The following is a 57,671-nucleotide window of genomic DNA, read 5'->3' as shown; positions in this document are numbered from 1 at the left end:
AGATTAGTGAGTATCGTTTGGTTAGCGCTTTCAATACGCTCTAGCATCATGGAGGTTAATACTTGATTGCTGGATTGCCCAAAGAGGTAAAGCTCGTTGATGATTGCCGAACTTTCCTCAAAAAAAGTATCCGGGTTATAAGTGGTAATGTCTTTATTGAGAATCTCTTGATTAACGATTTGCAGTAGCTGATTAATGCTCGCATCCAGACCCTTCATTTTCTTCAACATAGCGTTGACTTGTAGGTTATCACCCGACTTTGATGACACCTCTAAATTATGAAGTAGCTTTTGCTCTGCTGATTGCAATAAAGAGGAGAGTGAATTAATACGGGTAAGTTGGGCAGGATTGATTACCCCTTTAGATAACGCAGCCGCTCCCTGACCTCTTAACTGAGCCATATTTTCAATCAAGGCTGGCAAGTTATCGTTCGTTGCGATAATTAAGTGATAAGAGTTCGCAACAGGATCATAACTTAACCCTGACGTTTCCATAATCGCGGGGAGAATACCGGACATCAGCGCCGTGACAACATCCGTTTGTTTAGCAAATGCCTCCCCTGGTAACACTGTTTTCGATTCAACACGCGTACTAAGTTCAGAAAACTCTGATTGAGCACGTATGAACAGCGTTAACATTGGCGAGTTAGGGTACTGACTATTTAGCAACTCACCAACCTGTTTGAAAGCAGCTAATACCTCACTTCCTTTGGCAGATAATGCCTTATTGTCATCATTACTTTGATTGAGATAAATGGCGGTTAAGCCTCTATATTCCTGAACTTTCTTTATTAAAAAAAGCACGTCGGTAGATGGCTCGATACCATTAAGCTCCTGTTTAGAAGCCTCGACTAACCCCGTCTCAACTTCGTAAAAAAACTTCGTAGGAATCGCAATACATAAACAGGCCAAAACTCCCAATACTAAAAATTTGAGAGATAGCTTTATATTTGAAAAGACACTCATTGTCCTCTCCCTAAACGGTATCTACCGTATCAAATAGTCCCAACTCTTCACTTGATACCAGAGCCTCAATGTCTACCACGATGACCATTAGGTCATCTACCGCCGCCAATCCATCCAGATAACGACTGTCAAAAGCAGCTCCAAACTCTGGTGCGGGCTTAATGTCTTCTTCTTCAAAGTTCATGACATCTGATACGCCATCAACCACAATTCCGAGAATGCGATCCTTGATATTGAGCATAATGACGATGGTCCACTCATTGTAACTGGGCTCCCCTACACCAAATTTAATACGCAGGTCCACGATAGGAACAATGTCTCCTCGAAGATTGATGACTCCTTTTATGTAACTAGGTGCGTTGGCTATTTTGGTCACTGGTTCGTAACCTCGAATCTCTTTCACGGACATAATGTCGAGTGCATAAGTCTCATCCCCCAATACAAAAGCAAGAAACTCTCTTGTTACGGAATGCACACCGCTGTTATTAGGTAAGGATGACATGATTGGCCTCCTCTTCGAGTTCTAATGATTGAGAACTGACTAACGATTCAATATCTAAAATTAATGCCACACTTCCGTCCCCCATGATCGTCGCACCCGCCACGCCTTTGACACGACGATAGTGTCGCTCAAGACTTTTTATCACCACTTGCTGCTGACCCAACAAGCCGTCGACAATCAGCCCATACCGCCTTTTCGCGGTTTCCACTAATACCACAATGGATTCACTGATATTGACAGGATGAAGACCACCATAAAGGGCTTCTTCTAAGTTAATTAATGGCCAATATTCGTCCCGCACCCATAGCAATTGCCTGTTTTGCATCACTTTTATTTGGCTCTCTAATGGCTGAATACTTTCTACAATGTTCACCAGTGGAATCACAAAGACCTGGTTCTCGTTTTCGACGCACATTCCATCCAGTATCGCCAAGGTGAGCGGTAAGCGAACTTCAAAAGTCGTCCCCACGCCTTGATTAGATTCAATACTGACCCGCCCTCCTAATGCCTCAATATTTCGTCTCACCACATCCATGCCAACACCGCGGCCGGATACATCCGTCACTTCAGCGGCGGTGGAAAAGCCAGGGGCAAAAATCAACAACCAAATGGCGTCATCGGTTAAAGGATCAGGAAGGGAAATGCCTTTCTCAAGGGCTTTATTCAAAATACGTTCTTTATTAAGACCCGCCCCATCGTCGCTAACCGTAATCACAATTTCACCGCCTCTTTGCGATGCAATCAGCTTCACAATGCCCTTTTCGGGTTTGCCCTTAGCAATACGAACGGCTGGCGCTTCGATGCCGTGATCAACACTATTACGAATAAGGTGTGTCAGTGGGTCTGAGATTTTCTCGACTAGGTTCTTGTCTATCTCGGTGCTTCCGCCTTCGATCACTAACTCAATGTTCTTGGTTAATTTATTCGATAAGTCTCGAACTAAACGGGGAAAGCGATTAAACACAAAAGAAATGGGTAACATCCTAACGGACATTACCGCTTCTTGAATTTCGCGAGTATTGCGCTCAAGTTCGGTTAATGCCGTTTGCATTTTTTCGGCAATGCTTTCTTGGGCCTCACTGCCAATCAGATTCAACATGGACTGAGTAATGACTAGCTCACCGACAAGGTTAACCAGCTTATCAATTTTAACGGTCTCAACTCGGATACTAGCGGATTCGGATGCTTTACTCTCGGCCGCCGCTTTGCCTTTGGCGGCAGGTGCCTTACTCTCCCTGACTGGTGTGAGTTCCGTCGTCGGAGCACTGCTGGACGCTTGATTATCTTGTGATGAATGAATCTCTGTCTTGCTTTGCTGATCACTTAATGTTGATGAAGCCGTGTCGCTCTCAAGTCTTTCATCAAAAAAACCATAACCTTGTGACTCTTCAGACGTTTCTTTCTTTAGCAACGGGGTTTCGAAAAAACCAAATCCTTCGTCTTCAAGATCATTATCATGTGAGCCCTCGGTCTCTTGCTCAAAAAAACCAAATCCTTCATCTTCAAGATCATTATCACTTGAGCCCTCTGTCTCCTGCTCAAAAAAACCAAATCCTTCATCTTCAAGATCACTCTCATTTGAGCCCTCTGTCTCTTGCTCAAAAAAACCAAACCCTTCATCTTCAATATCAGAAGCTGTTTGTTCGCCTGCAGCCTCTTGTACAGGGTCTTCTTGCACAACCCCTTTCTGAGCTTCTTTCGCCTCTTGTAAAACGCTTTTCAGGCGTGTCTTACCTGACTCTACTTCGTCCCAGTCTATCTCAATGTCTTCATGATAGTTATCAAGAATAACTTTTAATAAATCAATCGTTTCTAGTAAAACCGTTATCAAATCACTGGTTAAAAACAATTCTTGATTACGTGCTGAATCAAGCAAGTTTTCCATCACATGAGTCAACCCAGTCATGGCCTTAAAACCAAAGATGTCACTCCCTCCTTTAATGGAGTGAGCCGCTCGAAACACACTATTGAGTGCCTCAATATCGGGTTCACCTTCTGGATCATAATCCAGCAAAAAGGTTTCCATGGTTTCTAGATGCTCTTGGGCTTCCTCAAAAAACATCTCACGGAATTGACTCATATCATCCATAAACAACTCAACTGTAATCAATAATGAATCGACGGAATTTTACTAAACATGCTTGCAGACCTTTCTAGCCAAGCACTTTTTTCACCACATCCAACAGCTTAGAAGGGTCAAAAGGCTTAACCATCCAGCCCGTTGCCCCCGCGGCCCTGCCCTGGCTTTTCAGTGCATCCCCTGCTTCTGTCGTCAAGACAATCAAAGGCACCCTTGCATAAGCCGACATAGCCCGCAGGGATTTGATTAATGTAATCCCATCCATACGAGGCATATTCTGATCAGTCAGCACAAAGTCAAATCGCTCACTGCGGCATTTTTCAAATGCTTCTTGACCATCTTTTGCCACCGTGACCGCATAACCAGCTCCCTTTAATGTCGCTTCAATCATTTGGCGAACCGAAGGAGAATCATCAACAATCAACAATTTTTTAGCCATCTCTACACCCTATTTAAGCAATAAGAACTGTCGTTTTATTTTCTGTTTTATCGTAGCAATAAGACTCACTGATTTTTTGAATGAGTTGGAGTCCTCTACCATGTAATTCAGCAGCATCACTATCATAAAATGTCGCCGAGTCATACCCTTTACCACTGTCTGTCACAGCAATCATTATCTTCATGTCTTTTGCAAGCCATTTGATAGTTATTTCAATAAACTCACTATCAGACACATTCCTTAAACCTTCAGATCGCTGCTCTAAATAAACAAAAAAATCCTTTTCTTTTAACTCTGAAGAAAGGTTCAAAACACCATGATCAATCGCATTGCTTACCAACTCAGTTAGCACTAAAAATACCTTTTGCAAAAAATCACTAGGAAACGAGTATTTTTCAAGCATAGTAATAAAACTAGATACAATTTCTTCATTTGCAAGTGCTTTTCCCATCAAAACAGAACTAAATTCGATATTGCCAATTTCCTTTCTAGAAAAGTCCGTCTGAAGAATATTAGATAAGCTCTCTTTTACTTTACAAAAATCCACATAAGAAAATGACATATCATCGACATTATCAATGGGGTCACTGAGAGCATGATATTTATTAATAACCTCCAGAGGGTGCATACGGTTAGATTCAAGATCTTGATAAACGTCTTGAAATGAAAGCATCTTGCCATCTGAAAATTTATTTTCTATAACACCATCGCTCATCAGCATTGCAAAACCAACCTCATCCAGAGAAAAACGATCGAATTTAGTCGTTACGGAGTTATTGCCAAGTATCCCTAATGCCATATTTTTAGATTTGACACGGGTTAAAGGCTGATGATTTTTATCCATCAATAACACATCGGGCATTCCTGCATTCCAAATAGAAATTTCATTTTCCTGATAGAGAACTTCAATAACAATGCAGGAAATAAAACGGTTATGTGGAACCGTTTGTGAGTGTTTTTCATTTAATTCCAATAGTATTGCGGCAGTGGAAAAACCCTTATTTACCAAAGCCGTAAAGGTGGTTACCATAGGGTAAATGGTCAGTGCAGCCGCCATACCATGGCCCGTTGCATCCGCCAACATAATCATCAAATTGCCATTAGGTTTAACCACTTGCATTAAGATATCACCGCAAAACTTACCGTGGGAAAGAGTCGCGTGTTCAATACCATCTAGTTCTTGTATGTTTTTATTAATGATATGATCGTAAACGTAAAAGGCTAAGGCTTCCTCTTGGTCTTTCTCATTCATCATTCTTTCTAATAAGACCGTTTTTCTTAGCTCTTCTAACTCCACGCTGTAACTTTCAATGACACTGATAATTTTTCTTGAGAAAAGATAGACATTAATCGGTTTATGTAAAAAGTCTTTTGCACCTAGCTCATAAAAATCAGAAATAATTTTATTTTCTAAGTCTGCTGTTAGCACCACCACAGGAAGTCTACTGTTCTTATCATGAACGTATTTCATGAAAGACTGACTTGGTCCATCCTCTAGGTTTACATCCAATATAATAAGGTGAAAATCATGTTCATCTACTTGTTGCTTCGCCTCTTGATTAGAACCGACAGTGATCACTTCTAATTCATGAGAAGAAAGAATATTTCTTATAAGCGATTGTGTAGGAAAAGAATCCTCAACTAAAAGAATTTTTTTTCTATTATTCATATTGATACAAATTGCCAAAATTAGCCATTTCTAGGATATCTTTTGCACTGCCAGATACATTTCTTATCGTTCCACTTTTGCTTTCTTCAATAAGTAGACGATGTAATAAAACCATCATCCCCAATGCTGAGGAATCAATATATTGAACACAAGAAAAGTCGAGAACGATGTTATTTTTGGATAGCAAAGCCGCTTCATACTTTTTGGTAAACCATTTATGTGTACTAAAATCAAATCGTTCAGGTAAAACAATCACAGTATCAGTCATAAGACACCCTTATTCTAAAATAGCTCAACATCACCACTTTCTACCCCTTCTTGTGAGACAGGGTTATGCTTTTGTTCTTTTCTCTGATTTAAAAGAGCCAGCCTTTCTAGAAGAACATTCTCAATTTCTTCTGCTGATCCGCCATTAAAGGCTTGTAGGTTTTCCTCAATAAACTGTATCGTCTCCCTGATAAATAATATGTTTTGACTATTGATATCATCAAATTGCAAGCCTCTTGTCGCTTGATGAATGGCTTGCTCTAACGTTCCAGACAGACTTTCCAATTCGCTGGTGACCCGCGCGTCTGAATGTGCTTTTTTGACAATCCTGTCCAACGCAACATTCATCTCCTTTTTCGATTCCATGATGTAAGTCACATCGTGAGCAGCGACTTTTTCCATAGACACCGATAGCTGGTTGACCTGAGTTTGAATATTGTTAATACGAGACTGAATGGCTTCACTGAACCCAGTAGAGCGATTGGAAAGAGAACGCACTTCATCCGCTACCACAGCGAACCCTCGACCCGCTTCACCCGCTCGGGCGGCTTCGATAGCGGCATTCAATGCTAGTAGATTGGTTTGAGCAGCAATATCATCAATATCTTTTAAGGCTTTGGCGATTTCTGGCATTTGCTCGTTAATCACATTGACCTGTTTTAATAACTCCATAGAAGACGCTGACATATCCACCGTGCTAGAAATAAAACGGTCAATGGTCTTTGACGTTCGGTTAGCAAACGCTTTCATGGCATTACTGTAGGTGTCTCCACCTTCCATACCATCTTTGACTAACTCCTCAATATAACCAGACTGGGACGTAACAAGGTTGTCGATATCTCGAAAGGACTCGGTGAGTAATGCAACGGCATCCACTTGAGTCTTTAAGACATTCGATAAATCGTCATCACACGAGTGCAGCAATGGAATCAGTTCGTTTTGGAATAAATGCTTTTGCACTGTCTCCATATCTACCGCTGACTTCTTGCCCGTTTCGCCATCATCACTGCTCGCAGATTGAACCGCTGCAACCCTATGATTTCTGGAAAGCACCATAACGGCGCCACTACCGACGGCCAAGCCGATAAAACCCGCTAGAGGAGCAACAAAAACAAACAGACTGCAGCAAATAACCAGCAGAAAAAAATACAACCACAATGTTTTTTTCATAACGATCCTAGTTACTAAATATAGGCCCTTGTATGAGCAGTTAAGCCATTGCTTGCTCAGAAAGTAGAGAAAATAAAGAAGGAGACGTTTCACTGTGGACAAAAAGCGTGTATCGATGGGGACTCCATGTACGACTTGCTCCCTGTAAACATTTTTTGGACGCCTGACAAAGCGCTTTGTTTTCCCTACGTTACTTTTTATGCAATTCAATTAAAGTAAGCGTAGTAGACTCCCCAATAAAATGTACGTTGAGTTTGTAATTTTTTTATACCAAGTGGACACTGGCATAGAGCTGATGGCATGAGGTAATAAAGGCCATAAGAGACGTTTTCCCCCATGGTAACATACTGATACGGCATCAATAATTTGTGGGTTTTGTTGTATAGCCTTATAGTTAAGCAAGGTACAAACAACGGATAAATACGATCATGACAAAGTATGATCACAACTAGACTATTCTTTTGCCAGCTCACTTTTTGGATGGACCATAATGCGCATCGTTTTACTTATAATTGCTTTTTCACTGTTAACGGCTTGCAGCTTCATCAACACCAAAGCGCTCTCTCTACAAGAAGGGATGGATAAACAACAAGTCACCAATATTATGGGAAAGCCTATTTATCGCTCCTTTAATGGCACCACCGAAGCGTGGCAATACGCCGCCTTTAATGGCGTGAAACAATGTATCTATATTACGGTTTGGTTTAAACAAGGCCAGATGGTCGCTATGACCAATCGTCAAGAACCAAGTCAAGATCAAAGCTGTTTGCAAGGTATTCGAGAAATTGACTGGACACAGATACCACGGGGTTTATAGTCAATTATCAAAGCTTTGACGACAAGTTCCAAACATAATAACGCCACCCCTATAGAGGAAAATATGAGTCAACAAAAACAACTAACGGCCACTCTAGGTAGCGAGCAAATAGAGCTGAACAATGGCCAATTACGCGTGGTTATTTTGTCTTTAGGTGCCAGCATTCAATCGATTCACTTAAACGGTTATGAGCACTCATTAGTGCTCGGCAGTGTTGCTCTTGACCGTTATTTAGACCAAGCGAAATACTTTGGTGCCGTGGTAGGTCGTGTTGCCAATCGTACCGCCCGAGGTAGCGCCCTGATAGGCAACCAGCAATACACTCTGCCCCTTTCTCCGCCAGAAAAACACCATTTACACGGTGGTCCCTTGGGGACAAGCAGTAAAAATTGGACCGTCATCGAACATAATGGCGAGCAGGTTCACTTACAAAGTGTCTTAGCGGATGGGGAAATGGGGTATCCAGGTAAAATGGTTGTGGATGTCTTTTATCGATTACATGGAACAGGGCTAGAGCTGGAAATTCTTGCTACGACAGACCAATTAACGATCTGTAATTTTGCAGGACACAGCTATTTTAACCTAGACGGACAAGGTTCAGTACTCGACCATAAGCTTGCCATTCAAGCGGAGCATTATTTACCCGTGACAGAGGAGTTAATTCCCACCGGTGATGTCCAAGCGGTTCAAGGCACCCCTTTCGATTTTCGCACGTTAAGACGTATTGCCAGAGACGATTATCCCGGTTTAGACACCAATTTTTGTCTGGCCCAAGACAAACAGCCGTTACGGGACGTAGCAACACTTATTGGCCCATTAACAGGTATTCAAATGTCATTAAAGACCAATGAGACAGGTCTACAAATCTATGATGGCAGACACATTCAACTGGCTCAGGAGCACAATATTAATCACGGTGCATTAAGTGCTTATTCAGGATTAGCTATGGAAGCACAAGCCTGGCCTGATGCCATTAATCACGCGCACTTTCCCTCTATTTTGCTCTCCCCTGAAGATCGCTATCAACAGATTACACGCTATTGTTTCTCTTAACAGCGAATACTGTAAATCGCCATAATAACATCGTCGTCTTGATGCTATTATGGCGCAACAAACCAGACTAACTAGTAACCCTGACCCCTTGAGTGATCAGCACCACTTAGATGCTAATCACCTCATCGGCGATAGGTTCTTGATACAAAAGAGCGATTTGATCAGGACGATTATCTTGCACCGCACGCTGATTTAACGATCCTTTATCCGTCACTTCGTGGGCATCAATACTGGGCGCTTTGGACTGCAAAATAATGCGTTTTACCAAAGTAGAGCTACCGGTGTTGGATTGAGAAAATTCCACCAGTTTTTCTCTGAAGGCTTCACGTACGCTGCTATCGCGAACGATATCCTCATGAGAAACCTCTTCATAGCCCGGCATAATTGCACGACAATGGTTCCAATCAGGAAACACCATTGCTGTGACGAAACCTGCGTTTGCACCACATATCACCACGTCTTGAACAAACGGCGCCAGTGCACTAATCAGCTTCGCCTTAATAACACCGGAGCTCACCCAGGTACCGCTGTCCAATTTGAAATCTTCAGAAACACGTCCATCAAAGCGGAACCCGCGATGAGGGTTTTGCTCATCCACATAAGCAAACGCATCCCCAAGACAATAAAACCCTTCCTCATCAAACGCTTTTTTATTCAGCTCAGGCTGACGCCAATAGCCTGGCATAGTGGTCACCGCTTTAACCCGCGCTTCCATCTTCCCCTCATTGGGAACCAACTTGACCGTCACACCGGGAGCAGGCACACCGATCACCCCTGACGCGGACTCTTCAACGGAAGCAAAGGTGGCAGACGGTGCTGTTTCAGTACAACCAAGCCCCGTTAACATAGGGATTTTCTTGCCAGTATACTGGATGGCCAAGGCATCGAGATCGTCCCAAATATGTTGAGCTAAACCAGCGGCCGCAAAAAAGGTAAACTGTAGCCGCGAGAAGAACGTTTCTGCTAAGGCATTGTCGGCTTTCAAATGCTTAACCAACAGCTCAAACCCTTTTGGCACGTTAAAGTACACCGTTGGCTTAACGTCCACGATGTTTTTCAGGGTTTTATCAAACAGTTTTTCGGTTGGCTTACCATCGTCCAAATACAAAGCACCGCCATTGTATAGGGCAATCCCTACGTTATGATTGCCACCAAACGTATGGTTCCAAGGGAGCCAGTCCACCATAACAGGTGGTTTCTCTGCTAAAAATTGCATAACTTGATGAATCATCACCTGGTTAGCACAAATCATTCTCTGGGTATTGGTCACCCCTTTTGGGAGCCCTGTTGTACCAGAGGTAAATAAGATTTTTGCCACCGTATCACCATTCACTTCAGCATTTTTAGCCTCGATTACAGGATCCACTGGGTGATCCCAAAACGCATCAAATGAAATGGTTGGGTTGGTGATTTTTTGTGGTTTAACATCCCCTTTCATCACTGCGACAGGAGTACTGGTATCCGAGCAAACGGCCTGTATGGCTCTTTCATAAGGCGCTAGCTCATCCACCACAATCAACCCAGGCGTTAAAACATCAAAAATATGCTTAAGCTTGGTATAATCTGTTGCGATTAAAGAATAGGCTGGAGAGACAGGGGAATGAGCAATACCCACATACATCCCTGCTAACGCAAGCATTAAATGCTCAACACTATTGCCGCAGAGAAAAACAATTGGGCGCTCCAAAGAAACCGGTTGCTTAATCAACCAAGAAGCAATCTGGCGAACACGTTGCAGGGCTTGAGAGTAGGTTACCTCATCCCATTCACCATTATCATTACGCTGTGCAACGAACACTTGATCTGGCGTTTTATCCGCCCACAAAGCAAGCCGATCGGTCCAACAACGTGCATAGTCATTCAGCGCCTTCTGGCTACTGATAATTTGTACCCCATTTTCCCTATATTCTATATCAATAGGGTGAGCAGTCACTTTGATAGGATGAAATTCACCATTCATTTTAAGCTCCTAAAACCACGTTGGTTATTTTTATGTGGTTAAAGTTTTAGGGAAGCGACCATCATAGCCACAACCAATATTATTGTTATTCTCTCGACGGGACAGAAGCCCATCAGCGCTGGCGATAGCAGGATTAGCTCGTCAAACGAGTTATTTAGCGGCCATCCGCAATGCGCCATCTAAACGAATCACTTCGCCATTTAACATGACATTTTCAATGATATGCTGTGCCAAAGCCGCATACTCATCTGGCTCCCCCAAACGAGAAGGGAACGGAATAGCTGCCCCCAACGATTGCTGAACATCTTCTGGCAGCACATCCATCATCGGCGTTTTAAACAAGCCTGGGGCAATGGTCATTACTCGAATACCAAAGCGTGCAAGCTCACGGGCAATTGGCAACGTCATTGCACATACCCCACCTTTAGACGCTGAATAGGCTGCTTGACCAATTTGCCCATCAAACGCCGCAACAGAGGCTGTATTAATGATCACGCCGCGTTCTAAATTCTCTGCTTGTTCGTTATGCTGCATTTTGTCAGCCGCCAAACGAACCATATTGAAAGTCCCCAACAGGTTGACTTTTAAAGCGCGCTCAAAGCCAGCTAAACTGTGTGGGCCTTCACGCCCCACCACCCGTTCAGCACCAGGAATACCAGCACAATTGACAATGCCGCGAATCGGTCCAAAGGCGTCAACCGCTTTATCCATACAGTTTTGTGCCGACGCTTCATCAGACACATCGGTCGTCACAGCCTGAACGTGTTCGCCAAGGTCTGCAGCGACACGCTCCAACCCTTTTTCATTCATATCCGCTAATGTAATCTTTGCCCCCAAACCATGGAGGCGGCGAGCTACCGCTTCACCAATACCAGAAGCCGACCCAGTCACAATAAAATGATTATTTTTGATTTGCATATTAATTGCTCCAATGAAGGTATTAGGAATTCTTTTTACGATTTAGAAAGGCATCTATACGCGCTTTCACTTCAGGACTGGTTTGCGTCACACCACAGAGTAAAGACTCGGTGTACATGCCCTCAGAAGCCGACATACTGTTAATATGACGTAATCCGGTGGTCATCGCCCAGTTAGAATATTTAGAATTGGTTGCGATCGTCTCCGCAACTTCACGTGCTTTTGCTAATGACGTACCATTGTCAACCACATAATGAGATAAGCCTATACGCAACCCTTCTTCTGAATCGACATTACGGCCAGTCAGCATCATTTCCGTCATTCGGCTGGTACCAATAACATTCGCCACATTGACCGATGCGCCACCGCCGACAAAAATGCCGTGGCGACCTTCTGGTAATCGATAAAAAGTGCCCGTTTCAGCAACACGTATATGGGCACAGATTCCCAGCTCCAAGCCACCACCAATAACAGCCCCCTGCATCGCCGCCACAACAGGAACCCCTGAATTCTGGATATGGCCAAAAACGCGATGCCACATATTAGAATGCTTCACCACTTCAAATGGCTCACGGGCGGTGTGCTCAGTTAAATCTAATCCTGCACAAAACTCAGGGCCTGCCCCTGATAACACAATGACACTCACCTCATCACTCAGATTGATAAACACATTTTCAATCTCAAGACACAACTTATCATTGATCGCATTCTTCTTTTCAGGGCGATTTAACACTAGATGGCCAATGCCATCTTCTACGGAAAATTTAATGTACTCGTACGTTGCCATGCGTCTGCCTCTATTCTTATGGTTATGCAGCCAAGGTCTGCCCATGTTGTTTATATCGTAAATAAATCATTAAGGTGATAATAGTTGTACACATAAACAAATGTCAAACTCAACATTCTATGATTATTGAAAATATTTAAATAAATCGGTGTGTTGCTTCCTGAAAAAAGCCATCCGAAGATGGCAAGTCTTACACCAACGGAACATCATCACCATTCGCCCTCCTGTGCAAACGGTGAACAAAAAGACCAAGATTAGCGTTCGGACACTTTAATGACGGCAGCCATGCCCGTATCACCCGCCGCACAACCAGTAAACAAGCCATAACCTCCGCCACGAATCGCCAGCTCCTCAATCATCTCAATAATGGCACGTAGTCCGGTTGGCCCTTGAGGGTGCCCCCAAATCAAAGAACAGCCATAGTTGTTCATCGTCATGACATCAATATTCAATGCCTTGGCCAGAGCCACATCGTTCACCGCAAAAGGATTGTGCGTTTTGATTGCATCAATTTGTTTAATATCAAGATTCGCCATTTGCAGCGCGCGTTGTGCCGCCTCAATAGGAGCCGCAGGCATGTAAGCCAAATCATCCCGAGCTTGACCAAACCCCAAGACTTCTACTTTGATTTCTGGACGAGTTGACAGGGCCTGAGCTTGATCACTATGACAAACAATAATCGCCGCATTACCATCCGCCGGATGAGTTTGGTTACCAAAGGTGATCACTCCCCCTTCCATAATGGGTTTCAGCTTCGCTAGCCCCTCAGCCGTCGTAGGAAAAACCCCTTCATCACCTGTCAGAACCGTTTCTTCTTTTTTAAAGTTTGCGGTTGGCACAGACAAAGGCAACGTCATAAAGCGCTTTTGGAATGCCTGGTCGTCTTTCAAGGCTTCTTGATATTGCTCATAACGACGTAGGGTAACGGCATCCAACTCTTCCCTCGAAATATCAAAACGCTTGGCAACATTTTCACCGGTTTGCATCATGGAATGCCCCCCCATTGGGTCATTCATCATGTTGTATGTCACCTGTGCTTCGCTCTGACCGTAGCCCCCCATGCCTTTTGGATTTGGGTAATAAATCTGTGGACCGTTAGAACAACGATCAGCCGACATCAGCAATGACACTTTCGCCATGCCACACATGACTTCCGATGACGCCGCGAATAAGGCCCGTGCACTGGTTGCGCAGACCTGATTAACCGCATGACCTGGGGTACGAATTGCGCCAATATCATACAAAGCCCAAGGGGCACCGTTAAAAGATTGATACTGATTAATGGTCATGCCCAACACACCAGAATCAAAAATCAGTGGGTCAATTTCGCGTTTGGCCAGCTCTTGCTTCGCAACATGAGCAGCAAACTTCATCGAATGCAAATACTGTAGCGAGCCTTGCCACTTGGTAAACGGCGTACTCCAATAGGCACCATAAGGAATTTCAACATTGTTAATAGACATAAACTTACCCCTTGTTATCTTGTAGCCGCTACTGCCATGGCTTTCGTTAAACCGCCCCATTGCTCATAAAAGATCTCTTCCGGCATGGTTTTCAGATCCTCAGCAATCACTGGTTTGAAATCCATCATATCAAGCACATCTTTTTGTAAATCCAGCCCCGGCGCGATTTCTGTTAACACCAAGCCTTCTTCCCGTAGCACCAAGACACAACGCTCAGTAATAAAGAACACAGGCTGTTTATTGGCTTTCGCCACCTCACCACTAAAGGTAATATGATCCACGGATTCGACAAATTTCTTCGTTTTGCCTTCTTCCACCACGCGCACTTTTCCCGCTTCGAAGGCTAATTTCGCGCCATTCACCAAGGTACCGCAGAACACCACTTTTTTCGCACTTTGCGAAATATTAATAAAACCGCCCGGACCAACCACTTTTGGCCCAAATTTACTAACATTCAAATTCCCGTTTTTATCCACTTGGGCTAGCCCAAGAAACGCCATATCCAAACCACCGCCATCGTAAAAATCGAACTGCGCTTCATGGTTAATAATCGCTTCTGGGTTCCATGCCGCCCCAAAATCACCACCTGAAGCAGGAACGCCTCCATAAGTCCCAAGCTCTGTCGTCAAAGTAAATAATTGAGCAGCGTTTTCTTCTGCCGCCACCGACGCCACCCCATCAGGCATACCAATACCTAAGTTGACAATCGCCCCTTCTGCTAGCTCCATGGCCGCACGACGGGCAATAATTTTGCGATCAGAAAATTTTAAAGGAGGGATACCATTGGATGGCACACGGGCGTTACCTGCTAAACCCGGGTTATAATCCGTAGTGATGGTTTGCATATGGTCTTCTGCTGGAGCAACCGTGACATAGTCAACTAATACCCCAGGGACTTTGACTTCTTTAGGAGGAATGCTGCAAGCCTCAGCAAGATACTTCACTTGAGCAATCACGATGCCGCCGCGATTTTTCGCTGCTTGCGCCATAGACAAAATTTCTGCCATCATGGCTTCTTCTTCAACGGATAAATTGCCTTTTTCATCTGCCGTAGTGGCTCGAATCACCACTACATCAACTGGGAAGCTTTTATACAAAAGCCAATCTTCCCCTTCAATTTCAATACGTTTAACCAGCTCTTCTGTGGTAATGTTCGTTACCTTGCCACCATCGATTAATGGGTCCACATACGTCCCCATTCCGACTTTGGTAATCACACCCGGCTTGTTACCGGCGATCTGACGCCATAAAGTGGTCAAAACCCCTTGGGGCAATAAATAGGCTTCGATTTGGTTATCCGCGATCAAGTTCGCCATTTTTGGGGCTTGCCCCGTATGACCAGACACCAAGCGCTTTACCAACCCTTCATGGGCTAAATGGGACATGCCCTTTTCTTTGCCATTACCACAACCGCAGTCATGAACTAAGGTTAGATTCTGCGGGTGGCCTGTTTGCAAAAAGCGCTCTTCAACAGATTTCGCTACCGCCTCAGCAAAATACGACATACCAACGGTAGACCAAACCACACAGTCGCCATCGTTAATCAGGCCCGCCGCTTGGTCCAAGGATATTACCTTGCTCATAAATCACCTTCTTTATTTTAGATTTGTTATAGAATGAACCGGATGAAACATTCTATTGTTGTACACCACAACAGTTATTTTTGTAAATGATTATTTTGCTAGTCTCGCCAAAAAGGCTTAAAAAAAGAGAACGAAAAGGAAGCAAACCCTAAGAGCAGATAAAAGCACGGATAATGGGAGATAGGAGCTACACTATTTGATAGCGCATACAACAATTAAGCATTACAATTATAAAAATTGAATAATAGATATAAAAATTGAATAATACTCCCCTAGGTATGGCTTCACAGAAATAGCCATCTAGATGAATACAGAGAACTTACGAGGAAGCCATGGCTCAAACCGATACAATCAACGACACCGATATTGACTTTGGAATGCTAGCGGAATCCGTCGGTTACCGATTACGACGCGCACAGATGAACTTCTTTGCAAAGTTCAGCGAAGTCTGCTCCGATTTAGGTATCAGCCCTGGCCTTTTTTCCGTTCTAGTGATCGTCGAAAAAAACCCAGGACTCACGCAAACTGCCGTCGCACAGGCCCTTGGTAATGATCGATCTGCGATGGTGGCCGCGGTCGATAAACTGGAGAGTATGAAGCTCATCGAACGCCGTCCGGCGAAAAATGATCGCCGTTCCTACGCTTTATTTATGACCAAATACGGCCAAGAATTTTTTGAAATGTCGTCCAAAAAAGTCCGTGATTACGAAAATACCATGATGGCTAGACTACATGGTGATCATGAAAAAGACCAACTGGTTGATATGCTCAAACGGCTCGCCTAATCATCCCTAGGGTAAAAAATCTTCTCTTAGCACCATAAGAAACCATTTTTTATCTAACGCCCTTGGCAATACTCTCTAGCAAAGCTGGCCAGTTCGAATACTGGCCAGCGGTATACTCGCCAACACACCACGAATCATCACCTCCTATTTATAAAACCCTCGACAGCAATATCATGGAAAAATTGGCTAAAAAATAATCCATCCCTCCCCACTTTGCTATCTTCATCAGGTATACTGCTTTTAACGCACAGCTGAGAAATGGTGAGTGGTAGTGTATGAACCTCGATAAGCCCACACAAGCAAGACTCATAAACATCGTCCGCCAGGCAGGCCAAGAGATCGTCATGCCTAGCTTTCGCCAACTGAGTGCCGCCGATGTTGAAACCAAAAGCAGCCTTACCGACCTTGTCACCATTGCCGACAAAGCCAGCGAAACCTTTATTAGCAATGAAATTGAAGCTGCCTTTCCTGATTGGGAAATCGTTGGAGAAGAAGCCGTCGCTGACGACCCATCAAGGATTAATAAAATCGCCACCGCCGACACCTGCGTGATCATCGATCCCATCGACGGCACTTGGAACTACGCTCATGGTTTATCGGATTTTGGCATCATACTTGCCGTGGTCGTAAAGGGCATCACACGCTTTGGCTTACTCTATGACCCCGTCAATGACGACTGGATTTACGCCAATCTAGGGGAAGGTGCGTTTTTCCAACGTACCGCCATGGCGGAAAAAGGTAAGAATCAAGTGCCGACTCAAGCGCCTCTACCCTTGCACATCACCGCTGAACCCGAACTAGATAAACTCGCTGGCATCATGTCCGTTAACTCTTATAGCGATGAGAGAAAACGAGACTTTGCCCTAAAAGCGTCTCGCTTTGTACGCATCAACAACTTACCTTCTTGCCCCGCTTATCGGCAAATCGCCCAAGGCCACTTTCACTTCAGCCTAACCTACAAAATGCTGCCTTGGGACCACGCAGCGGGCGTACTGGTTCACACCGAGGTGGGCGGTATCTGCCGAACCCTTGATGGTCAAGAATACAGCCCAACCCTGCTCGATGGTGAAATGCTCGCCGCCCAGTCAGAAACGCAATGGCAGGAATTGGCGGCGTATTTTAGACACTAGTTTCTAAATAGATAGCGATTAAAAACGCCTTTTATTAGGCCTTTATAGATCCAGTCCAAAGGTTGATACGGTCTGGTCTATTCTCTTCATATAGTCGCGTAGCAAATCGTGCACTTTGATAAAGTCTGGCCGTTCACGGTTTTCATTTCTCGACCATAAGGCAATATCTCGCCTTGGCCCAAGGGGGCCTTCCACTTTAATCATCTGCGCCTCAGACACGTCCCCCGTCATGAGCGTCATTCGCGCCGGCATACGCACCAACATATCTGACGTATTCAGAAGGTGAAGCACCGAGCGAATACTCCCTGTAAAAGCAACGTTGGCCGCCTTCTGCCCAGCTAATTCCGTTGGCCGATCTAAAAAGCCCGCACTGGCACCCGCGAGCATCCAAGTTTGCTTTTCTAATACTGCTTGAGAAATCACGTCTCTAGAGCCACACAGTTTAGATTTTCTCCCAACAAATACCCCAGAGCGATCACGGAAAAGCAGCTGTCGATCAAGCGAGCCTTGCGGCACAGAAAGATGGGCGGGCGCAAACAGAAAGTCGAGTTCACCGTTTTTTAATAAATCGATCTGGGCGGCGGCTGAACTGGTACGAAAGTGAAAAACATAACGTTTTTCGTGCAAGAAGAATTCCGTCATTTGCTGCACGGTGGCGAACTCCCACAAAGGGTCCACACCCACCACAAACTCATTGTGATAACCGTTGTGGAATTGACGGATCACCTCCTCCGCTTGTTCTGTTTCCGCCAAAATACGCTCGCCAATACTGGCAAGTCGAGCACCAATATCCGTTGGTTCCACACCATAACGGGTTCGAATCAATACCGGTGCCTCGACACGCATTTCCAGCTGCTTAATGCTGCGGGTTAACGTCGGCTGGGTAATATACAGCTGCTCACAGGCTCGACTTAACGATCCTTGCTTCACCACGATGGCCAATTGCTTCAATAAGTTAGGATTCATATATGCAAATTCTTTTAGTCTGGATCTAAATATCTATTTTTCCTTATATCTGAATTTAGTTAAAGTCCTTATAAGCTATAAAAATAACTTTTAAGAAAAAGAATAAGAGGACTCCTCATGCAATTTTATGAAAACGGTTTTCATCCCGGTAATCCACGGATCAATGATCCCAAAGATCGCGTTATTGCCCCACCATTAAAGCAACCGCTACCAAAAAAAGTTGATGTAATGATCGTTGGCTGTGGCCCCGCTGGCCTGAACCTTGCCGCACAGCTTTCTAAGTTCTCGACAATTTCTACCTGCATTGTTGAACAAAAAGACGACCGCCTCTTGGTAGGCCAAGCCGATGGGATTGCGTGCCGTACCATGGAAATATTTGAAGCCTACGATTTTGCCGATCAGATCAAGCAAGAAGCCTACTGGGTAAATGAAATTGCCTTTTGGCGACCCGATGATCAGAAGCCGGAAAATATTGTGCGTACCAGTAAAATTCAAGATGTCGAAGATGACTTGTCTGAAATGCCGCACGTCATTGTCAACCAAGCACGCGTTCACGATTTTTTTCTAGACATTATGCGCCGTGGTGCCAGTAAAATTGAGCCCCATTACTCACGTAAGTTGCTTGATTTAGAAGTCGATTACAACCATCCAGATTACCCCGTGACACTACAATTCGAACGTTTGGACTCGCAACATCTTGGTGTCATTGAAACCGTTCAAGCAAAATATGTCGTGGGCTGCGACGGGGCGCGCAGCACCGTGCGCAAATCCATTGGCCGTGAACTAGTGGGGGATTCCATCAACCAAGCGTGGGGCGTCATGGACGTTCTTGCCACCACAGATTTCCCAGATATTCGACTCAAAACCGCCATCTATTCGAACAATCAAGGCAATATGTTGATCATCCCTCGTGAAGGGGGCTACATGGTTCGTCTATACATTGAATTGGATAAGCTAAACGAAAATGAGCGTTTTAATCGTGAAGCCATTACGCCCGACAGCTTAATTGCAGCGGCGAACCGCATCATGGCGCCCTATCATATCGACGTGAAAGAAATCGCTTGGTGGAGTGTGTATGAAATTGGACAACGCCTAACCACCGCCTTTGATGATTCAGAAACCGACCGCGAGCCTCACGTATTCCTTGCAGGCGATGCCTGCCATACCCACAGCCCAAAAGCAGGGCAAGGCCTGAATACCTCACTCAATGACACGTGGAACCTGGGCTGGAAAATGGCCCATGTACTGACAGGCAAAGCTGACCCCTCTCTGCTTCATACCTACTCGGAAGAAAGACAGAAAGTCGCTCAGATACTCATCGACTTTGACCGAGAACTGTCCACTATGTTTAGCGCTAAACCTAAGTCAGCAGACAATCCAGATGGCGTTGATCCCGCTGAATTTCAACGATATTTTATGAAATCTGGCCACTTCACAGCGGGCGTGGCCATTCATTATCCCGCTTCCCGATTAGTCGGCAAGGATCAGCATCAAGCCTTAGCAACGGGCCAAATACTTGGCAAGCGCTTCCATTCGGCCAAAGTAACCCGTCATGGGGATGCCAAAGTCGTCCATCTCGGTCACTCAGTCAAAGCCGATGGCCGCTGGCATATCTTTGCCTTTGCTGGCAAAGAGGCCTTTATGTCTGAGTCTTGTCGAGTCAACGCCTTATGTAATTTTTTACAAGAGGATCCACACTCCCCTATCAATACCTACACGCCAAAAGGCTCGGACATCGATTCTATCATCAGTCTCAGCGCCATCTTCCAAGAAGCGCATCGTGATGTGGAGGTGTCGGCACCACATCCACTATTGCAACCATTAAAAGGCACGCTTGGCCTGAAAGACTACGAGAAAGTATACAGCGCCCAAACAAGAGAGGGCTCTTTCTACGATAAGCGCGGTATCGATAAGGAACAGGGCTGTATGGTGATCGTTCGCCCAGACCAATATGTGGCCGATGTTTTGCCTTTGGATGATTACGATCGTCTGGTCGCTTTCTTTAAAGACGTTTTAATCAAACCAGCAGACTAGCAACATTTGTGAGCGTTTGTGGATGGTCTTCTCTTACTCCTTTTTGCGAGCCCTTTCGAGGGCCATCCATCTTTTTAATCTACCCATCTTTTTCATCTAAACTGAGTTGTAATACCGACGAAGCGGCGTGCAACCCCAGCTGTTCTAATTCCCCTTTGGCAAACTTATCGGTTGCTAAACTGCCTTCTAACCAAAGTCCATCAATAATCGCATTCACTTGAATGGCGAAGCGCTGCACCGCCTTATCGTCCAACACCTCATCTTCTTGCTGAAAAGAGTCGGCGATTAACACCGCCAGAATATCCGTGGTATCCACATAAGCTTCACGGCGAATGGTCGCCATTTCAGGATCGCTGTAGGTTAAAGGAAGAAAGTTCGCCCACAACAAAACCGTTCGCGGCGCCACAATCGGCGGGTTCAGGGTTGCCCGAATAAACTCGCGTAAACGGACTTTTGCCGGGACAGACTCATCCTCTACGCCAACACGTGCCGTCACATAAATATGCTCCAACAGCGCCGCATACGCGGCACGAATCAGCTCATCTTTGCCCGAGAAGTAAAAACGAATTAAACCATTGGTCACCCCCGCATAGTCGGCCACTTTGCGCACCGTCGCCGCTTGCAAACCTTCTTGGGCAATACACTCAAGGGCCGCTTCAATCAAGGCTTGGCGACGCTTATTGCTTTCTCTTCGTTTTGTTTCCATGGTGTTAATTCGCTTTTTACCAATAAATCTATAGAGACAATGTCACGAAATGACGAGCGAAACCAAGCATGGTTAGGCACGTAAGATAGTATTGGTTAAGCACGTCGGCCCACCTTCACAGGCAATACAAAGGGCATCGCCTTCAAACACATGTACCGTACAACCTGCCTCTTCCATCATTTTTTTGGTTTTTGGGAAGCCATCAATCATGATGCATTCGCTTGGCTTCACCGGCAGTACGTTTAGATTCAATCCACCGCTTGCCAAAAACTCTTCCGCTGGTGCATCCAACAGAGTAAAGCCTTCTTCAAGTAAAAGTTGATAAAAGGCCGTTGGCATTAGAGGAGAATAAATCAGCGCGAGCTTATCATCCAAAGGGGAAATCATCGACATGAGATGCAAGCAAGCTTCTGCCCCTTGCCAAACGGGTAAATCAAAACCAATGACAGTGATCTCATAAGGATTCAAGATCGCATTCAGCTGCGCAATGCCTTCACGGTTAGAACGAAAGCCACAGCCCACCACAATGGTTTTGTCGTTTAGCCAAATAAAATCGCCCCCTTCAATACGCCCATTGCCAGTAAGCTTACCAATAACAGGCACATCAGCGGCTTCATAAGCCTCGCCATGCATCGCAGGCTCTGGCACCCGCAAAGGTTTGCCCATGTTGAGCAACACCGCACCGTGATCCGTTACCAAAGAAGCATCTTGGGTGAACATGGCATCACAAAGGCCATCGCCATTATCTTCAAGCCAAGTGATTTCCGCGCCAGACTCAGCCACCAGCTTGGCAAACACATCGTATTGGGCAATGGCTTTGGGGGCATCAAACAGACTGCCGTAATGCCATTCGTTGGCATCCGCCGCGAGCAAACTCTTACCTGGACGACGCATTAACACACGCTTGATCGGTGCGACCATGGATTGACTGCCAAATGTTTTCATCTCTTTTCCCCTCACCCTTCTGTGTTTCGCATTAGCACGAATTCTAAAAATTCAACGGATAAGCGACATTATTATGCACTTGCATAAAATTATGCAAGTGCATAATAAAAATTTTAGCGACAAAAAAACCGAGCACTTAGCTCGGTTTCTTAAACAATTTTTCTTTATCGGACCCATTTGGCCCAGCAATCAACCTCAAGCTTGGCAAATCGAATCCTCAGCACTTAAATGCGGTCTTTCTGCGACCAATTTCACTTCCGTTGTTGAATGATCAGGATTGCGCAGAGGGTCTTTGCGAGCTTTACGAGAAATCATTTTAACTATACTCATTGCGGCCTCCAATAGTAAGCATTTGATTCCTTAGAATGGATAACACTATATCAGCGAAACGCCACGATAGTTTATTTTCTATTCATCAACACAACGAACGAAACATCCAAGGTCACCATGGATTATCAGCAAAGTAGCTTTCTAGATAATCAATTAAAGCACGTACGGTAGGCGATAAGTGCTTGCGGGAGGAGTATAGGGCGTAGATGGTTAGATCTCTGGGGGTCCATTCTGGCAATACGTGGCACAAGCGACTGTTGTGTAGGTAGTGGTTTGCCAAATAGGTGGGTTGCAATGCGACACCCATGCCATTTAATACGCCATGCAAGAGTGCTGTTGCTTCGTTAACGCTTAAACGACAGTCCACCGATACCGACTCAAATTGCTCGCCTTTCGACAAGTGCCAAATATGGCGTTCAAAGTTTTTGTATCCCAAGCATGCGTGTTTCACTAAGTCCTGCGGGTAATGGATTTCACCTAATGTATGGCGTGTTTTTTCTAGGTACGCCGGAGAAGCAACCAACACAGATTCGCACACTCCAATGGGTTTACCGATTAAAGAAGAGTCTGGGTTGGAGGCGATGCGGATCGCAAGGTCGATGCTTTTGTCCGTTAAATCCGCTGTGCTGTCTTCTAAATCAATATCAATACGTACTTGCGGATGCAGATCCATAAAGCCTTGTATTGCTGGCATTAATTGGGAATAACCAAACGACATGCTGCTGGTAATGCGCACCATGCCAGAAAGCTCTTGGCTATTGTTCACTAAGGCGGTGAGTTGATCCGCTTGCTGTAACCATTGTTCGACGTCTTTTAAGCAGGCTTCCCCCGCACTGGTGAGGGATACTTTGCGGGTTGTTCGGTGTAGTAGGCGAATCTGTAGCCAATCTTCCATGGCTTCTATGTATCGCGTCACCATAGGGCGGGACATGTTCAAACGGGTTGCGGTACGAGAGAAACTCTGTGACTGGGCCACATCAAGGAATACTTTTGCCGCGGTGACTCTGTCCACTACTCTTCCACCTGCTCGATTTAAGAAACAAAGATGCTCATTTTTGTCTATTTTTCCGAGCAAGACAATTCTTTATTCTAACGCCATAACTTTCAGGTTACTGGACAGCGTCGGTTAAAACCGTTTTCTCACGCGATTTCCACTCAATTTTCAAACTCAATAGGTAAGATACAATGCTCAAAGTTCACTACTTCTTCGACCCAATGTGCGGTTGGTGCTATGCCGCGTCTTCTTTGGTGGAGGTGTTGGCAAATATGCAAGCATTCGAAATCCTCTATCACCCTGGTGGTATGATCCCTAAACGGGCCATTGAACCATCGTTTAGACAACATATTTTGCAAGCGGACAAACGCATTACCGAGATGACAAAGGTGCCTTTTGGTGACAATTATATTGCCCGTGTAAAAGGGCCGGAAGAATACGTTGTGGATTCTTTGCTCCCTACCCAAGCCATGATCGCAGGGGAAAAAATGGGCATTGATCGTCATACAATGCTAGTGGCGTTGCAAAAGGCACACTACCAAGAAGGCAAGCATTTGCACGAGCCCGAGGTATTGGCAGAGCTAGCGGCGTCCCTTGGTTTAGATAAAGCCGAATGGGAAAAGACGATGGCGCAGTCTGACAATGCGATGAAGTCGGAAATCACACGGAGTCATCAACTTATGGCACAACTGCAAGTCAGTGGCTTCCCAACCTTTATCCTTGAAAAAGACATCACATGGATGCCTTTGTCTCATAGCTCATTTTATGGAAAATCGACTGAGTGGAAAAACCTTCTGTCCAGTCTGATCTAATAGGTTAGGTTGGTTAATCATTAAGTGATCAAACACCACTGTCTAGAGGCTCTAGACAGTGGTTTTTAATTAGAATTGGTAATTCACAGATGTCCGTAGGACTGTCAATGAATTTTTTGGGACGTTTTGATTGTAATCGATATAGGATAGCTGCATCAGCGCAGACAAACCTTTAATGTCTTGAGACTTATAATCGACGCGCAGAGACGCTTCATATCCACCATCTAAGTCCGTACCATGACTGTGTTTTATCCCCTGTGCACTTTGTTGCCAAGAGGTATAACCAATTGTCGTTTTAAAGCCAGGTATGTGAAAGCCATAATTTGCCGCAATCGATGTGGTTTTTAGGCCAGCATAATACTCGCCCTGTAAGCCTGGGTTGTAAGCACGAAACATGGGGACATGCCCTAACGTCCCCGGGAAGCTCGCTGCATCTTGCACAGAAGTATACGCCAGCTGAACACCAATACCGTTAAAGGTATTTTTGACAAGGGCACCCCAGTAGCCAGTATTGGCACTGTTTTCAAAATTGGCTGACAGTGTCTTAGCACCGACCACCCAATTGGTATCTAACACTTTATAAGTCAAACCCAAAAAGCTTGTATCATAATCCTTCGCGGTTACCGCTGTCGGTGGATCGCCTGCATTTTCATCATTATGGTTCGCCAGCCATTGGGCTTCAATGTTTAAGCCTTTGATGCTTTTGTTATCCATATAGAGTGAAACAACGGGGTTGTGATAGCTTTTACTGGTTTGGGTGAGAGAGCCATTGTTATCATCGCCATAGCGCATATTCCATTTCGTTACATACATAACGCGCAGCAAGGTATTCCGAATATCTTTGTTCTCAAGTACTGCTGCGTCAAACGAATCTTTCATTGGATAAACGCCGCTATTCATTAATAAAGGAGAAACAATCCCCTGTCGACCGATGCGTATGTGGGTATTGGTTATCTCTTTACGGAAACGATAATCAAGAAAAGCGCGATACAAATTTGTCGTATTCACCGTCACACGATGATCATTTTCCCCGCCGGCTGTCGTCAACGTGTCATTGTTTTGGAGTTTCCAGTCGTAACCTGTTTCAGATCCTACGCCCACTTTAAATCCGTAATAGGACCCCGTTAGGTAATCTAAGGTTAATGCCGAACCCAAGACTTTCGCGTGGTTAAGCGCGCCAGCGCCTGTCGCGTCGGATTTGGTGGCAAGTTCTAGCGTATTACGAAGTCCACCTGAGAAGGTTCCACCTTTGATCGCATCCTGTAAACTGTCGGCCTGAGCACTGACACTGATTACTCCTATCACAGACATTGTCACGAGAGTTCCATAATGTATTCTTTTCATTGTAAACAACCTTTTTATTATTATTTAAGTGCACTCCCTTTATGGAAGTGCCTTCTACGTGTTGTTGCACATATCCACTACATATCGCCCTACTACAAAAGCCCTAACGCTGAGGCATATCTGCAACGCTATAACCAAGACTCACTGTGGCATCCTCTGGTATTGCGGGTATCGTGGCATTCCAATCAAGCCACTGCTGTCTCATCTCCTCTAATTTTTCAGGATACTTTTTCCCCAAATTCGCTCGCTCGCGAGCATCATTGGTTACATTAAACAAGTATTCATGCTCATCTACTTTTAAATATTTCCAATCACCGATGCGCAAAGCCCGTTGATTACGATGGTTCTATATATACGCGTTTGCCTTTTGCTTCAGGCCAACTTTTAATACCGGACTTGGTGCTTGTAATGACATGATAATAACTTCCAGGAATGGCAAATAAGGCACGTACATTCCCTGCAATTGACTTGGTTTTATCGGCAATTTTGGCATATGGGCCTGTGCCCTTTTGAAAGTCTTCATACGCGAGAGGAGGAACAACGGCAGAATCTAGCTTGCCTAATGCTATTTTAAGAAGAGACTTGGTGAGCGTTTGATTGAGAGCAAGCTGAATATTTATGCCACTTTTCGCCCAGTATGGGGCCATGGCCTGAGGCAACATACCAAGAACACTGTTTTCACTGGCTGATTCCATGCCTATCGTTTGCGCCTGGCTGACGGTCGCAACAAACGCGCTGGCACAAACAAGACCCATGATCCCTATCAGCTTCCTAAAGAACCTTTTGAAAGTAGACATTTTATTACCCTGCTGATTTTATTTTTTTTGTTTAGCGGTAAACAATCTACCTCCATTGCATATATCCGTAAAATAGCAATTTGAATCTTTAATCATACAAAAATGCATACGAAAATTGGCTTGTTTGCTTGAATAGTGCAAACTAGTAGACCTTGTGTACGTAGAAGACGTGCCAGAAAATTCGATTAGAACGACATCTCTTCTTCAATATATAAGTACTAAAAATAACAAGAATAGGAGGTTTTATATGATAAATGCACCAACGCTGAATTACTTCGCCACGTTAGAAATCGAAGTAGCTGAGCCACAAGAAATCGGTAAATCAATACACGGTGAACGTCGTATCATCCCCATTTTAGGTGGCAACATTTCTGGGCAGAACTGGCAAGGTAAAGTGCTATTAGGAGGGGCAGACTACCAACTTATCGCCACTCCAAGACTGGCGCTTCTGGATGCACACTATACCATTGAAACAGACCAAGGAGAGTGTATTTATGTCCATAATAGCGCCATTCGAGTGGCCTCCCCTGAAGTGACACAACAAATCAAAAAAGGCGAACCGGTGGATCCTCAGCAAGTTTATTTCCGCTGTTCTCCTAAATTTGAAACCAGTGCAGAACGTTTTCAATGGATCACTGAACGTCTTTTTATCGGAGTGGGGGTTCGTAAACCCACATTGGTTGAATTAACAATATTTGAAGTAGGCTGATCCGCAGCTGAACAGTCGCCGATAATTTAAAGAGGCATTGTTAATGGAATCCAAACACCTTGTTTACTTATCTATTATTTTAGAAAAAGGCTCTATTACCGCCGCAGCTGAGCATTTAAATATTGCCCAACCGACGCTAACAAGAGCCATGGCCACCCTCGAAATGCAGGTGGGTACACAACTGTTTACTCGCAGCCGTTTTGGTGTCTCAAGCACTCCAGTAGGTGAATCTTTAGCGAGGGAGGGTCGCGCGATTACTCGCAGATTAGACTCGGCAAAAGAGCAGGTATCTCAGTATAAATTAGGTATTAAACACAATTTACGCATTGCTTCTGGCTCACTGTTCGCAATGGAAATATTGCCTATCCTCATTGAAAAAATGCTAGAGAAGCACCCAGAAATAGCAATAACGGCAACCTGCTTAAATCCAGCCATTGCTTTAGAGGGATTGATTGACGATCAATTTGACATCATTATCGCTCCCCAATCAACGGACAAAACCGCCCCAACACTTCACAAAGAAATCATCATCAAAGATAAAATCGGTATTTTTTGTGGTAAGAATCATCCACTTGCTTATGAGAAGAATATTAAAATTAATGATTTCATCGAGCAAGACTGGCTCAGCCTAGGCATCGCCTCTTACTTTGAAAAACAAACGACAGAAATGCTGATCTCCTACGGTATTCATGGCATGAAAACCAAAGTGGTCTTTCGAAATGATGCGATAATGCTGATAAAGATGCTTTCTACAGGGCGCTATCTTGCTGCCTTACCCAGCTTCCCAGTCTCAACCATTCAGAAGCATTATCCCATCATTGAAATTAAAATGAATGATGTCACGCCAATAAACAGAGACTTGTATCTATGGTGTGCAAAGTCGATAAAAGACTACACCGCTTACTTATCATTTAGAAATATAGTTCGTAGTGTCTTTAACGACCTATCTAAAAGCAACGAAATGGAAAAAATAGAGGGAAAGTAACATCATTTCCCTCTATTTATAAGATAAGCCCCCCCACCACACCTGCAACAAAGTAAAACGAAAATAAACTGATCACCCTATAATTTTGATTACCTGAAAAGTAGAAAGCGGAAATCCATTTAAATTCAGCCTCTGTTTTTTTAATAGCAAATATTATTTAAATGTCTTAGAAATAATGGATTCCACAACCTGCGCAATGGCTAGCACATTTCGATCATGGTTAGGTAAGGATTCAATTGAAATACCAATAGGAAGTTTACTACTAGGACCTAAGCCCATAGGCAATGTAATAGCTGGCAGCCGTATGTTACTACCTATATCTGTATTTCGAATAACCCGTGAAAAGTTTTGCGGTGAACTTGCTTCAGCATTGGAATCTATGGCTACCTGAGGCGTGGTTGGAAAAATCAATGCATCAATTTGGTTTTCTTCATACGTTTTCTCGTAGACTCTTAATAATGCTGGTCTGTATTTTTTTATGCCTTCTATATACAATGATTCAAGGCTTGGATCTGATTTATTTGTACTGAATGTTAAAGGAATAACAGCATCGTTAATGATAGTGTATACATCAGGGCTCTTAATCTCCGATCCCAGCTGTTCAATTGTTATACCTGTTGCTGTTTCTTTCAAATACCTGATTAATTCCTCCCGCGCCTCATATATAGCCACGGGCATACTAAATTTGTTAGCGAGATCGATTGCACCTTCCAACTCAACATCGACCACTTCAATACCTGATTTTTTTAGTGTTTCCATTAGGTCTCTAGAGCGCTGCGCTGTCTCTTTACCTAAATCGCTCCAGTGATAACTTGGCATACCAAGTCGTATTTTAGAATACTGTGGAAGGGCCTTTATACCCGTGATGACGTTATCAACTGTAATAATATCAGCAACACTATGAGCCATAGTCCCAGGAGTGTCACGACTAAACGAAATAGGGATTATACCGTCTGTCGGATAGCGAAGTGTTGTTGGACGAAAGCCCACACAACCATTTAAAGCACTCGGAATACTGACGGATCCACCGGTATCAGTACCAATAGCAATGGGGGCGATGTTTGCACCAACGGCTGCGCCACTGCCTGACGACGACCCCCCAGCGATTTTTGTCGTATTATGAGCATTCTTAACGCCCACTCCACTATCAGATTGATAGTTTGGGTTGTAGCCAGATATGCCAAAAGCTAACTCTTGCATCGATGTTTTGCCGAGAATAACTCCGCCAGCCGATAGAATTTTTTCAATCAGTTTAGAATTGCTTTTTGGACGGTAATGTCGAAGAGCATAGGTCCCCCCAGTATTAACATACCCTTCTACATCAATATTATCTTTGATGGCAAAAGGTACGCCAGCTAACTCTGGACAGGCTCCCGTTGTCTTGACCATTTCATCTACATGTATTGCTTGGTCAATTGTGTGCTGCCTATTGATACTTGAAAAAGCATTATACTTATCAAGATTCTCTGCTCGATTAAGCCAAAATTTAGCTACTTCCTGTGCTGTCATTTTTCCTGAACAAATGCGATCTCGTATGTCACGAATGTTAGTCATATCTTCTTTTCCTGCAAAAGTGGAGTTGCACTGAGCGACAGTAGTGTTAATAATAGATTTCTGTACATGCTTTTTTCCATAGTTACAAAATTTCATCTAACGTTAGTGAAAGTTTTACTGTTTGAGAATCCTCAAAATGGTGGAGGAAAAAAGACAGTTTCTGGCATTTATATTGCTTAACCACAACAAAAATAAGGAGCACTTTTATGCTGAATGAAAAAGATTTAAGTCATACTGCTTCGATAATTTGGCAGTTACAACAGCCAGTTTCTTCAGAAGTGAAACGAAAGAATGTGCTATCAAGTTTATCTGAATTACTTAACTCAGAATTTATAGCTTCATACGTTTTTGATAAAAATAGCCAAAAATCCAGGAAAGGGGTTGTTCTAAATATAGATCAAGCTTCAATAGATAAATACAACTCTTATCAATACAGTGACGATATTGTCACGCCCATTGCTAGTATGCACATTGAGCCTGTTATTATCGATGAAGTAATAGAACGGAAGAGATTAGAAAATAGTGCCTTTTACCATGATTTTCTAGAGCCTAATGATATGCATCATGGCATTAACATGTTTATCTCCAAATGCGGATCTCACATTGGGGATTTTAGAATATGGCGATCTAAACATAAGGCACCATTCTCGAAAAGAGAAGTAAAAATTTTAAGCCTACTTAAGCCCTACTTTGAAGAATCATTATCCGATAGGGCCCCATTTTTGCCTCTTCTCACAGCAAAAGAGCTGGAGGTTGTGAAATTTTTACCCTCAGGTTTCTCTGATAAAGAAATTGCGCGAGAAATGGCCATAAGTTCTACAACAATACGTACCCATATTAACAGTGCGATGCATAAACTGAATTGTAAAAACCGTACTCAACTAGCCGTCCTGTTAAGTCGCCATACCAGTTAATATGAGTGTTTGCAGCAAAGGAAAAATAGCGCTAATTTTCATTGGTAGCAAATTTATTTCAATATAGTATGGCGTTTCGTTCCTGAAACGCCATAATTTAAGAATGAAAAGCAGACAAAATACTAAAGGATAAAACAAGAGTTTAAAGCCTATTTTTTTTAGCATTGTATTCAAAAATTTTTAAAGTCCCGCTTAACGGCCTAACGTCTACGTGGTTGTTGGTTGATACATATCCTCACCTACTCGCTTTTTAAATTTCGGAGATGTCTCCAGCAATAAAAATGATCCGAGACAAGCTATCCCCGCGACACCTGCAGCAAAGTAAAAAGGTGCATTTAGTCCATACATATCCGCCAAAACACCGCTAATAGCAGGGCCAGAAAAACCACCAAGCAGTTCCGTTACGGCCATAACGAAGCCAAGCGTTCCGACAACGTACTGACGGGGAACACTTTCTGATGGAACAATCGACATGACAATAGGAATGGATCCCAAACCAAAGTAGAAGAAGAATAAGCTGATCATCATATAAGTTTGATTGCCCGCCAAATACAACACGCTTAAGGGACACAGGATCGCAATCAGTGTAAAAACGCGAAAGACGCGAGCTCGACCAAACATGTCTGACAACATAGGAACAAATAACCCAGAGATGACAGCGGAAGCCCCCAGTACACTCATTACACTACCCATTTGATAACCGCTATAACCTTGAATCTTGGTCAAATACACAGGAATAAACGTCAGTTGAGAAAACATCCATGCCACCATCAGACAAGATAAAATGCCACTTAACACCACGTTTTTATTCTGAAAAACCCTTTTCAAGCTAAATGGCACAGCTTCGTTTTTTTTCTCTTTTATAACAGGGGAATGAGGTTGCAATTTGACATATTTATAAATTAAAAATGCCACAATCAAACCCGGCAAACCAACCACAAGAAAGGCATGGCGCCAACCATAATGCTCCGCGACAAAGATCAATACAATTGGCCCAAGAACTGAACCAAATAAGTTACTTGAGACATTTTGTACAAAGCCCATATTAAAACCACGACGTTTATCTGAAGATTCTTCCAGTAATATTGACTGAGCAATCGGTAATACTGGCCCTTCTGCAATCCCCATTAATATTCGAATAATGACCAGCAGCATAAAACTTGCAGCAATCGAAGATAATAGAGTAAATATTGAAAATAAAACGACACATGCGACCAAAACTTCAGTCCGACGCCCAAATCGAGTACAGAAATGGCTTAAAAAATACGCAGAAATGGCCCAAGATACGGATAATGCAGAGGATAAAAACCCAATTTGAGCATTGGTAATATGAAATTCTTGTGTAATAAACGGCATTAGAAAGTTGATGGATAGACGATCAACAAATACAAAGCCAAACGTCAACCCCATAATAGATAATATTGTATTTTCTCTCGTTAATATTTTCATTGACGGTTCCTATAGGTGCTTATTATTCAACAACATTAATTATTTTTATCAAAAATTTTTCATTGGAAGTTAAGAACTATTTGTCAGACTCTTCCTCAGAAGAATTAACCTCTTCTGAATACAGTTGATGTAAGATTTTTCAAATTTTTGGATTGAAAATAATACGTTTACGTCGATCATTAAAAACAACTTCATAAGCGTATAATCGAGAACAATGTCCCAAAAATCTTAAAAATTGCTGACATCCATTAACAGCATCAAGATTAAAAACATCGGGAGAAACAGACTCTTTATATTGTGCATACATAATCAACCTCTCTTATTAATGCTAAGTAAGAGGTTAATCTTTTTTAATTAAAAAGAGTGGTAAAATCAGGAATGAAAGATTGGATTTTTTTGCATTCTAAATTCTTTTGGTGACAACCCTGTGTAATTTTTAAATTTCCTAGAAAAATAAGCATTATCGTAGAAACAGTAATCATTAGCGATGGAATAGATCGTTTTTCTAGATTTTTCTGGCGACACAAGATCTGACATAACATTATCCATACGCATTTGAAAAATCAGCTTAAGGAGAGATAAGTTTTTGATATTTAAAACTTTATTTAGATATCTAGTGGTATAACCCATTCTCTTAGCGATAAAATCTGGTGTAAGAAACTCTTGCTTTATGTTTTTTTCTACCAAAGAAATCATTTCTTTTAAAAGATAAAAAACATGATCCGTACTTGGAATAATATCATTAACATCATTCGCGCTCAGCACTCCCGAAATCAGACTCAAAAAGCTCTCTTCAAAATAATGAGACGGGGCTTTTTCATGTGATATTTTTGCATCCAAGTACGGTTTTACCAAAGGCAAATAAGAAGAATCAATATGCGGATTTAAAATAGCATTGGATTTAGATAAAAATATTTTTTTTGATACCGCTATTTTATTATATGGAATGAATAATGTTTTTAATTCAACCCCATCAGACGTTTCAATGGAATAGAATTCACTGGAACGACAAAAGAAAGCCGATCCAGTTGAAAATTCAAACTGATCAAACTGACGCTCTAAAAAGCACTGCCCAGACGTCACCGACGTCATCACTATCCCATCTTGCGCGGAATATAAAGGACGATGAGTGACGCGATGTCGTGGGGCTTTAATGTTACAAATAGTCAGTTCTCCTAAGTGTTTCTCTTCCAATCCACCTTCAAACTGACTGTCATTTTCAGTAATGCACTCAAGATTCAAAATAGAGCGAGATACACGTCGCTCAAACTCGCTTAATGTCATAGAACTCATGATTTACTTCTCTTAAAACATTTATTAAATAAAGCAATAAATGTACCAAAAGAAATCATATGGAAATAAAAATAAACCATTGAAATACAATAACTTTTTATTATTATGATTAATATAATATAGTCCCCCATTGGGGTGAGTGATATTAGCGCATTTTTAGTGCAAGAAAGTAACACTATGACCTAAATAGTGCTAAGGAATCCCATTTTCTATAATGCACTCAAATAAAAAACCACCTTACTATTGATCGAATAAGGTGGTTTTTGATTTAACCGTTAACAAGCGCTAGCGCAATCGAAAAATTACGCTTTTTTATTTTTGGCAACTTGTTCTGAAAGTTTAACGAGCTGTGCCAAGGTGCGATTAACAGGAGCATCTAGCCCAACCTTCTCCGCTGCCACGACAATTGCACCATTTATGGCATCGATTTCCGTCACTCGTGCCGCTTCGATATCTTGCAACATAGAAGGTTTATGGTTGGGATGCTCTCGCATAGCCATTTCCACATTGTTCCAGATATAACTTTCATCCAATGACACACCATTCGCTTGACCTGTTACAACGGTTTCATGTACCACGTTTCGCGCTAATGCTTTAAACGCTGGCGCTGGCGTCAAGCCACCAGGGGAAGAACCTGTGATCGAACAAATAGCATTCAAAGCGGCATTAAAAGCCACTTTTGACCAGATTACCGTCATAATCTCAGGGTCAATACTGGTCGTCAGTGACGCCTCATTAAACATTTCTGATAAATCGGTCAACCAAACAGGGTTGTTAAGAGTTGAATCCATAATATGAGAACTTGATGGCCCGTGTGAAGCCACATGACCAGCCCCTTTTAAATCCGCAGGAACTAACGTGGTACCGACAACAATGCGATCAGGATTGACAAATTGCCCAACCCGCTCAGCATTACCAAGGCCATTCTGTAGAGATAAGACCACCGTATTATCCGTCAGAATATGACGAATGGATTCCATAGCGCTCATGGTATGCATGGTTTTAGTGAAAAGCACCACCAAGTCAGCTGATCGATTGACGTCTTTCGCTAAGGCTGCTTTTGCTGGCATTTCATACAAACCATCGTCGGTTTCAAGAATCACACCTCGTTGATTGATTGTCGCAATTTGCTCTGAATTGACATCCACAAATGTCACTTGATGGCCCGCTTTCATCAGCATTCCACCAAAGTAACACCCCATTGCTCCCGCTCCAACCACCACTATGTGTGGTTGTTGGCCAAATGCCCCATGGTTTCTAACAGACTGAGTCGGCATTCTGCATTACTCCTAAATCAATAAAATGGCCGTCGCATGACGGTCATTTAGATAACCTAATTAAATTGGATAATGTCTTGGTCCCATCTGAACCGTCATCCAGCGTAAATCTGTAAATTCTTCGATACTTGCGGTGCCACCAAAGCGACCATAGCCGCTGTTTTTCACGCCACCGAACGGCATTTGCGGTTCATCATGTACCGTTGGCGCATTAATATGACAGATACCGCTTTGGATTTTTTTCGCCACTTTCATCGCGCGCGCTATATCTTGGCTAAACACCGCGGCAGAAAGGCCATATTCACTGTCGTTTGCCACGCGAATTGCCTCGGCTTCGTCTTTCACTCGCATCATTGCGACAATCGGTCCAAAGGATTCTTCACTATAAATGCGCATTTGCGGGGTAACATGGTCAATAAGAGTCGCTTGCATTACCACTCCCTCTGCTTCGCCACCGCTTAGTGGCTTAGCGCCTTTACTGACGGCATCCGTTAACAGACTATTTAATTTATGCCCAGCCTCTTCAGAGATTAGGGTTCCCAAGGCGTTCTGACTGTCCAAAGGATCACCGGCTTTTAAGCTTGTCGCTTTGGCGGCCAGTTTTTGTGCAAACTCATCCGCCACACTGTCCACAACAATCAAGCGCTCAGTTGACATGCAGATTTGTCCTTGATTGAAAAAAGCACCGAATGCGGCGGCTTCCACAGCAGCATCAATATCTGCATCTTCCAAAACAAGGAATGGTGCTTTGCCGCCTAGCTCTAGCAGCACAGGTTTAATATGATGCGAAGCTCGCTCAGCGATAATACGGCCGACCGCCGTTGACCCTGTAAAGTTAATACGACGCACTTCAGGCGCATCGATTAACGCCCCGACTACTTCAGATGCATCCTCTGGCGCATTCGTAATGACATTCACTATGCCATCAGCTAAGCCCGCTTCAACCAACACCTGCCCAATCAAATGATGTGTCGCCGGACACTGTTCAGAAGCCTTCAAGATAACGGAGTTACCACAGGCAAGCGGCATCGCGATGGCCCGTGTTGCCAATATAATTGGAGCATTCCATGGCGCGATTCCCACCACAACACCACAAGGCACGCGTACCCCCATAGCAAGATTGTCAGGTACATTAGAAGGAATAACATTTCCGCCTATTTGGCTAGTCAGAGAAGCGGCTTCTCGTAACACTCCTGCCGCCACCATTACATTAAAACCAGCCCAAGTGGGAGTGGATCCGGTTTCTTCTACCATACAAGCAATAAATTCGTCTTGATATGACTCCATCAGATCGGCGGCTTTCAATAACAGAGATCGGCGCGTTCCAACACTGGATTCGGACCATGTTTCAAACGCCTTAGCCGCGGCAGCAACGGCTGCTTTCGCATCTTCTACAGAGGCCGCCGAGGCTTCTGTGACCGCCTGTTTACTTAACGGATTACAGCGTTGAAAAGTGGCACCGTTAGAAGCTTGTACCGCTTCGCCTGCAATCAAAAGTTGACGTGTTTTCATAATACACCTTACTCATTTTGTTAGATTTATTTTTCGCTGTGGTTACAATCATTTAAGTTTGTTACGCGGTGTCAAATACATTCCTTCCAGTAGACAGCCTAAAAACCGTTATCAAGGTTCAATGGTGGTCGTCGGTACTTCAATCAACATAGGCTTTTTAGCTGCCAAAGCATTTTGCAAGGCCGTTCTAAATGCTTCGCGAGTGTTCGTTTCGATGGCTTCGACACCATATCCCTTAGCAATCGCACAAAAATCCAATCCTGGCACATCAAGGCCTGGGGAAGTCTCAGCGTCCAACAAACGAGAGAACCAACGCAACGCACCATAGGTTCCATTCTTCAAAATAATGAACACCACAGGTACGTTATATTGAGCGGCAGTCCATAAAGCGGTAATGCCATAGTTAGCTGAACCATCACCAATCACTGCGATAACTTGACGATCTGTCGCCAGCTGTGCGCCCACCGCAGCTGGCAAACCAAAACCCAAACCTCCTGATGCAGGGAAGAAGTAACTGCCGGGATAACGCATTTCAACTCGTTGCCAAAACGTCGTAACGGTAGACGTGGACTCTTTGACATAAATAGCATCTTTTGGCGCGAATTCATTTAGATCATCAAACACTTCTTCTGGCGCTAGTGGTCCTGCTGTTGTCACAGGGTAAGGTGTTGGAGAAGGTAAAGCTTGAGGCATCGTCCGCGCTGTAGGCTCGATGTGTGCCAAAATACCTTCTAGCATGGCGGTAATATCCGCAACATAAGCGTTCCCCATTGGAGCTCGTGCCGCTTCTTGTAGATCACAAGTGATATGCACTAGCTCAGCACCCTCTGGTAAATAGCGACCCGGTGCATGTTGGTGATAACGGAAAACCGGCGCCCCAATAACAATAATCAGATCGTGTCCTGCTAGTTTTTGTGAGATACCAGCAATCGCAGCGGGTAACGCCCCTCTAAAGCTAGGGTGGCGATTTGGAAACGGACAACGCGGTGCCGAAGGCGCAACCCAAACTGGCGCGGCAATTATCTCTGCCAAGGCAACAGCAAGGTCATTGGCTAAGTAAGCATCCACATCTGGGCCTAATACCAGCACCGGGTTACTGGCTTGATGAATACGTTGAGTCAAAGATTCCAATTGTTCAGGGGAAGGAGAACCCGCTGTGGTGACATCGCGTTCGGCTAATAACATGGCATCATCTTCGACCTCTTGATCCCAGTCGTCATGAGGGATAGAGACGTACACAGGCCCTTTTGCTGGCTGATTTGCCATGTGAATGGCCTGGCTAATCGCTCTTGGCACATCACCAGGCCAAGATGGCTCATAGCTCCATTTAACTAAGGGTTTTGGTAGTTGCGCCGCATCCACATTAGACAGCATGGCTTCAACACCAATGAGGGAACGAGCTTGCTGACCCGCAGTAATAACGAGCGGAGAATGGGAATACCATGCGTTCGTCAATGCCCCCATGGCATTACCAGAGCCCGATGCCGCATGCAGATTTACCAGAGAAGGTTGACGACTTACTAAAGAGTAACCATCGGCTATCCCAACTACCACGCCTTCATGAAGTGCAAGTATGTATTCAAAGTCTTCTGGGAAATTTTTTAGAAAAGGCAGTTCGTTTGAACCTGGGTTACCAAAGACTTTAAACATGCCATGTTTACGCAATAAGGCATAGGTTGTTGAGTGTACTGTTTTCATAGACCTGCTCTCAGAGAAAATTCAAGATTGATTTACCTTAGCTCGCCTGCTTTAATTGAACAAATCGATATTTTTTCTAATAAAAATAGATAGAATTTATTATGTCTAACATTGACCTGAACCTTATTCGCACCTTTGTGATTCTGTATGAGACACGGAGCGTCACAAAAACCGCCGATCAGTTATTCGTTACGCAGCCTTCCGTCAGTTACGCGCTGTCCCGATTACGCGATCTATTCAAAGACCGTCTTTTCATTCGTAATAAAAATGGCATGGAACCTACGGCAATCGCTCAACAGCTATACGAAGAGCTGAGCCATTCTTTAAGTATGATAGAAAACACCGTTGCTAATGTGCAGACGTTTGATCCTGCGGTCTCTCATAAACGCTTTCGCGTAGCCATGACAGATTTAGGAGAAATGGCACTATTGCCTGCGATTGTGGCTCGTCTTCAAATCGAAGCGCCCAATATTGAAATGAAAGTCATTCCACTGGAAATAGACAAAGTCGACGAGTGGATGTCTTCAGGAAAAGTTGACGCGGTTATTTGTAGCCGTCCCTTAGAGGGGCCTCACATACAACGGCATGCTCTTTTTGAAGAACACTATGTCTGCGTCCTCCACAACCGTTATGCCCTACCATCGAGTACGCTAACGATGGAATGCTTTATGGCACACAAACATACGCTAGTCACTCATAACCTAGGCCATGGTGCCTCAGAAGAAGTGCTAGCCCAAATGGGAGTAAAACGCAAAATCAGCCTAGAAGTGTCACACTTTTTGATCCTGCCTTCCGTATTAGCAAAAGCCGACTTAATGGCCATACTCCCCTATCGCATTGCACTTTTTTTTGCTGAAAATAATCAATTGACCCTTTACGATTTGCCTTTTGAGGTCCCCACCTTTGAGGTTGCTCTACATTGGCAATCACGTCACAACGAATCCGTTTCCCATCGTTGGTTTCGCGAACTCATTATGAATGCACTTTCAGAGCCATAATATTCTTATTTAAAGCCTTTGCGCTCCTCTGATTGATTACATTTGGTTTCAATGAGCGGCTGAAGCATTGTGCCTTCATAGAGCACAGCGCCATGCGGAATGCTTCAGTAAAGCGTCCCAAAAACGCACTCAAAACATCGGCACGAGGTGGAAGTTGGTTATGCAGAGCTGATAGGTGTTTGCTTGGTTTGCGGCGCTGGACGGCGACAATCACCCCATCGTCGAAGAATCGACATTCAACACCCTTTCTTACGTTTTAGTAGTTAAGAAGGACTAATTCTCTCATTGCTAGATGACACATCGATTAATGTCGTGTGGAGGTTTAATGGAGGGACGACTGCCTACATTATTTATGATATGCCCAAACGAACACAAGCAGGAATGAAAGTGACGAAAGACGGTATGAATAAGTAGACTAAGTTTCAGACCTTCGGAGGCGACCTCAATCAGGAAACGGATCTAAGGGCATGTAGACCCCTTCCCTAACTTTAAGAGCGTTGTAATATTGATCATTCATTACAGGTCTTTTGAGAAAGACACCTCTCGAACAAACTCTGATGCTGCGTTTTCTACGCGACTTTCATCTTCCAGATCAATTGGTACCACACAACGTTTTCGCTGTTTATCAAACAATACTCGATACACATCAGGACGGGAGTAATGACCCGCACAGTCTAAGAAATGCTTGCATATATCGACGGCATCGAGCTCAACATCGGCGTAAAGAATGCCCTCCTCATTCGGATCAAGCTTTTCACAGAGTGGTTCGCCACCTGGACCATAAATCACCGAGTGGCCACCACCAACCGAGATCAATTCGTGCTTTTCTGGTTTGTCACAGAGTTCATCAACCATGGCTTGTGAAACCAATGCCGATGGGGCGACCACAAAGCAGGCCCCTTCCACCGCATAGGAACGAGTGACGGTATTATTGATTTCCCAAGACATACCACTAGCAAATTCATAGGTTGTAAAACTTGGCCACGACGCCACATGAATTTGCTCGTTTTGTGAGAACATAATAAATTTATTGAGAGGCAATACATGTTCCCAGCAGTTCAAGGCACCTAAGCGGCCAAGTTCTGTATCATGCACGACCATATCACTGCCGTCACCTTCGCCAAAAATGGTACGTTCGACATGAGTTGGTTTTAGCTTGCGGCGTTTCCCAATGGTGGCGCCGTTACTATCAATCAACCATTGCGAGATATACAAAGAGCCGTTCTCGCGCTCAGAAAAGCCCAAAACAACGTTAATCTTATATTCACGAGCGGCATCACTGATTAATTTAGCACGAGGATCGTCGTAAGATAGTGAGTTTTTGTAGTAACGGGACACAAAACCCGAGGCAAGTGCTGCGGCAGGCGTATCAAGCCAAATCCACCAAGGATAGCCTGTTAGCCATAGTTCAGGAAAAGCAACTAACTTGGCACCAGATTCGGACGCTTCTTTAATAAATCGAATGGTTTTTTTAATACCCGCATCGAGATTAAGAAATTCTGGGGCGGCTTGGACAACAGCCACTTTATATTGTGTAAGCATAATCAACCTCTTATTAAAGCTAAGTTAGAGGTTAATCTTTTTCAATTAAAAAAAGTGGTAAAATCAGGAATGAAAGTTTGGATTTTCTTGCATGCTAAATACTTTTGACTAGGTATTTATCAAACCACTTCCGCTTACGCACAACCTGCATTTACATGATAAAATCACGAATATAGAAGACAATAAAAAGGGGCCAAATAAGGCCCCTTGATAATAACAAAACTTACGCTAAGCAATCCAAATCTGTTGCACATTAACAAATTCACGAATACCCTGAGGGCCAAGTTCGCGCCCATACCCCGAGCGGCCAATTCCACCGGAGGGTAAACGAGGATCACTTTTCACAATCCCATTAACGGCTATCTGCCCTGACTGCAAATGATTGACAGCCAGATCAATGGATGCTTGGCTGCGCGTCCAGATACTCGCTCCCAAGCCATACTCTGTCGCGTTTGCCAGTTCAAGCGCTTGTTCTAACGTTTGTATGGGGGTCACACTTAGCACTGGGCCAAAGGTTTCTTCTTCAAACGCCGCCATACCAGGTTGCATATCGACTAATAAGGTTGGTGGATAAAAAAAGCCTGAACGAGAGGGTAAGTCTCCTCCTACTAAACAGCGAGCCCCCGCTTCAATACTTTTTGAAACTTGCTGATGAAGCTGATCCCGTAAGTCTGCCCTTGCCAAAGGCCCTAAATTATTGCTGTCGTCTCTTGGGTCACCACATTTCAGTTTACTAAAGCGTTCACGAAGTGCTTCGCATACCTCATCATAGATGCTCTGCTCCACAAATAATCGCTTCACTGCAATACACGACTGTCCAGCATTGATCATCCGCGACAGAGTAATCACATCAAGGGCTTTCTCGAGATCCGCATCCGCCATGAGGATACACGGATCCGACCCGCCAAGTTCTAATACCGCCGGCTTTAAACCTGCTGCAGCTTGAGAGGCAATGGTTTGTCCCGCCCGACTTGAGCCAGTAAAAGACACGGCTTTGACTTTCGGGTGATCAATCATTTTACTGGCCACATCATTGGCAACGGCTAAGTTCGCCACAACGTTTTCTGGCACACCCGCTCGATAGAAACATTCAACCAATCTACTTGCCGTTGTCGGCACATTTGGATCGGCTTTCATAACACAGGTGTTGCCTGCCATTAAAGCAGGGGCTAAAAAACGCAGAGCCAGCCAAACAGGCGCATTCCAAGGTAAAATACCTAAAACGGTACCAAGAGGAGGATACTGAACATAACTGTGGCTGGCATCCGATTCTAGTGTCTCAGGCGTCAAAAACGCCGCTCCATTCTCAGCATAATATTCGGCACACCAAGCACTCTTTTCTACTTCAGCAAGGCCTTCTTTAACGGGTTTACCCATTTCCAATGCCATAAAGTCTGCGAGCACAGCTTTGTCTTCTCGAAGTTCAGCGGCCACGGCATTGAGCAATGCAGCTCGTTCTGCCATGCTTTTCCCTCGCCATGAAACAAAGCCCTCAGCCACCTTGTCTATAACTGCATTGGCTTGCTCTAACGTCAATGCGGGAGAAGGAGGCAAAGCTTGGCCTGTCGTTGGATTAATCACTTCTAACATTACGCACCTCTTATTCGTTGACGGCTTTGTCAGCTGATTTCGCATTCGCTTTGGGCTTTTTCACGTCTTCTTTAGCTGGCGTGCCAGATAACTCTATCGTTTTTGTTTCCGGCTTAGACTCTGCCTTGCCTGGTTTGACGGTAAAATCACGATCCAAACTAAAAAATGAACGACAGCCGTCTTCGGTAATTTCGATTGTATCTGAAATACCGCAGGTCTTATTGCCTTCAATCCCCCACATCCAAGGAATCATGTGAAAGGTCATACCCGGTTTAAGTACTGCAGAATTTCCTTGTTTCAAGCTAATAATATACCCTTCATCCCAGCTTGGTGGAAACGCAATCCCGATTGAGTAACCGGAACGAGTAATCAAACTCGCTCCAACTTGGTTATCCATAATGATATTACGCACCATATTATCCACATCTGAGACGGTCATCCCAGGCTGAACCAGGCGATGAATTTCATTTAATGCCCGCTTCATGATTTCTTGAGATTGATACATCGCATCCGATAACTCGCCTAAAATCACCGTACGCATCATCGCGGTGTGGTAACGGCGGTAGCAACCTCCAACCTCTAAAAAGACATGCTCATTGGGCTGTACGGTTCGACCTTCAAATGAAGCATGGCCTATCATGGTTCTGGGCCCAGACGTGACATAGGGCATAACCGCAGGTGTCTCACCACCAGCACGAAACATGGCTGCCGCAATTTCAGCGCCAATTTCATTTTCTGTGATGCCAGGACGACATATTTCAATGCCCGCCTTCATGCCTGCTTCTGTCGCTATTGCCGCACGACGCATGACCGCAATCTCTTCTTGCGATTTACAAATACGCCCTTCTTCGACAATACCAAAGCAATCCATCAATTTGGCATTTCTCAAGGTGGTATGAATGCAATCTTGTTGATAAGCAGGAAAGAAATAACTGTTTCGCTCATAGCCAATACGTTTGTCACCTAAACCAAACTCACGTAGTGCATCCACCAGCATTTGAATGGCATCCCCCGTATCTGGGTAAGGCCTTGTCACTTCCACCCAAGTACGAGCAAATATATTGGACTCTTCTAATGCCCGGGTGATCATAAAGGGCTCTTTTTCAAGAGGAATCACCAATGCTTGGAAAAAGGAATAGCCTGTCGTCTGGTAATCCGTTAAGTAAGTAATGTTTTCCGGATCGGTCACTACCACGGCGTCCAAACGGCGCTCAGCAATACGAGCTCGTAATTCTGCTAGTCGACGCTGATATTCAGCGAAGGTAAACGTCATATCATCGCGTTCAATCATGCGGCTTCCTCCATTACAAAACGTACAGCACTTTTCAGAATATCGAGACCTTCCATTAAATCTGCTTCAGGAATCGTCAACGGCGGGATGATTTTTAATACTCGCCCACCACTGCCACAAGCGCCAATCATCAGGCCGTTTTGAAAGCAGCGCTGTACAACTTTAGTAGCCAGTTCACCCTTGCCCATATCCAATCCTAAAATTAGCCCTTTGCCACGTAACTCATGGGCACTTTTCTCAGCGACTAATGGCTCTAGAGCAGAGCGAACTTGCTCGGCTTTTTGCGCCACTTCATTCATTAGGTCTGCGTTTTCAAAATAGCTAAGTGCCTCCGCGCCCGCAACAAAGGACAAGTTCTGGCCCCGAAATGTACCAGTGTGTTCGCCTGGGGACCAATGCTTATCCAAATCAGGATGCACCAAGTTCATGGCCATGGGCGTACCAACCCCACCGATACCTTTCGCTAGGGTAATAATGTCTGGCTTAATTCCCATGTCATCAAAACTAAAATACGATCCTGTGCGGCCGCAGCCAACTTGGATATCATCGACGATCAGTACAGAACCAAACTCTTTCGCTAGCTTTTCAAGCTTTTGCATCCATTCCTTACTGGCAACATTCACCCCACCTTCAGCTTGAATGGTTTCCACCATAAAGGCCGCAGGCGGCTTAATGCCACTGGAAGAATCACGATATTGGCTAGCCAATGAATCTAATGCTGCAAGGGCGGCTTTAGCGTCATGAGCTTGATCAAAACGTTCATGACTTACATGCAATAAAGGCACACCAGAAGCCTGACGGAAATATTCATTGGCTGTTGCAGCTAATGCCCCCAATGTCATGCCATGGAAACCTTGGCTAAAGGCCACAATGTTATGCCGCCCAGTGACATTTCGAGCTAGCTTCATCGCGGCCTCTACAGCATTCGTACCCGTTGGTCCCATAAATTGAATACGGTGTGGCATGTTTCGCGGTTTAAGAATGACATCAGTAAATTTTTGCATAAACTCTGCTTTGGCTTGCGTTTGCATATCAAGACTGTGCAACACGCCGTCTTTTTCCATATAATCAATCATTGCCTGCTTCATGCGCGGGTTATTATGGCCAAAGTTCAATACTCCAGCGCCGGCAAAAAAATCAATGTACTCCTTACCGCTCTCGTCTACCTGACGTGAGTTTTTTGCCGTAACAAAAACCGTTGGGTACGTGCGAGCATAAGCTCGAATGTTGGATTCTCGTTGTTCAAAAATACTCATAACGTCTCCTAATTAACCCTGTATTCAATTGCTTTGGTGTTGAGTTGTATGCGTTACCGCTTTGGTGGTGATTGATCAGCAAGGCCTGCCAGTTGGCAAAACCAACGACAGACATCGGCAATCAACCGATCATTGAAATCGTAATGTGGACTATGGCATGACACGTTGTGACCTTCGCCGTCGTCACTGCCAATCAAGGCAAACGCCCCAGGTACAGCCTGTAAGTAATAGCTAAAATCCTCTGAGGCCATAATGGGTAAGGATTGACCGTGGTTCAGTGCTTGCTCGCCATAAAGAGACTGCCAAACTCGCCTTGCCTGAGTTGCCTGCTCTTTATGATTGATAGTGGCTTGATAACGAGTCTCATGCTGCACGACACATTCCACGCCATAGGCCGCTGCGGTTTGCGTGGCAACCTGAGTTATATGATCATTAATCAGCTGTCGTGTTGTTTCATCCGGCACACGAATACTGCCACTTAATGTAGCGGTTTCTGGTATCACCGTCGGTGCCGTACCGGCATTCATTTGCGTCACACTAATCACCGCCGTTGCTTGCGGCGCAAGACGTCGACTCACTATTTGTTGTAACGCAAGATTGACGGCACTGGCCGCTAACAGTGGATCAGCACACAATTCAGGCTGGCTGGCATGACCTCCATGGCCGTTAAACGACATGTTGAAAGTCCCGTTACCGCACATCACAATATTGTCTGGGCAAGCTAGGGTGCCGTAGGGCAAGGCGGGCCAATTGTGCCAACCATAAATCGCACCAACGTTGTCCAATGCTCCCTCTTTGATCATTTCACGAGCACCATGAAAGCCCTCTTCCGCAGGCTGGAAAATGAGCACAACGGGCTGAGGTAACTCATGCTCAAACCGCTTCAACCAACGTGCCGTTGCCAATAGAGTCGCGGTATGGCCGTCATGCCCACAAGCATGCATACAGCCTGTATTTAACGACGCCCATTCTTTTCCAGTTTTCTCATCAATGGGCAAGGCGTCCATATCCCCACGAAGTGCGATTGCCGCCCCTTTAGCTTCTCCATTGAGCCAAGCGAGGGTGCCTGTAGCCGCACAAGCTCGCCAAGGAATATTTAATTCATCCAGTTGAGCACGAACCAATGAAGCTGTATTTTGTTCTTGCCAACTAAGCTCTGGATGAGCATGCAAATGCTTACGCAACCTTTCTGCATAAGCAATATTGTCCTGCCACGCATCCGACATCGATCACTCCGAGAAGAAAATAAAATTTAAAAAGAAATAAACTCTCCATTACAGTAGTAATTAAACAATCCGGCTTTTGCAAGAGGAAAAAATGAATAAAAGTAAAATATAAAATTAAAAAATGGCTAAATAAGAGAAAAAAAACGCTCAAAACAAACACATAGAACACAAACTAAAAATAAAAAATTTTCTTAATTTTCACATTTCAAGATCAAAGAAGTGATGATTTTTTTGCGCCAAAAAAGAGCATAAAAGCACTAAAAACAGGCATTTAAACAAAAAACGGAAAGATTTTTCCTATCAGCTCTAAATATTAGACATATAACATTATGGATCTAAAATATAAAACACAAAATCATTAGATATATAACTTTTTCTATTTACCAATTTCTAAGAAAATAAAATTTAAATATAAAACCTTATTTAATTTTCTAAAATTAAAAAGCATTTACATTTAATGAACGTATTATTATTCACACAAGAGCCGCTTTCAAAAATATACTTTAATATATGGTCATTAGTGACAGACTTTGTAGATGAGGTAAGCCCTCCCTAGAGTAAAGTATCAAAGCGGGTAATCAGTGAGGTTCGGACGAGAACCATTGATAAAGAGAGATGAGCAATGCCATGCTCCTGAAGCAAAACAAAAATCGTTTGGCTATTTTTGTTTATAAACGTACGACAAACTGTAACATATCCTCCCTACCATGCGATGATACAGCCATTGGCTGAACCGATTCCAAAGTGATAAATTAACGTAATAATTACAATTTTATATCTAATGAGTGTTATTTAATATTGAAAGGCTATCCACAGAAAAGAGAAACAAAAACATAGACTTATGGAAAAATTACTGCCATTATGCGATATGTTATCATTCTCAATTGGTATTCTTAACGTACTCTTATTGACACGTACTAGATAAACAATCTATAAACACTACTACATCATGGAATTGATCAACCCCTCCAAGGAGTAGAGTATTAGGCGAAATTTGACGTCTGTTCCATTGTGCAAGTAGTAGTCCTTCTGAGGGTGATGGTTAAGAGAAATAAATAGCTACAAAGAGGTCAGGGTTATGTCTCATATCGACCAGATTAAATCGCTGTCAAGCTTGGCATCCGATCTATCCCCTCCAGAAATCGTCCCCAGTCAAACCAATCCAGTTGAAACAGGCACGCTTTCTTCTTCAGGTCGAGACATTTATTTACGCAATTACCATACAATAGGACGGGCAGATAACTGCCATACTCACTTACCTGCTAACAGTGTTTCTCGGCTTCATGCCATCATTTTTTGGCAAGATGACACTTGGTACATTGAAGACAAAAGTACCAATGGTGTGTGGGTAAATGAACATAAACTGCAAACTGGCCGACCTCACGCTCTCAATAAAAATGACATGATCATCTTTTCCTCTAAAGATGTGGGATCCTTCATCCTCACCAATAACACCTCACCTCACGATCTATTGATCCCAGTCGAATCGAACTTGCCATTAACACCTATTTGCCTAAACAAACCACTGCACGCTCTGTCAGAGATCAGCACCTTACTGTGGAATGAAGGAAGTTGGATATGGGTAGACAATGAAACCCTATCAAATAAGAAGAGGCTGATGGATGGTGATGTTCTAACAGTCGGTAAACACAAATATCGGATGCAATTTAATCAAATGTCGTCTAATACCAGTCAGTATTTGCCTGTCGCTCAAACACTGGAAGACTTGACCTTTCAACTCAACGTATCAAATGATGAAGAGGATATCCAACTGCACATTATGGATGGAGTGCAGACGGCGGAAATTAAAGGCTATAGAATCCAAAGTCAATTGTATCTATTACTCTATTTGGCTCGCCAAGCCATCTCTGATAAACAGCAGGACTACGCTGAGAATCAACGAGGATGGGTAGCCTTGTCTAAACTGTCCAAAGATCTGGGGATTGAGGTGGAAAATACTCGTATTCGTTTACACCGACTTAGGAGCCGAATTCGTGATGTTGTTAGCTTCACGGACCTTGACGTATGCGAATTAATCCAGTTACAACATGGGGAAGTAAGGCTCAATACGAGTAATGTCATTATATATAAAGGCAAGCATGAATCTCAAAATGAGACTCACCAATTACTATGAAAACAACATCCCAAAATGCAATAGCGTCATTTTTTTCCTCGAAAGGCTACCAACTCGAACATAAAATTGGCCAAGGCGGATTTGGTACGGTTTACTTAGCGATCCATCATAATACAGGCCAGCGTGTGGCCATCAAGAGTGTAAATTTAGAAGCGCAAGACGAGAAAAATAGCCTGCAAATCAAACGTTTTGAACGCGAATGCCATTTTGTTGCTAAACTCAACCACCCCAATATTGTTCGATTACTTGATAAAGGCCAAGTCTCATCTAGCAATGTATATAGTATTTTTGAGTATGTCGATGGCACAAATCTGAGTGATTATATACAGCAACACGGTGCCCTGAGTATTGAAGATGCCTACCCAATCATGCTGCAAGTGTTGGATGCGCTCGTTCATGCTCACCAGCAAGGTATTATCCATCGTGATATCAAGCCTTCTAACATTATGCTGCAGCAAACGGGGGCGAAAAAGAATGCTAAGTTACTCGATTTTGGTATTAGCACGGTCACTATTAACCAGCGTTCAGAAGACTTTAAAACGATTACCCTAGCCCAAGAGTCTGTAGGAACGCCTAGCTATTGTGCACCGGAGCAACTTCGAGGAGAGCCAGCTTCGTTTCAATCTGATCTCTATATGTGGGGGCTTGTCTTTATTGAAGCGCTGACAGGATCTCCTGCTGTTTCAGGTTCTAGTATTGCGGATTTGTACCATCAGCATCTAAGCGATACGCCCGTCGCTATTCCTAGTTCTCTTTTATCGCATCCGTTAGGGCATATTCTGCAGAAAACACTCAGAAAGAATGTGAATGAGCGTATTGAAAGTGCTCAGGCGTTATTTGAAGAACTCGACAAAATTGCCATCAACAATCTTGTTGGACAGTTTCGGCCAGTAAAACCCGCTATACAAGAGGATATGGAAACACTCGTTCAACGTGGCGATGACCCTAGTCATATTTTCAAACAGTACCTCCCCTCTACCGAGCGCAAACAAATCACTGTGTTGGCTCTAGGTCTCTCGTTAAACCAAATATATAACATCCCAGAAGAACAAACAGGGCTGCTAGAAAGCCTTTATCACTCAACTCGCCAACAGTGTATTGATGTGGCCCAGCGCTATGGCGGGTTTCACGTAGGCCATTTAGGGGATCAAACTCTATTTTACTTTGGTTACCCTGTGGCAAGTGATCATGATTCTCGTCTCGCTGCACGCACATCACTTGAAATAATGAGCGCTATTTCTAAACAACAAAGCTTTATGCTTGAGAAATATCAATGCCAATACATCGTCAAGATAGGTATTCACTCAGGCATTTTGACTCAACATGGTAACCAAATACCAGATGGCTTTGCTAACCATCAGACCTGCGACCTAGCAAGGCAAGCCCGTGACAACAGCATTCTATGTTCCATAGACACCAAAAACATCTTAGAAAACTATTATCAATTTGCTGAACATCAGGCAACACAACAAGATCATGCCCAACTTGTCGCCGAGCGGTCCATAGAAGCATTTGGCTTTATTCGTGGCGTACGAAACACTTACCCATTGGTTGGCCGTAGCAAAGAACTAGATACCTTACGCACTTCTCTAGAAAAATCCTTTAGTGCTAATTCAATAATCCACGTATATGGCGAGGCTGGAATTGGCAAGTCACGGCTTATTCATGAGTTCAGGCGGCTAGAATCCACCAGGACTCATCATATTTTTCAAGCGCTCCCCGAACACCAAAACAATGCTCTCTTCCCTATTTTATCCGTCATAAAGCATCTACTTACTGCTCTATTTAATCAACAACATAGCCAAGGCAAACAACTCACCCAATTAATAGAAAACGGCGACTTTTTAGAATCAAAAACAGAAATCACTACCCTCCTAGCAGCATGGCTCAATATTAACGATATTGAACAATGCCAGCTATCTAGTATTGAACCAAAGCAGCAAAAATCATTATTGTTCGAAGGGCTAGCCTACATTCTTAATAGCTATCAAGAACAAATGACTCAATACAGTCAATCTGTTGGGCATATTTATATTTTTGAAGATATCCATTGGGCTGATGTCACCAGCCAAGAGTTTATCGCCTACCTAAGCAAAGAAACTGGTACTCAAAAACAAACGATTATTACCACTTCACGCCAACCTGCCCCATCAGCCTTTGACGATGGTAAATGTCATTGCATCCATCTTGAGCAACTTAATCAAAACTCTTCACAGGAGTTCATCAATACGTTATTTGATGGGGCAGCAGTTGCCGAAGATGTGATGGAGGTCTTAGTAACACGTACCGATGGCATTCCACTCTTTATTGAAGAGCTGGTATCCATGCTTAAGCGCCGTAAATTAGTACAGCTAAACCATGGGTTGATAGAATTTGTCGATCATCAAAGAATTGATGAAATACCAAATAGTCTACGAGAATCTATCCAGAATAAAATCGATGGCCTGATTTATTCCAAGGACACCTTACAACTTGCTGCCGCGATAGGAAGAGAGTTTAGCTATAACCTACTGGTTACCGCCTCTCACTTTAGCGCACTGCAAGTTCAAAACGATTTATCAGAGCTGATCGATAACCAACTGATTATCCAGCTGCGTCATGTTGATGGCGACCGTTATCTATTCAAACATGCCCTAGTCCGAGATACCGCATACGACAGCATTGAAAGACAACATATACCAGAACGCCATAGGCTTATCGCTGAGTCTATCCTCAAGATAACAGACAATATAGATCGCTTTATTGCTTCCGACCTTGCACAACACTATGAAAAAGCTCAGCAATACGACAAAGCTAGCCAATACTATTACCAAGCAGCTAGCGAAGCAGAAAACACCTTTGCTGTTGATGATGCAATATACCTATATCAAAGTTCTCTAACAGCCTACCACTCTATCAAACTTACTATTAATGAAGATCCAGAAAACCAACAAGAACATTTAAAAAAAATACTAGAAGGATTATCAACATCCCTAAGACGAGATGGACAGCACGAAAATGCTCGAAGTAATTTAAAAGATTTAATTTTTTTACTAGAAAAAGATCTCCAATATGAGCCGCTTTCCGTTGCTCAAATAAGCTTAGGTCGAACCTATGGAGTTACTCATCAACATAAAGAGGCACTTAAGCACTTCGAATATGCTTATCAAGCATTACTTAAATGTCCACACACACAAAATCCAGATCAGTCGAACTGGTGGGAGACTTGGCTAAATATAAAAAATGAAACTTTATATATCTACTACTGGTTAGGTGATAATTATAAAATTAAAAAAATTTTAATGGAGTTAGAGCCTGTAATACAGACTAACAACAACAAAAATCGAAGCGCTAAATACTACCACTCTTATTTTCAATTTCAATTGAGAAATAAGCGATATGTATTAACATCAGAAGATCTAAATACTCTAAAAATAGCCTTGGAAGCAGCTACAGAATGTAACAACTCTACTTTACTTGCTTATATTACATTTTCTTTTGGACTAGGACTCATACTATCCAATCAGTCAAAGCGAGCACTCGAACAACTAAACCGTGCACTAGAATTAGCTAAGTCTTTCAAAGGCAAAGTAATTCAAACTAGATGCTACACATATTTATCTGTTGCATATAGAAAATTAGGAAATACCAATAAGACTAAAGAATATGCAGAGCTTTCTCTAGAACTTTCTTGTAATTTAAAAATGGAAGAATACACTGCGGTAGCACTAGCAAATATATCATGGAGTTATTTTTCAAAAGAAAATTATAGAGACTCAAAAAGATACTTAGAAAAAAGTTTAGATCAGTGGAATAAAATTAAAACACGTTTCGAATACCCACTTTTATGGCTATCTCATCTACATGCAATCATACTCTATGGAGAAGAATCCACATCTAAAAAGATGCAAAACAGAAAAATAGCTCAATTAGCAGCAGCACTTTTAAGTCCACAACAAATGATCCTTTCTAAATCAATAACTTTATCACTTACTCAACTAAAAGATACTCTCAACACGCCTAAACAGTCAACTTTAATAAATAAAATCAAGATGTCAGCTAAAAAAGAAAAGCTAATTTAACTAACCCAACCGTCAAGAGGATATTAAATGAAAACTAATGAAGAAAAAAACTACAAACCAAAAAGTACATCGCTAGATGATATATATGTCATGTTATCTAAAGAAATGATTTTTGACGATGTATTTTCAGAAGAATTTGAAAATAAGATACTTGTTTATATAACTAAAAAAATATATGAAGACCCAAATCGAATAATTGAAGAAGTTGAATATAAGGAAGCGATAGATGGAAGTATTGAAGAACTTTTTGTGAGACCTTTTTTCTTAAATGAAAACTATGTATACCCAATCAATTTAGCTGGTCCTGCAGTATCAAAAGTTATTCAATGGAATATTGATCAGGCTATCGAAAAAAACAGTGAGCTAAATGAAACCATAAAAAACAAAGAAAAAAATTATTTCAAACCTGGTTATTTTATTGATTTACGACAATTAAAAATGAGTCGTATGAATATTATCCGTTTAAAAGACCTTGATAAAGAAAAATATTATGATGATGCGGAACCAGACACTCCCATTCCTTATAAAATACTAAATCCAATAAAAGCCAATAGTGCTTTTTTTCCGGTTCCCAAAGATAAACAACATGAGCTTAAAAAGCTTCCTGATGAAGTAAATCTTTATATTGCATTTTTCAGCAACCAAAGTAAAACACATACAAACACCGAATGTTATAGCTATAAAGTTGCTTATATCACAGCAAAAGAAGTAAAAAACTATATTAAAGATGAAGAAAATGTAGATCAGAATCAAGACCATATTCAATATTTAAAAACCTATTATGGAGATACTGGAATACAAGCAGGTGCCCTAAACCCTTATGATATTTTATCAAAACATGATTTCGAAAAAGATAACATAAGCAAAACTGATTCATCTCAAGATGGGGGCGGCGTAGGAAGAGGTGATGAAGGCGGTGGATCAACCTGTTATGTAGCCAATCTAACAACCTTCAAAAAGTCATAAATGCTGTAGTATTATAGTAAAAGAGAGCTAATTTTTAGCTCTCTTTTTTAGTCTAACAACCCTATCTGTAGTCACACTGTTCTTAAATACGGTTAGATAATTAGGTGATTCTTTGACAAGTAAACTCATAAAGACCTATCGCACTGGCACCCATCGGACAATATCACCGCAAGAAACGCTGAATAAGATTATCCCTTTATTGCCAGCTATGGGAATTACTCGATTAGCTAATGTCACTGGCTTGGATGATATTGGTATTCCAGTATTTACCGCCTGCCGACCCAATGCCAAAGCCATTTCTGTTTCTCAAGGCAAAGGAGTTTCTATTGAGGCAGCCAAAGCTTCTGCAGCAATGGAAGCGATTGAAACCTATCATGCTGAGAATATAGACTTACCTACTCGATTTTGCTCTTACAATGAATTAGTCAAATCACATTCAGTTGTCAATTTGGATCAGCTGCCTAAAATGGATGTGATTGCTTTTGATCCGGACTCTCGTCGTTTGTGGATAGAAGCTCAACTTCTGCAATCTTTCCAAACCACTTATATTCCTTATGATTTAGTGCACTGTGATTTTACCTTGCCACTCCCACCGGGCAGTGGGTGCTTTCAGCTCAGTACCAACGGCTTAGCCTCCGGCAATACTCGTGAAGAAGCTGCCAGCCATGCTTTATGCGAGCTTATCGAGAGAGATGCGTTAACCTTACGCTCATTACTCTCCGAATCACAACATGCGCAACGAAAAGTCGATTTAACTACAATCAAAGATCTCCACATCAGTGAACTGATTAGAAAGATAGAAGAAGCGGACATTATGGTCAGTGTTTGGAATATCACATCAGATATTGGTATTCCCACCTTCTCAGCAACTATTATCAACAAAAACGAAAGTCAGCATCGTCAACTTTACCCCATGAACGGATCTGGCACTCATCCAGACAAGCATGTTGCCATCATGCGCGCCATTACTGAAGCGGTACAAACCCGTCTAACCTTCATCTCTGGGTCGCGTGACGACGCAAGCCTATCCATGTATAAGGCTAAACAAAATATAGAACATCAGCGTCGTGTTCGAGATCAATTGATGAACACACCAGCCTATGTCGATTTTAATAATATTAAAAGCTGGAATCACGACACCATAGAAGAAGATCTAACGCTACTGGTTCATAAACTTGAGCAGCAAAACCTCCCTTGCCCTATGATGGTAGATTTAACCAAAGCGGAGTTTGACATCCCGGTAGTACGTGTTATTGCACCAGGCCTAGAAGGCATTCACGATGTACCAGCTTACGTTTATGGGAAACGTGCCCGTGACTTTGCCGAGAAACAAAAAAATATACAGAAGAAGGACCTAGCCCTATGAACATAATCGTATTTGCAGGGCCAACTGTTCGCAAAGAAACTATACTGAAAATCCTCCCTGATGCCGACATCCGACCTCCTGCAAAACAGGGAGACCTTTACCTCGCTACCCGCGATAATCCAGAAATCATCTTATTAATTGATGGCTTTTTTGAATCGGTTCCAGCCGTGTGGCACAAAGAGATTCTATACGCCATGTCTATCGGTATTCATGTATATGGAAGTTCTAGTATGGGCGCTCTCAGGGCGTCTGAGCTGCACTCATATGGCATGGTTGGGGTTGGAGTAATTTTTGAAAAATTTGCCAATGGAGAGTGGGAAGATGACGACGAAGTCGCACTAACCCATGGCCCAATGGAGCTAGGTTATCCATCTGTTTCCAGAGCTATGGCTGATCTGCGATATGATCTTGCTCGCGCATGTGAAAGAGAGATACTCACTCCTTCCCAAGCAGAAACTATAGCATCTAAACTGAAATCGCTTTGGTATCCAGAACGCTCACATGACGCTTTATGCTCCTATGCTAAAGAGCTTCTAACACAAGATAAAATGAAACAATTGTCTTCTTTTTTAAAAACAGAAAGTCAGTCACTCAAAGAAAAGGATGCTATATTACTCATTAAGCAAATTGCCGATATAGACTTAAATAACTTCCCTTCGAAAACAATTCACTATGTCCTACAAGAAAATGATGCATGGCAAACCCTCATTAACGATGTCTCTCGCTCCCGCCTTACTAAAGTACAAGTAGACTTGCCTTCCCAGCCTTCACAAGAACACACAAGAGACAATATCTTCCAGAGTAAACTGAGAGCTTTAGCATTAGAGCACGCGGAGGATATAGGCATAGAGTATAAGCCTTGGGTTCGGCTGGCATTTGAAAAAGTTGTTAGCCAATGGGGATGTGTAACAGAAGAAGGACAGATCCAATTTGAAAAAGTAAGCGATAAAATGGTCTCTTTATCCCTAACGACCGAACAATTTGATCGCTGGATTGAACGAGAAGCTCTACTAATGGCTTATGCAGACCAAATAGAAATTAAACCAGAGCACATAGCAGATGAAAGCTTACTTAGACTAGGTGCAGCGACCCCTCATAGCGCACTAGAAACGCTTTCTAAAGAATGACTTCTAAAGTCATCCTGTGGGATTCACACGGACGCGTTAAACCTACGAAACAGGCGCAAGCGAATACGATGGCAAGGTGGCAATCCGCTAGTCTGCCATAAAGAGCCCATCACGACCATCGACAATGGTGATTCCCGTTTTTTAACCCAGAAAAGCAAAAAACCCCACCCTGCTTAGCAGGATAGGGTTTCTCTTAATTAAAATCTTGATAACGACCTACTCTCACATGGGATCTCCCACACTACCATCGGCGATGGCACTTTTCACTTCTGAGTTCGGGATGGGATCAGGTGGTTCAATGCCTCTATGATTATCAAGAAAACTGGCTTGCGTTTGTTACGGTGGCTTTGTGTTTTCCTCTCCATAACTCGCAAATTCGTTCACTTGTCTCTGTTAACAATTCTTTTTTGAAATAGCGACAATCAAGCGTTAAACCGGATCGTATTCTGCGTCTTTTGTGTGTCTTACGACCTCCATGGAAGGAGGAAGTGCTGGAATGGTCAGGAACCATCTCCAGTAAAACCACTTTGGTGTTATATGGTCAAGCCTCACGAGCAATTAGTATTGGTTAGCTCAATGCCTCACAGCACTTACACACCCAACCTATCAACGTCCTCGTCTCGAACGGCTCTTTAGGGAACTTATGTTCCAGTGAGATCTTATCTTAAGGGAGGCTTCCCGCTTAGATGCTTTCAGCGGTTATCCCGTCCGAACATAGCTACCCGGCAATGCCACTGGCGTGACAACCGGAACACCAGAGGTTCGTCCACTCCGGTCCTCTCGTACTAGGAGCAGCTCCTCTCAAATCTCAAACGTCCACGGCAGATAGGGACCGAACTGTCTCACGACGTTCTAAACCCAGCTCGCGTACCACTTTAAATGGCGAACAGCCATACCCTTGGGACCGGCTTCAGCCCCAGGATGTGATGAGCCGACATCGAGGTGCCAAACACCGCCGTCGATGTGAACTCTTGGGCGGTATCAGCCTGTTATCCCCGGAGTACCTTTTATCCGTTGAGCGATGGCCCTTCCATTCAGAACCACCGGATCACTAAGACCTACTTTCGTACCTGCTCGACGTGTCTGTCTCGCAGTTAAGCGTGCTTTTGCCTTTACACTCTATGCATGATTTCCGACCATGCTGAGCACACCTTCGTGCTCCTCCGTTACTCTTTGGGAGGAGACCGCCCCAGTCAAACTACCCACCACACAGTGTCCTCGATCCGGATTACGGACCTGAGTTAGAACCTCAAACATACCAGGGTGGTATTTCAAGATTGGCTCCAATAGAACTGGCGTCCTATCTTCAAAGCCTCCCACCTATCCTACACAAGTAGGTTCAAAGTTCACTGTGAAGCTATAGTAAAGGTTCACGGGGTCTTTCCGTCTAGCCGCGGATACACAGCATCTTCACTGCGATTTCAATTTCACTGAGTCTCGGGTGGAGACAGTGCCGCCATCATTACGCCATTCGTGCAGGTCGGAACTTACCCGACAAGGAATTTCGCTACCTTAGGACCGTTATAGTTACGGCCGCCGTTTACTTGGGCTTCGATCAAGAGCTTCGCTTACGCTAACCCCATCAATTAACCTTCAAGCACCGGGCAGGCGTCACACCCTATACGTCCACTTTCGTGTTTGCAGAGTGCTGTGTTTTTAATAAACAGTTGCAGCGGCCTGGTATCTTCGACCGACTAGTGCTTACGGAGCAAGTCCTTCACACCGGCCGGCGTACCTTCTCCCGAAGTTACGGTACCATTTTGCCTAGTTCCTTCACCCGAGTTCTCTCAAGCGCCTTGGTATTCTCTACCTGACCACCTGTGTCGGTTTGGGGTACGGTTCATGTATATCTGAAGCTTAGAAGTTTTTCCTGGAAGCATGGCATCAACCACTTCACCCAAAAGAGGGCTCGTCATCAATTCTCGGTCTTAAGAGGAACCGGATTTGCCTAATTCCTCAACCTACTACCTTAAACACGGACAACCATCGCCGTGCTGGCCTAGCCTTCTCCGTCTCTCCATCGCAATATACATAAGTACAGGAATATTAACCTGTTTCCCATCGACTACGCATTTCTGCCTCGCCTTAGGGGCCGACTCACCCTGCCCTGATTAACATGGGACAGGAAACCTTGGTCTTCCGGCGGGGAAGTTTTTCACTCCCCTTATCGTTACTCATGTCAACATTCGCACTTCTGATACCTCCAG

47 protein-coding genes and 2 rRNA genes (2 of these 49 running past the window's edge) are annotated in these 57,671 nt (G+C 43.5%); 15 read left to right on the top strand and 34 right to left on the bottom strand.

Annotated features, from left to right (window positions below):
- The 7 genes from AC0VYG_RS06740 to AC0VYG_RS06710 all read right to left on the bottom strand — a co-directional run.
- A protein-coding gene (locus AC0VYG_RS06740) for a methyl-accepting chemotaxis protein (protein WP_475431549.1) crosses the window boundary here: on the bottom strand, nt 1-965 show its 5' portion. Its footprint begins 1,981 nt before the window's first position; the window shows 965 of its 2,946 coding nt (coding positions 1-965); it begins with the start codon at nt 963-965; the stop codon falls past the left edge of the window.
- A gap of 10 nt (nt 966-975) precedes the next feature.
- Nucleotides 976-1,467, bottom strand: a complete 492-nt coding sequence (locus AC0VYG_RS06735; protein ID WP_475431548.1) for a chemotaxis protein CheW — start codon at nt 1,465-1,467, stop codon at nt 976-978.
- Nucleotides 1,451-3,556: a chemotaxis protein CheA gene (locus tag AC0VYG_RS06730; protein ID WP_475431547.1), complete on the bottom strand. Its 2,106-nt coding sequence runs from the start codon at nt 3,554-3,556 to the stop codon at nt 1,451-1,453. The genes AC0VYG_RS06735 and AC0VYG_RS06730 overlap by 17 nt, the downstream gene beginning before the upstream one ends.
- 64 nt (nt 3,557-3,620) lie before the next feature.
- Entirely contained in the window at nt 3,621-3,986 is a 366-nt protein-coding gene (locus AC0VYG_RS06725; RefSeq protein ID WP_475431546.1) for a response regulator, read from the bottom strand.
- Nucleotides 3,987-3,999: 13 nt separating this feature from the next.
- A complete protein-coding gene (locus tag AC0VYG_RS06720; RefSeq protein ID WP_475431545.1) occupies nt 4,000-5,655 on the bottom strand; it encodes an ATP-binding SpoIIE family protein phosphatase in 1,656 nt (551 codons plus the stop codon).
- Nucleotides 5,648-5,923, bottom strand: a complete 276-nt coding sequence (locus tag AC0VYG_RS06715) for an STAS domain-containing protein (RefSeq protein WP_475431544.1) — start codon at nt 5,921-5,923, stop codon at nt 5,648-5,650. The genes AC0VYG_RS06720 and AC0VYG_RS06715 overlap by 8 nt, the downstream gene beginning before the upstream one ends.
- Before the next feature lie 14 nt (nt 5,924-5,937).
- On the bottom strand, nt 5,938-7,092 hold the full coding sequence (locus AC0VYG_RS06710; protein ID WP_475431543.1) for a methyl-accepting chemotaxis protein: 1,155 nt from the start codon (nt 7,090-7,092) through the stop codon (nt 5,938-5,940).
- 490 nt (nt 7,093-7,582) lie between these two features.
- Here AC0VYG_RS06710 and bamE point away from each other — a divergent pair, with 490 nt between their 5' ends.
- Both bamE and AC0VYG_RS06700 read left to right on the top strand, forming a co-directional pair.
- Nucleotides 7,583-7,909, top strand: a complete 327-nt coding sequence (gene bamE / locus AC0VYG_RS06705; protein WP_475431542.1) for an outer membrane protein assembly factor BamE domain-containing protein — start codon at nt 7,583-7,585, stop codon at nt 7,907-7,909.
- Nucleotides 7,910-7,972: 63 nt separating this feature from the next.
- Nucleotides 7,973-8,962: an aldose epimerase family protein gene (locus AC0VYG_RS06700; protein ID WP_475431541.1), complete on the top strand. Its 990-nt coding sequence runs from the start codon at nt 7,973-7,975 to the stop codon at nt 8,960-8,962.
- A gap of 106 nt (nt 8,963-9,068) precedes the next feature.
- Here AC0VYG_RS06700 and AC0VYG_RS06695 read toward each other — a convergent pair whose 3' ends face one another.
- The 5 genes from AC0VYG_RS06695 to AC0VYG_RS06675 all read right to left on the bottom strand — a co-directional run bounded on the left by AC0VYG_RS06695 (nt 9,069) and on the right by AC0VYG_RS06675 (nt 15,673).
- Nucleotides 9,069-10,922, bottom strand: coding sequence for a feruloyl-CoA synthase (locus AC0VYG_RS06695; protein ID WP_475431540.1), 1,854 nt, complete (start codon nt 10,920-10,922; stop codon nt 9,069-9,071).
- A gap of 150 nt (nt 10,923-11,072) precedes the next feature.
- Nucleotides 11,073-11,840 (bottom strand): SDR family NAD(P)-dependent oxidoreductase, encoded by a 768-nt coding sequence (locus AC0VYG_RS06690; RefSeq protein WP_475431539.1) that lies wholly within the window; start codon nt 11,838-11,840, stop codon nt 11,073-11,075.
- A 22-nt stretch (nt 11,841-11,862) separates the two neighbouring features.
- Nucleotides 11,863-12,627 carry a crotonase/enoyl-CoA hydratase family protein gene (locus AC0VYG_RS06685; RefSeq protein ID WP_475431538.1) on the bottom strand — a complete coding sequence of 255 codons (765 nt, stop codon included), beginning with the start codon at nt 12,625-12,627 and terminating at the stop codon, nt 11,863-11,865.
- Nucleotides 12,628-12,881: 254 nt separating this feature from the next.
- Nucleotides 12,882-14,090: a thiolase family protein gene (locus AC0VYG_RS06680; RefSeq protein ID WP_475431537.1), complete on the bottom strand. Its 1,209-nt coding sequence runs from the start codon at nt 14,088-14,090 to the stop codon at nt 12,882-12,884.
- Nucleotides 14,091-14,104: 14 nt separating this feature from the next.
- Complete coding sequence (locus AC0VYG_RS06675) at nt 14,105-15,673, bottom strand: acyl CoA:acetate/3-ketoacid CoA transferase (protein ID WP_475431536.1); 1,569 nt, start codon at nt 15,671-15,673, stop codon at nt 14,105-14,107.
- Nucleotides 15,674-16,005: 332 nt separating this feature from the next.
- Between AC0VYG_RS06675 and AC0VYG_RS06670 the strand changes: the two genes are divergently transcribed.
- Nucleotides 16,006-16,458, top strand: a complete 453-nt coding sequence (locus AC0VYG_RS06670; protein ID WP_475431535.1) for a MarR family winged helix-turn-helix transcriptional regulator — start codon at nt 16,006-16,008, stop codon at nt 16,456-16,458.
- Nucleotides 16,459-16,733: 275 nt separating this feature from the next.
- Nucleotides 16,734-17,588 (top strand): inositol monophosphatase family protein, encoded by an 855-nt coding sequence (locus AC0VYG_RS06665; protein WP_475431534.1) that lies wholly within the window; start codon nt 16,734-16,736, stop codon nt 17,586-17,588.
- 42 nt (nt 17,589-17,630) lie between these two features.
- On the opposite strand, the gene AC0VYG_RS06660 is transcribed toward AC0VYG_RS06665, so the two are convergent.
- The gene (locus AC0VYG_RS06660) at nt 17,631-18,554 is read right to left on the bottom strand and encodes a LysR family transcriptional regulator (protein WP_475431533.1); all 924 of its coding nucleotides are present in this window, start codon (nt 18,552-18,554) and stop codon (nt 17,631-17,633) included.
- A 117-nt stretch (nt 18,555-18,671) separates the two neighbouring features.
- Here AC0VYG_RS06660 and AC0VYG_RS06655 point away from each other — a divergent pair, with 117 nt between their 5' ends.
- On the top strand, nt 18,672-20,588 hold the full coding sequence (locus AC0VYG_RS06655; RefSeq protein ID WP_475431532.1) for an FAD-binding monooxygenase: 1,917 nt from the start codon (nt 18,672-18,674) through the stop codon (nt 20,586-20,588).
- Between the two features lie 79 nt (nt 20,589-20,667).
- Here the strand turns inward: AC0VYG_RS06655 and AC0VYG_RS06650 are convergent, their stop codons facing one another.
- From AC0VYG_RS06650 to AC0VYG_RS06635, 4 genes are all read right to left on the bottom strand, one after another.
- On the bottom strand, nt 20,668-21,294 hold the full coding sequence (locus AC0VYG_RS06650; protein WP_475431531.1) for a TetR/AcrR family transcriptional regulator: 627 nt from the start codon (nt 21,292-21,294) through the stop codon (nt 20,668-20,670).
- Nucleotides 21,295-21,366: 72 nt separating this feature from the next.
- A complete protein-coding gene (locus AC0VYG_RS06645) occupies nt 21,367-22,239 on the bottom strand; it encodes a dimethylarginine dimethylaminohydrolase family protein (protein WP_475431530.1) in 873 nt (290 codons plus the stop codon).
- 195 nt (nt 22,240-22,434) lie between these two features.
- Nucleotides 22,435-22,569, bottom strand: coding sequence for a hypothetical protein (locus tag AC0VYG_RS06640; RefSeq protein ID WP_475431529.1), 135 nt, complete (start codon nt 22,567-22,569; stop codon nt 22,435-22,437).
- A gap of 112 nt (nt 22,570-22,681) precedes the next feature.
- The gene (locus tag AC0VYG_RS06635) at nt 22,682-23,581 is read right to left on the bottom strand and encodes a LysR family transcriptional regulator (RefSeq protein ID WP_475431528.1); all 900 of its coding nucleotides are present in this window, start codon (nt 23,579-23,581) and stop codon (nt 22,682-22,684) included.
- 173 nt (nt 23,582-23,754) lie between these two features.
- On the opposite strand from AC0VYG_RS06635, the gene AC0VYG_RS06630 reads away from it, so the two are divergent.
- On the top strand, nt 23,755-24,375 hold the full coding sequence (locus AC0VYG_RS06630) for a DsbA family protein (RefSeq protein WP_475431527.1): 621 nt from the start codon (nt 23,755-23,757) through the stop codon (nt 24,373-24,375).
- A gap of 69 nt (nt 24,376-24,444) precedes the next feature.
- On the opposite strand, the gene AC0VYG_RS06625 is transcribed toward AC0VYG_RS06630, so the two are convergent.
- From AC0VYG_RS06625 to AC0VYG_RS06615, 3 genes are all read right to left on the bottom strand, one after another.
- On the bottom strand, nt 24,445-25,719 hold the full coding sequence (locus tag AC0VYG_RS06625; RefSeq protein WP_475431526.1) for a hypothetical protein: 1,275 nt from the start codon (nt 25,717-25,719) through the stop codon (nt 24,445-24,447).
- Between the two features lie 103 nt (nt 25,720-25,822).
- Nucleotides 25,823-25,996 (bottom strand): hypothetical protein, encoded by a 174-nt coding sequence (locus tag AC0VYG_RS06620; protein WP_475431525.1) that lies wholly within the window; start codon nt 25,994-25,996, stop codon nt 25,823-25,825.
- Between the two features lie 58 nt (nt 25,997-26,054).
- The gene (locus AC0VYG_RS06615; RefSeq protein WP_475431524.1) at nt 26,055-26,474 is read right to left on the bottom strand and encodes a TAXI family TRAP transporter solute-binding subunit; all 420 of its coding nucleotides are present in this window, start codon (nt 26,472-26,474) and stop codon (nt 26,055-26,057) included.
- A gap of 289 nt (nt 26,475-26,763) precedes the next feature.
- Here AC0VYG_RS06615 and AC0VYG_RS06610 point away from each other — a divergent pair, with 289 nt between their 5' ends.
- Both AC0VYG_RS06610 and AC0VYG_RS06605 read left to right on the top strand, forming a co-directional pair.
- Nucleotides 26,764-27,225, top strand: a complete 462-nt coding sequence (locus tag AC0VYG_RS06610; RefSeq protein WP_475431523.1) for a DUF3237 domain-containing protein — start codon at nt 26,764-26,766, stop codon at nt 27,223-27,225.
- A 43-nt stretch (nt 27,226-27,268) separates the two neighbouring features.
- Entirely contained in the window at nt 27,269-28,210 is a 942-nt protein-coding gene (locus AC0VYG_RS06605) for a LysR family transcriptional regulator (RefSeq protein ID WP_475431522.1), read from the top strand.
- Between the two features lie 153 nt (nt 28,211-28,363).
- On the opposite strand, the gene AC0VYG_RS06600 is transcribed toward AC0VYG_RS06605, so the two are convergent.
- Nucleotides 28,364-29,764, bottom strand: coding sequence for an amidase family protein (locus AC0VYG_RS06600; protein WP_475431521.1), 1,401 nt, complete (start codon nt 29,762-29,764; stop codon nt 28,364-28,366).
- 206 nt (nt 29,765-29,970) lie between these two features.
- Here AC0VYG_RS06600 and AC0VYG_RS06595 point away from each other — a divergent pair, with 206 nt between their 5' ends.
- Entirely contained in the window at nt 29,971-30,678 is a 708-nt protein-coding gene (locus AC0VYG_RS06595) for a helix-turn-helix transcriptional regulator (RefSeq protein WP_475431520.1), read from the top strand.
- Between the two features lie 207 nt (nt 30,679-30,885).
- On the opposite strand, the gene AC0VYG_RS06590 is transcribed toward AC0VYG_RS06595, so the two are convergent.
- From AC0VYG_RS06590 to mdlC, 6 genes are all read right to left on the bottom strand, one after another.
- Nucleotides 30,886-32,127, bottom strand: a complete 1,242-nt coding sequence (locus AC0VYG_RS06590) for an MFS transporter (protein WP_475431519.1) — start codon at nt 32,125-32,127, stop codon at nt 30,886-30,888.
- Nucleotides 32,128-32,266: 139 nt separating this feature from the next.
- A complete protein-coding gene (locus tag AC0VYG_RS06585) occupies nt 32,267-32,434 on the bottom strand; it encodes a hypothetical protein (RefSeq protein WP_475431518.1) in 168 nt (55 codons plus the stop codon).
- Nucleotides 32,435-32,499: 65 nt separating this feature from the next.
- Nucleotides 32,500-33,420 (bottom strand): helix-turn-helix domain-containing protein, encoded by a 921-nt coding sequence (locus AC0VYG_RS06580; protein ID WP_475431517.1) that lies wholly within the window; start codon nt 33,418-33,420, stop codon nt 32,500-32,502.
- A gap of 302 nt (nt 33,421-33,722) precedes the next feature.
- Nucleotides 33,723-34,697 (bottom strand): ketopantoate reductase family protein, encoded by a 975-nt coding sequence (locus tag AC0VYG_RS06575; RefSeq protein ID WP_475431516.1) that lies wholly within the window; start codon nt 34,695-34,697, stop codon nt 33,723-33,725.
- A gap of 60 nt (nt 34,698-34,757) precedes the next feature.
- Nucleotides 34,758-36,209 (bottom strand): aldehyde dehydrogenase, encoded by a 1,452-nt coding sequence (locus tag AC0VYG_RS06570; RefSeq protein WP_475431515.1) that lies wholly within the window; start codon nt 36,207-36,209, stop codon nt 34,758-34,760.
- Between the two features lie 111 nt (nt 36,210-36,320).
- Nucleotides 36,321-37,907 carry a benzoylformate decarboxylase gene (gene mdlC, locus AC0VYG_RS06565; RefSeq protein ID WP_475431514.1) on the bottom strand — a complete coding sequence of 529 codons (1,587 nt, stop codon included), beginning with the start codon at nt 37,905-37,907 and terminating at the stop codon, nt 36,321-36,323.
- Nucleotides 37,908-38,008: 101 nt separating this feature from the next.
- On the opposite strand from mdlC, the gene AC0VYG_RS06560 reads away from it, so the two are divergent.
- Complete coding sequence (locus AC0VYG_RS06560; RefSeq protein WP_475431513.1) at nt 38,009-38,905, top strand: LysR family transcriptional regulator; 897 nt, start codon at nt 38,009-38,011, stop codon at nt 38,903-38,905.
- A gap of 516 nt (nt 38,906-39,421) precedes the next feature.
- Here AC0VYG_RS06560 and AC0VYG_RS06555 read toward each other — a convergent pair.
- The 5 genes from AC0VYG_RS06555 to doeB2 all read right to left on the bottom strand — a co-directional run bounded on the left by AC0VYG_RS06555 (nt 39,422) and on the right by doeB2 (nt 45,810).
- The gene (locus AC0VYG_RS06555) at nt 39,422-40,447 is read right to left on the bottom strand and encodes a carbon-nitrogen hydrolase family protein (protein ID WP_475431512.1); all 1,026 of its coding nucleotides are present in this window, start codon (nt 40,445-40,447) and stop codon (nt 39,422-39,424) included.
- Between the two features lie 228 nt (nt 40,448-40,675).
- Nucleotides 40,676-42,037, bottom strand: coding sequence for an NAD-dependent succinate-semialdehyde dehydrogenase (locus tag AC0VYG_RS06550; protein ID WP_475431511.1), 1,362 nt, complete (start codon nt 42,035-42,037; stop codon nt 40,676-40,678).
- Nucleotides 42,038-42,047: 10 nt separating this feature from the next.
- Entirely contained in the window at nt 42,048-43,328 is a 1,281-nt protein-coding gene (doeA, locus tag AC0VYG_RS06545) for an ectoine hydrolase (RefSeq protein WP_475431510.1), read from the bottom strand.
- A complete protein-coding gene (locus tag AC0VYG_RS06540; RefSeq protein ID WP_475431509.1) occupies nt 43,325-44,584 on the bottom strand; it encodes a diaminobutyrate--2-oxoglutarate transaminase in 1,260 nt (419 codons plus the stop codon). Before AC0VYG_RS06540 ends, doeA begins: the two co-directional genes overlap by 4 nt.
- 53 nt (nt 44,585-44,637) lie before the next feature.
- Nucleotides 44,638-45,810, bottom strand: coding sequence for a N(2)-acetyl-L-2,4-diaminobutanoate deacetylase DoeB2 (doeB2, locus tag AC0VYG_RS06535; RefSeq protein ID WP_475431508.1), 1,173 nt, complete (start codon nt 45,808-45,810; stop codon nt 44,638-44,640).
- Nucleotides 45,811-46,888: 1,078 nt separating this feature from the next.
- On the opposite strand from doeB2, the gene AC0VYG_RS06530 reads away from it, so the two are divergent.
- The 5 genes from AC0VYG_RS06530 to AC0VYG_RS06510 all read left to right on the top strand — a co-directional run bounded on the left by AC0VYG_RS06530 (nt 46,889) and on the right by AC0VYG_RS06510 (nt 55,464).
- Nucleotides 46,889-47,944 (top strand): FHA domain-containing protein, encoded by a 1,056-nt coding sequence (locus AC0VYG_RS06530; RefSeq protein ID WP_475431507.1) that lies wholly within the window; start codon nt 46,889-46,891, stop codon nt 47,942-47,944.
- On the top strand, nt 47,941-52,005 hold the full coding sequence (locus AC0VYG_RS06525) for a TOMM system kinase/cyclase fusion protein (RefSeq protein ID WP_475431506.1): 4,065 nt from the start codon (nt 47,941-47,943) through the stop codon (nt 52,003-52,005). The genes AC0VYG_RS06530 and AC0VYG_RS06525 overlap by 4 nt, the downstream gene beginning before the upstream one ends.
- 27 nt (nt 52,006-52,032) lie before the next feature.
- Nucleotides 52,033-52,971 carry a hypothetical protein gene (locus tag AC0VYG_RS06520; protein ID WP_475431505.1) on the top strand — a complete coding sequence of 313 codons (939 nt, stop codon included), beginning with the start codon at nt 52,033-52,035 and terminating at the stop codon, nt 52,969-52,971.
- 112 nt (nt 52,972-53,083) lie between these two features.
- A complete protein-coding gene (locus AC0VYG_RS06515; RefSeq protein WP_475431504.1) occupies nt 53,084-54,337 on the top strand; it encodes a YcaO-like family protein in 1,254 nt (417 codons plus the stop codon).
- Complete coding sequence (locus AC0VYG_RS06510; protein WP_475431503.1) at nt 54,334-55,464, top strand: TfuA-like protein; 1,131 nt, start codon at nt 54,334-54,336, stop codon at nt 55,462-55,464. The genes AC0VYG_RS06515 and AC0VYG_RS06510 overlap by 4 nt, the downstream gene beginning before the upstream one ends.
- 203 nt (nt 55,465-55,667) lie before the next feature.
- Here the strand turns inward: AC0VYG_RS06510 and rrf are convergent.
- Nucleotides 55,668-55,782: ribosomal RNA gene (rrf, locus tag AC0VYG_RS06505) — 5S ribosomal RNA — on the bottom strand.
- A 219-nt stretch (nt 55,783-56,001) separates the two neighbouring features.
- A 23S ribosomal RNA gene (locus AC0VYG_RS06500) occupies nt 56,002-57,671 on the bottom strand (it continues 1,215 nt past the right edge of the window).

This window comes from Marinomonas sp. 63XJN7_7_ISO-PGPR-S23-202 (assembly GCF_056173505.1).
Note: the sequence above shows the minus strand (reverse complement) of the source record. Positions and strands in the feature narration are given on the sequence as shown.

Coding starts and splice junctions, on each gene's coding strand:
- AC0VYG_RS06525 (WP_475431506.1), top strand. CDS start 47,941: ATGAAAACAACATCCCAAAATGCAATAGCGTCATTTTTTTCCTCGAAA.
- mdlC (WP_475431514.1), bottom strand. CDS start 37,907: ATGAAAACAGTACACTCAACAACCTATGCCTTATTGCGTAAACATGGC.
- AC0VYG_RS06600 (WP_475431521.1), bottom strand. CDS start 29,764: ATGACTAACATTCGTGACATACGAGATCGCATTTGTTCAGGAAAAATG.
- AC0VYG_RS06595 (WP_475431520.1), top strand. CDS start 29,971: ATGCTGAATGAAAAAGATTTAAGTCATACTGCTTCGATAATTTGGCAG.
- AC0VYG_RS06730 (WP_475431547.1), bottom strand. CDS start 3,556: ATGGATGATATGAGTCAATTCCGTGAGATGTTTTTTGAGGAAGCCCAA.
- doeB2 (WP_475431508.1), bottom strand. CDS start 45,810: ATGTCGGATGCGTGGCAGGACAATATTGCTTATGCAGAAAGGTTGCGT.
- AC0VYG_RS06645 (WP_475431530.1), bottom strand. CDS start 22,239: ATGAAAACATTTGGCAGTCAATCCATGGTCGCACCGATCAAGCGTGTG.
- AC0VYG_RS06700 (WP_475431541.1), top strand. CDS start 7,973: ATGAGTCAACAAAAACAACTAACGGCCACTCTAGGTAGCGAGCAAATA.
- AC0VYG_RS06510 (WP_475431503.1), top strand. CDS start 54,334: ATGAACATAATCGTATTTGCAGGGCCAACTGTTCGCAAAGAAACTATA.
- AC0VYG_RS06715 (WP_475431544.1), bottom strand. CDS start 5,923: ATGACTGATACTGTGATTGTTTTACCTGAACGATTTGATTTTAGTACA.
- AC0VYG_RS06570 (WP_475431515.1), bottom strand. CDS start 36,209: ATGAAAACACGTCAACTTTTGATTGCAGGCGAAGCGGTACAAGCTTCT.
- AC0VYG_RS06530 (WP_475431507.1), top strand. CDS start 46,889: ATGTCTCATATCGACCAGATTAAATCGCTGTCAAGCTTGGCATCCGAT.
- AC0VYG_RS06735 (WP_475431548.1), bottom strand. CDS start 1,467: ATGTCATCCTTACCTAATAACAGCGGTGTGCATTCCGTAACAAGAGAG.
- AC0VYG_RS06685 (WP_475431538.1), bottom strand. CDS start 12,627: ATGGCAACGTACGAGTACATTAAATTTTCCGTAGAAGATGGCATTGGC.
- AC0VYG_RS06550 (WP_475431511.1), bottom strand. CDS start 42,037: ATGTTAGAAGTGATTAATCCAACGACAGGCCAAGCTTTGCCTCCTTCT.
- AC0VYG_RS06670 (WP_475431535.1), top strand. CDS start 16,006: ATGGCTCAAACCGATACAATCAACGACACCGATATTGACTTTGGAATG.
- AC0VYG_RS06615 (WP_475431524.1), bottom strand. CDS start 26,474: ATGGGTCTTGTTTGTGCCAGCGCGTTTGTTGCGACCGTCAGCCAGGCG.
- AC0VYG_RS06540 (WP_475431509.1), bottom strand. CDS start 44,584: ATGAGTATTTTTGAACAACGAGAATCCAACATTCGAGCTTATGCTCGC.
- bamE (WP_475431542.1), top strand. CDS start 7,583: ATGCGCATCGTTTTACTTATAATTGCTTTTTCACTGTTAACGGCTTGC.
- AC0VYG_RS06580 (WP_475431517.1), bottom strand. CDS start 33,420: ATGAGTTCTATGACATTAAGCGAGTTTGAGCGACGTGTATCTCGCTCT.
- doeA (WP_475431510.1), bottom strand. CDS start 43,328: ATGATTGAACGCGATGATATGACGTTTACCTTCGCTGAATATCAGCGT.
- AC0VYG_RS06630 (WP_475431527.1), top strand. CDS start 23,755: ATGCTCAAAGTTCACTACTTCTTCGACCCAATGTGCGGTTGGTGCTAT.
- AC0VYG_RS06585 (WP_475431518.1), bottom strand. CDS start 32,434: ATGTATGCACAATATAAAGAGTCTGTTTCTCCCGATGTTTTTAATCTT.
- AC0VYG_RS06625 (WP_475431526.1), bottom strand. CDS start 25,719: ATGAAAAGAATACATTATGGAACTCTCGTGACAATGTCTGTGATAGGA.
- AC0VYG_RS06690 (WP_475431539.1), bottom strand. CDS start 11,840: ATGCAAATCAAAAATAATCATTTTATTGTGACTGGGTCGGCTTCTGGT.
- AC0VYG_RS06675 (WP_475431536.1), bottom strand. CDS start 15,673: ATGAGCAAGGTAATATCCTTGGACCAAGCGGCGGGCCTGATTAACGAT.
- AC0VYG_RS06725 (WP_475431546.1), bottom strand. CDS start 3,986: ATGGCTAAAAAATTGTTGATTGTTGATGATTCTCCTTCGGTTCGCCAA.
- AC0VYG_RS06555 (WP_475431512.1), bottom strand. CDS start 40,447: ATGCTTACACAATATAAAGTGGCTGTTGTCCAAGCCGCCCCAGAATTT.
- AC0VYG_RS06655 (WP_475431532.1), top strand. CDS start 18,672: ATGCAATTTTATGAAAACGGTTTTCATCCCGGTAATCCACGGATCAAT.
- AC0VYG_RS06575 (WP_475431516.1), bottom strand. CDS start 34,697: ATGCCGACTCAGTCTGTTAGAAACCATGGGGCATTTGGCCAACAACCA.
- AC0VYG_RS06660 (WP_475431533.1), bottom strand. CDS start 18,554: ATGAATCCTAACTTATTGAAGCAATTGGCCATCGTGGTGAAGCAAGGA.
- AC0VYG_RS06710 (WP_475431543.1), bottom strand. CDS start 7,092: ATGAAAAAAACATTGTGGTTGTATTTTTTTCTGCTGGTTATTTGCTGC.
- AC0VYG_RS06520 (WP_475431505.1), top strand. CDS start 52,033: ATGAAAACTAATGAAGAAAAAAACTACAAACCAAAAAGTACATCGCTA.
- AC0VYG_RS06720 (WP_475431545.1), bottom strand. CDS start 5,655: ATGAATAATAGAAAAAAAATTCTTTTAGTTGAGGATTCTTTTCCTACA.
- AC0VYG_RS06695 (WP_475431540.1), bottom strand. CDS start 10,922: ATGAATGGTGAATTTCATCCTATCAAAGTGACTGCTCACCCTATTGAT.
- AC0VYG_RS06605 (WP_475431522.1), top strand. CDS start 27,269: ATGGAATCCAAACACCTTGTTTACTTATCTATTATTTTAGAAAAAGGC.
- AC0VYG_RS06640 (WP_475431529.1), bottom strand. CDS start 22,569: ATGAGTATAGTTAAAATGATTTCTCGTAAAGCTCGCAAAGACCCTCTG.
- AC0VYG_RS06680 (WP_475431537.1), bottom strand. CDS start 14,090: ATGTCTATTAACAATGTTGAAATTCCTTATGGTGCCTATTGGAGTACG.
- AC0VYG_RS06650 (WP_475431531.1), bottom strand. CDS start 21,294: ATGGAAACAAAACGAAGAGAAAGCAATAAGCGTCGCCAAGCCTTGATT.
- AC0VYG_RS06665 (WP_475431534.1), top strand. CDS start 16,734: ATGAACCTCGATAAGCCCACACAAGCAAGACTCATAAACATCGTCCGC.
- AC0VYG_RS06610 (WP_475431523.1), top strand. CDS start 26,764: ATGATAAATGCACCAACGCTGAATTACTTCGCCACGTTAGAAATCGAA.
- AC0VYG_RS06560 (WP_475431513.1), top strand. CDS start 38,009: ATGTCTAACATTGACCTGAACCTTATTCGCACCTTTGTGATTCTGTAT.
- AC0VYG_RS06590 (WP_475431519.1), bottom strand. CDS start 32,127: ATGAAAATATTAACGAGAGAAAATACAATATTATCTATTATGGGGTTG.